General features: G+C 68.5%; 44 protein-coding genes (1 of these 44 running past the window's edge). 34 read left to right on the top strand and 10 right to left on the bottom strand.

Features of this window, described 5'->3' with window-relative positions; genetic code table 11:
- The 13 genes from F5972_RS35990 to F5972_RS35930 all read left to right on the top strand — a co-directional run.
- On the top strand, window positions 1–1038 hold the 3' portion of the coding sequence (locus tag F5972_RS35990; RefSeq protein ID WP_191910492.1) for a non-ribosomal peptide synthetase. It extends 819 nt beyond the left edge of the window; only the last 1038 of its 1857 coding nucleotides appear in the window; its start codon lies off the left edge, out of view; its stop codon occupies window positions 1036–1038.
- Entirely contained in the window at window positions 1035–2324 is a 1290-nt protein-coding gene (locus F5972_RS35985) for a trans-sulfuration enzyme family protein (protein ID WP_191910491.1), read from the top strand. The genes F5972_RS35990 and F5972_RS35985 overlap by 4 nt, the downstream gene beginning before the upstream one ends.
- Before the next feature lie 46 nt (window positions 2325–2370).
- Entirely contained in the window at window positions 2371–3285 is a 915-nt protein-coding gene (locus F5972_RS35980) for a hypothetical protein (RefSeq protein ID WP_150940505.1), read from the top strand.
- Complete coding sequence (locus tag F5972_RS35975) at window positions 3282–4586, top strand: SidA/IucD/PvdA family monooxygenase (RefSeq protein WP_150940503.1); 1305 nt, start codon at window positions 3282–3284, stop codon at window positions 4584–4586. The genes F5972_RS35980 and F5972_RS35975 overlap by 4 nt, the downstream gene beginning before the upstream one ends.
- A 284-nt stretch (window positions 4587–4870) precedes the next feature.
- Entirely contained in the window at window positions 4871–11821 is a 6951-nt protein-coding gene (locus F5972_RS35970; protein ID WP_191910490.1) for a non-ribosomal peptide synthetase, read from the top strand.
- Between the two features lie 2 nt (window positions 11822–11823).
- A complete protein-coding gene (locus F5972_RS35965) occupies window positions 11824–12048 on the top strand; it encodes an MbtH family protein (RefSeq protein WP_150940499.1) in 225 nt (74 codons plus the stop codon).
- 135 nt (window positions 12049–12183) lie between these two features.
- Complete coding sequence (locus tag F5972_RS35960) at window positions 12184–13407, top strand: cytochrome P450 (RefSeq protein ID WP_150940497.1); 1224 nt, start codon at window positions 12184–12186, stop codon at window positions 13405–13407.
- Window positions 13408–13465: 58 nt separating this feature from the next.
- Window positions 13466–14731 carry an MFS transporter gene (locus F5972_RS35955; RefSeq protein WP_150940495.1) on the top strand — a complete coding sequence of 422 codons (1266 nt, stop codon included), beginning with the start codon at window positions 13466–13468 and terminating at the stop codon, window positions 14729–14731.
- A gap of 61 nt (window positions 14732–14792) precedes the next feature.
- Window positions 14793–16097 carry an ATP-grasp domain-containing protein gene (locus F5972_RS35950; protein ID WP_191910489.1) on the top strand — a complete coding sequence of 435 codons (1305 nt, stop codon included), beginning with the start codon at window positions 14793–14795 and terminating at the stop codon, window positions 16095–16097.
- Window positions 16098–16182: 85 nt separating this feature from the next.
- Window positions 16183–17436, top strand: a complete 1254-nt coding sequence (gene ectB / locus F5972_RS35945) for a diaminobutyrate--2-oxoglutarate transaminase (RefSeq protein ID WP_150940491.1) — start codon at window positions 16183–16185, stop codon at window positions 17434–17436.
- A gap of 5 nt (window positions 17437–17441) precedes the next feature.
- The gene (locus F5972_RS35940; protein WP_150940489.1) at window positions 17442–18239 is read left to right on the top strand and encodes a thioesterase II family protein; all 798 of its coding nucleotides are present in this window, start codon (window positions 17442–17444) and stop codon (window positions 18237–18239) included.
- A gap of 112 nt (window positions 18240–18351) precedes the next feature.
- Window positions 18352–19116: a thioesterase II family protein gene (locus tag F5972_RS35935; RefSeq protein ID WP_150940487.1), complete on the top strand. Its 765-nt coding sequence runs from the start codon at window positions 18352–18354 to the stop codon at window positions 19114–19116.
- A 61-nt stretch (window positions 19117–19177) separates the two neighbouring features.
- Window positions 19178–19702, top strand: a complete 525-nt coding sequence (locus F5972_RS35930; RefSeq protein WP_150940485.1) for a hypothetical protein — start codon at window positions 19178–19180, stop codon at window positions 19700–19702.
- 47 nt (window positions 19703–19749) lie between these two features.
- Here the strand turns inward: F5972_RS35930 and F5972_RS35925 are convergent, their stop codons facing one another.
- On the bottom strand, window positions 19750–20502 hold the full coding sequence (locus F5972_RS35925; protein WP_225312203.1) for an aminotransferase class IV: 753 nt from the start codon (window positions 20500–20502) through the stop codon (window positions 19750–19752).
- Between the two features lie 171 nt (window positions 20503–20673).
- On the bottom strand, window positions 20674–22845 hold the full coding sequence (pabB, locus tag F5972_RS35920; protein WP_150940481.1) for an aminodeoxychorismate synthase component I: 2172 nt from the start codon (window positions 22843–22845) through the stop codon (window positions 20674–20676).
- Window positions 22846–23726: 881 nt separating this feature from the next.
- On the opposite strand from pabB, the gene F5972_RS35915 reads away from it, so the two are divergent.
- The 11 genes from F5972_RS35915 (at window position 23727) to F5972_RS35865 (ending at window position 37484) form a co-directional block, all read left to right on the top strand.
- Window positions 23727–24647 carry a ParB N-terminal domain-containing protein gene (locus tag F5972_RS35915; RefSeq protein ID WP_225312202.1) on the top strand — a complete coding sequence of 307 codons (921 nt, stop codon included), beginning with the start codon at window positions 23727–23729 and terminating at the stop codon, window positions 24645–24647.
- A 178-nt stretch (window positions 24648–24825) separates the two neighbouring features.
- Complete coding sequence (locus F5972_RS35910) at window positions 24826–25995, top strand: acyl-CoA dehydrogenase family protein (RefSeq protein WP_150940479.1); 1170 nt, start codon at window positions 24826–24828, stop codon at window positions 25993–25995.
- A 17-nt stretch (window positions 25996–26012) separates the two neighbouring features.
- A complete protein-coding gene (locus F5972_RS35905) occupies window positions 26013–27188 on the top strand; it encodes a class-II aminoacyl-tRNA synthetase family protein (RefSeq protein WP_150940477.1) in 1176 nt (391 codons plus the stop codon).
- Complete coding sequence (locus F5972_RS35900) at window positions 27185–28045, top strand: 3-hydroxyacyl-CoA dehydrogenase family protein (RefSeq protein WP_225312201.1); 861 nt, start codon at window positions 27185–27187, stop codon at window positions 28043–28045. Before F5972_RS35905 ends, F5972_RS35900 begins: the two co-directional genes overlap by 4 nt.
- A 19-nt stretch (window positions 28046–28064) precedes the next feature.
- Window positions 28065–28322 (top strand): acyl carrier protein, encoded by a 258-nt coding sequence (locus F5972_RS35895; protein ID WP_191910488.1) that lies wholly within the window; start codon window positions 28065–28067, stop codon window positions 28320–28322.
- Between the two features lie 22 nt (window positions 28323–28344).
- On the top strand, window positions 28345–31701 hold the full coding sequence (locus tag F5972_RS35890) for a type I polyketide synthase (RefSeq protein ID WP_150940473.1): 3357 nt from the start codon (window positions 28345–28347) through the stop codon (window positions 31699–31701).
- A complete protein-coding gene (locus F5972_RS35885; RefSeq protein ID WP_150940471.1) occupies window positions 31694–33241 on the top strand; it encodes an AMP-binding protein in 1548 nt (515 codons plus the stop codon). Before F5972_RS35890 ends, F5972_RS35885 begins: the two co-directional genes overlap by 8 nt.
- Window positions 33238–34191, top strand: a complete 954-nt coding sequence (locus F5972_RS35880; RefSeq protein ID WP_150940469.1) for a thiamine pyrophosphate-dependent dehydrogenase E1 component subunit alpha — start codon at window positions 33238–33240, stop codon at window positions 34189–34191. The genes F5972_RS35885 and F5972_RS35880 overlap by 4 nt, the downstream gene beginning before the upstream one ends.
- The gene (locus tag F5972_RS35875) at window positions 34188–35183 is read left to right on the top strand and encodes an alpha-ketoacid dehydrogenase subunit beta (protein WP_150940467.1); all 996 of its coding nucleotides are present in this window, start codon (window positions 34188–34190) and stop codon (window positions 35181–35183) included. The genes F5972_RS35880 and F5972_RS35875 overlap by 4 nt, the downstream gene beginning before the upstream one ends.
- Complete coding sequence (locus tag F5972_RS35870; protein WP_191910486.1) at window positions 35176–36354, top strand: 2-oxo acid dehydrogenase subunit E2; 1179 nt, start codon at window positions 35176–35178, stop codon at window positions 36352–36354. The genes F5972_RS35875 and F5972_RS35870 overlap by 8 nt, the downstream gene beginning before the upstream one ends.
- Complete coding sequence (locus F5972_RS35865) at window positions 36351–37484, top strand: amidase (protein ID WP_150940463.1); 1134 nt, start codon at window positions 36351–36353, stop codon at window positions 37482–37484. The genes F5972_RS35870 and F5972_RS35865 overlap by 4 nt, the downstream gene beginning before the upstream one ends.
- A 35-nt stretch (window positions 37485–37519) precedes the next feature.
- On the opposite strand, the gene F5972_RS35860 is transcribed toward F5972_RS35865, so the two are convergent.
- The 8 genes from F5972_RS35860 to F5972_RS35825 all read right to left on the bottom strand — a co-directional run bounded on the left by F5972_RS35860 (window position 37520) and on the right by F5972_RS35825 (window position 47123).
- Window positions 37520–38689 (bottom strand): acyl-CoA dehydrogenase family protein, encoded by a 1170-nt coding sequence (locus tag F5972_RS35860; protein ID WP_191910485.1) that lies wholly within the window; start codon window positions 38687–38689, stop codon window positions 37520–37522.
- Between the two features lie 73 nt (window positions 38690–38762).
- On the bottom strand, window positions 38763–40130 hold the full coding sequence (locus F5972_RS35855) for an NAD(P)/FAD-dependent oxidoreductase (protein WP_191910484.1): 1368 nt from the start codon (window positions 40128–40130) through the stop codon (window positions 38763–38765).
- 26 nt (window positions 40131–40156) lie between these two features.
- On the bottom strand, window positions 40157–41437 hold the full coding sequence (locus F5972_RS35850; protein WP_150940457.1) for a cytochrome P450: 1281 nt from the start codon (window positions 41435–41437) through the stop codon (window positions 40157–40159).
- A gap of 44 nt (window positions 41438–41481) precedes the next feature.
- Window positions 41482–43092 carry a class I adenylate-forming enzyme family protein gene (locus F5972_RS35845; protein WP_150940455.1) on the bottom strand — a complete coding sequence of 537 codons (1611 nt, stop codon included), beginning with the start codon at window positions 43090–43092 and terminating at the stop codon, window positions 41482–41484.
- A 33-nt stretch (window positions 43093–43125) separates the two neighbouring features.
- On the bottom strand, window positions 43126–44052 hold the full coding sequence (locus F5972_RS35840) for a UbiA family prenyltransferase (protein WP_150940453.1): 927 nt from the start codon (window positions 44050–44052) through the stop codon (window positions 43126–43128).
- Complete coding sequence (locus F5972_RS35835; protein ID WP_191910483.1) at window positions 44039–44854, bottom strand: class I SAM-dependent methyltransferase; 816 nt, start codon at window positions 44852–44854, stop codon at window positions 44039–44041. Before F5972_RS35835 ends, F5972_RS35840 begins: the two co-directional genes overlap by 14 nt.
- Before the next feature lie 5 nt (window positions 44855–44859).
- On the bottom strand, window positions 44860–45972 hold the full coding sequence (locus F5972_RS35830; protein WP_150940448.1) for a DegT/DnrJ/EryC1/StrS family aminotransferase: 1113 nt from the start codon (window positions 45970–45972) through the stop codon (window positions 44860–44862).
- Window positions 45969–47123 (bottom strand): DegT/DnrJ/EryC1/StrS family aminotransferase, encoded by a 1155-nt coding sequence (locus F5972_RS35825; RefSeq protein ID WP_225312200.1) that lies wholly within the window; start codon window positions 47121–47123, stop codon window positions 45969–45971. Before F5972_RS35825 ends, F5972_RS35830 begins: the two co-directional genes overlap by 4 nt.
- A gap of 236 nt (window positions 47124–47359) precedes the next feature.
- Between F5972_RS35825 and F5972_RS35820 the strand changes: the two genes are divergently transcribed.
- The 10 genes from F5972_RS35820 to F5972_RS35775 form a co-directional block, all read left to right on the top strand.
- Window positions 47360–48433, top strand: coding sequence for a 4-hydroxy-3-methylbut-2-enyl diphosphate reductase (locus tag F5972_RS35820; protein WP_150940526.1), 1074 nt, complete (start codon window positions 47360–47362; stop codon window positions 48431–48433).
- A 163-nt stretch (window positions 48434–48596) separates the two neighbouring features.
- Complete coding sequence (locus F5972_RS35815) at window positions 48597–49667, top strand: polyprenyl synthetase family protein (RefSeq protein ID WP_150940446.1); 1071 nt, start codon at window positions 48597–48599, stop codon at window positions 49665–49667.
- A gap of 15 nt (window positions 49668–49682) precedes the next feature.
- Window positions 49683–50726 carry a Gfo/Idh/MocA family oxidoreductase gene (locus F5972_RS35810; protein WP_150940444.1) on the top strand — a complete coding sequence of 348 codons (1044 nt, stop codon included), beginning with the start codon at window positions 49683–49685 and terminating at the stop codon, window positions 50724–50726.
- Entirely contained in the window at window positions 50719–51606 is an 888-nt protein-coding gene (locus F5972_RS35805) for a sugar phosphate isomerase/epimerase family protein (protein WP_150940442.1), read from the top strand. Before F5972_RS35810 ends, F5972_RS35805 begins: the two co-directional genes overlap by 8 nt.
- Window positions 51603–52886: a M20/M25/M40 family metallo-hydrolase gene (locus tag F5972_RS35800; protein ID WP_150940440.1), complete on the top strand. Its 1284-nt coding sequence runs from the start codon at window positions 51603–51605 to the stop codon at window positions 52884–52886. Before F5972_RS35805 ends, F5972_RS35800 begins: the two co-directional genes overlap by 4 nt.
- Window positions 52887–52890: 4 nt before the next feature.
- Window positions 52891–54000 carry an Ldh family oxidoreductase gene (locus F5972_RS35795; protein ID WP_150940438.1) on the top strand — a complete coding sequence of 370 codons (1110 nt, stop codon included), beginning with the start codon at window positions 52891–52893 and terminating at the stop codon, window positions 53998–54000.
- Window positions 53997–54914: a Gfo/Idh/MocA family protein gene (locus F5972_RS35790; protein ID WP_150940436.1), complete on the top strand. Its 918-nt coding sequence runs from the start codon at window positions 53997–53999 to the stop codon at window positions 54912–54914. Before F5972_RS35795 ends, F5972_RS35790 begins: the two co-directional genes overlap by 4 nt.
- Before the next feature lie 10 nt (window positions 54915–54924).
- Complete coding sequence (locus tag F5972_RS35785; RefSeq protein WP_150940434.1) at window positions 54925–55344, top strand: DUF6917 domain-containing protein; 420 nt, start codon at window positions 54925–54927, stop codon at window positions 55342–55344.
- Window positions 55337–57169 (top strand): 1-deoxy-D-xylulose-5-phosphate synthase, encoded by a 1833-nt coding sequence (locus tag F5972_RS35780; RefSeq protein WP_150940432.1) that lies wholly within the window; start codon window positions 55337–55339, stop codon window positions 57167–57169. The genes F5972_RS35785 and F5972_RS35780 overlap by 8 nt, the downstream gene beginning before the upstream one ends.
- On the top strand, window positions 57166–57671 hold a 506-nt coding region (locus F5972_RS35775; protein WP_191910482.1), incomplete at its 3' end, for a flavodoxin-dependent (E)-4-hydroxy-3-methylbut-2-enyl-diphosphate synthase. The genes F5972_RS35780 and F5972_RS35775, both read left to right, overlap by 4 nt.

Genomic DNA, 57671 nt, shown 5'->3' with positions numbered 1-57671 from the left:
TTGCGGCAGTTCCTCGGCGGCGGCGAGGCGTTGTCACCCGTGCTCATCAACAGGCTCCATCGCACCTACCCGGATCTGCTGGTGGTCAACGGGTACGGGCCCACCGAGGACACCTGCTTCACCTCGTGTCACGTGGTGTCGGAGGAGGTCGGCGACACCGTCCCGATCGGACGGGCGGTCACCGACACCCGCCTCTACGTCCTGGACGAGCGACTGCGGCCGGTGCCCGACGGCGAGTGGGGTCTGCTCTACACCAGTGGAAGCGGACTCGCCCGCGGCTACGTGGGACGCCCTGGTCTGACCGCGGAGCGGTTCGTGGCCGACCCGTTCGTGCCCGGCGAGCGGATGTACGCCATCGGCGACCTCGTCCGCCGCGTAGAGGGCGGTGTGCTGGAGTTCCGTGGCAGGCTCGACGACCAAGTCAAGGTGGACGGTTACCGCATCGAACTCGGCGAGATCCAGGCCGTGCTGGCCGGGGAGCCCGAGGTGAACGAGGCGGTTGTGGTCGTACGGGAGGGCCTCACGCCTGGCCGCAAGATCCTGGTCGCTTTCGTCGTACCGGTCAGGGGGACCGAGGGCCTGGTGCCGAAGCTGCGCGTGGCTCTGCACCGCAAGCTGCCGAGGTACATGCATCCCGCGGCGATCATCGAGATGGAGGCGCTTCCGGAAACCCTCGGCAACAAGATCGACCGGAAGTCGCTGCCGGCACTCGAACAGCTTCCCCGCGAGGTGGACGCGGACTACGAAGCGCCGCGTACGCCCTTGGAGGCGCTGCTGACCGACCTGCTGACGGACGCACTCGCCGTGCAGGACATCGGCGTCCATGACGACTTCTTCGAACTCGGCGGCGGATCACTGGTCGCCATGGATCTCCTCGCCCACATCCGCGAGGTTTTCAACGCGGACGTGCCCGCAGCCGGATTCTTCGCCAACGCCACGGTCGCCGGACTGGCCGAGCTGATCGACAAATACGCGCCGCACGCGGACGCCGCGGAGCCGCAGTCCTGGATGCCGGCGAAGAGCGGGTCGGTACGGTGACGGGCCCCCGTTTTGCGACTTTGGCCGTGCGGGGCTCTTACGATCACGAGGAAGCGGCGTCCAACCGCGGCTCGCTCAGTGAGCCGGCGTACCTTGCGACCGCGCAGCATTTCGACTCGGCGGAGACGATGCGCGCTACCGCCGCCGGTGAGCGAGAGGGCTGGGTGTACGCCCGGCGTGGCAATCCGACGGTCGGCCACCTTGAGGACACCGTCGCCGCGTTGGAGGGCTATCAGGTCGACGCCGAGGTGAGCGCGGCGGTCACCACGACGGGGATGGCCGCGATCACCCTGGCCACGAGTTCGTTCCTCAGCACGGCCGTCGGCGCCAAACCCAACATCGTCGCCTCACCCGCGTGCTACGGGTCCACCGTCATGGTCTTCGACAAACGGTACGGCGATGAACGTGGGGTGTCCGTCCGGTGGGTGGACGACCCACTGTCGTTGGACGCCTGGGAGCGAAATGTCGACGAGGACACCCGGTTTCTCTTCGCGGAGTCGCCGTCCAATCCGATGGTCCAGCTCGTCGACATTCCGGCGCTGGCCGCGCTCGCCCACCGGGCCCAGATCCCGCTGATCATCGATGCGACGCTGGCCACGCCGGCGTTGATGCGCCCGCTTGCCCTCGGTGCCGACATCGTCGTGCATTCGCTCACCAAAGCCGCCGGTGCCAGCGGCCGCAGTATGGGCGGTGCCGTGATCGCCCGGCACGACCTTCGTTTCCGCGGGCAGCCCACGCAGATGACCGCGGACTTCGCCGGTTATCTCCGGCGCGGCCCGATGCGGGACATGGGCAGCGTGCTCAGTCCGTTCAACGCCTGGACGCTGCTGGCCGACATCCGCGAACTTCGTGCGCGAGTGGACACGATGTCGACCAGCGCGCTGCGTGTGGCGGAGTACCTGGCCGATCGCGGCGACGTCGCCGAGGTCTTCTACCCCGGCCTGCCGAGCCATCGCACCCACCACCTCGCCAAGCGCGACATGTGGCTGGTCGACAGCGGCGGCCCCGGTCGTGACGCGGTCAACCGGTTCGGGTTCCTGCTCGGCTTCCGGCCGGCCGGTGGCGTGCCCGCCGCGCACCGGGTGTTGGACCGGCTCGACCTCGTCTGGCGGGCCAACAATCTCGGGCAGGTCAAGAGCACCGCCACCATCCCCGCGATCGGTACGCATCAGCAGATCGCGGGGGACGCCCCGGTACCGCCCGACATGATCCGGTTGAGCGTCGGCCTCGAACACGCCGACGACATCATCGAGGACCTGGCCCAGGCGCTCGACCAACGCAGCTGAACGCGCAGATCGCAGCCGATCGAGTCGAGTAAGGGAGTCGTGCAGCATGGAGACCGGCTTGGCCGAGGCGTATCTGAACCGGGTGGTGCTCATATCGCCACCCCGGACCGGCTCAACCGCGGTGGCACGGTTGCTGTGGCAGCACGCGCTGATCACCCACCACTGCCATGAGCCGTTCGAGGCCTGCTATTGGGGTGGTCAGGGCGCCGAATCGGTGACCGCCTGCCTGGGCAACCCCATGCGGGTGGACACGGGCGATCGGGTCAGGCTGGCCGACGTGCCACCCGGCAGCGGCCTGCTGATCAAGGAAATGAGCTTCCAGCTGACCTCCGGCCAGTTCGACGAACTGGCCGGAGTCGCCACCGCACCGCTGATCTTCGTGATGTCCGACCCCCGGCTGTCCACCACCTCGCGGCTACGCATCGTGCGCGAGCTGTCGGAGGCGTCGACGTTCCCGCCGTTCGAGAGCGGGTGGCCGTCGTTGGCGGAGCAGGTGGCGCGGTGCCGCGAGCGGGGCATCCCGTACGTGCTGGTCGAGTCCGACGACCTGCGGGCCGACCCGGCCGGGATGACCGCCGCGCTGGTGGCGGCGGTCGGGCTGCCGTCGCAGGCGGGACTGGAGGAGTGGTCGCCCCGGCCCGGCCTGCAGTTGTGTTCGCCCGAGGTGGGCGCGCTGATGAGCGACTCGCGACGGACCGACGATCCGTTCTACCGCAAGGTGCTGAGCAGCACCGGTATCCAGCCCCGCGCACGCGTGGACTGGGCCTGGGAGGAGGCGTCGATCTCCGCCGCGGGCCTGGCCGGTGAGGTCGAGACGTGGCTGGGCCTTTACCGGGAGTTGCGGGCGGATCCGGGCCGGCTCGGCGTCCCCCGACAGGCCGCGACTCCTCCGCAGCGGGATGGGACGGGCCGCGATGACGAGACGTGGCTCGGTCCGGAGTACGTGGAGATGGGCTCGTGACCGGTGACCGGGCCGGCGGACCGGCATCCGACTGCGTTGACGTGATCGGTGTCGGGTTCGGGCCGGCGAACCTGTCGCTGGCCATCGGGCTGAAGGAAGAATCGCCCTCGACGACCGCACTGTTCCTGGAAGCCGAGATGGACCCGGTGTGGCAGGGCGGCATGCTGCTGGACGGCTCGAATATGCAGAACCATCCCAGCCGCGACCTGGTCACGCTGCGCAACCCGCGCAGTCATTACAGCTTCCTCAATTATCTGTTCGAGCAAGGGCGGCTGCTCGAGCACCTGAACCTGCCCATGGAATTCCCGCTGCGCAAGGAATACGCGCACTACATCCGATGGGCGACCCACCAGTTCCGTGAACAGGTCGGCTTAGGCGTACGGGTCAGCGACATCGCCATCACCGAAGTGGACGGCACACCGGCGTACGTGGTGACCGGATCGGACGGTTCCCGCCGGTACGGCCGGGCGCTGGTCCTGGGTACCGGCCGGACGCCGTTCGTGCCGAGCCCGTTCGACGCGATCGACTCGCCTCGGGTCGTGCATCTCACCCGGTATCTGCCGACCGTCCAGAGCCTGGATCAGGATCCGCCTGAGACGATCGCCGTCATCGGCGGCAGCCAGAGCGCGGTCGAGATCGTCCTCGACCTGGCTGCCCGCTTCCCGCACGCCCGGATCGTCAACTATGTCCGCGGTTTCGGGCTGCGGCTCAAAGACACCAGCCCGTTCAGCGAAGAAGGGTTCTTCCCCGGCTTCACCGACTACTACTACCGGGCGAGCCGATCGGCCAAGGACACGCTCGACGCGTACATGCGGCCGACCAACTACTCCTCGACCGACGCCGACGTCCTGCACGAGCTGTACGTGCTGATCTACGAACAACGTCTCGACGGAGTCCAGCGCGTCTTTGTGCGAGGCAACCGTCAGGTGCGTGCCGCCCAGGTGGAAAGCACGGGCGTACGGCTGAGCGTGGAGGAGGTGCACACCCACGACGTGGTCACCGACCGGGCCGACCTGGTGGTGCTGGCGACCGGCTTCCGCAACCTCGGGCCACATCCTGACCAGGAGCCCTATCCCGCGATGCTCGCCGGCGTGATCGACCGGTTCCAGTTCGACGCCGACGGCTACCTGATCACAGAGCCGGAGTACCGGCTGCGGCCCGTGCTGAACGGCACGCCGCCGCTGTTCCTCAACGGCTTGTGCGAGTCGAGCCACGGTATCGGCGACGCCGGGTCGTTCAGCCTGCTTTCGCTGCGCGCGGCGACCATCATCGACGGGCTGCGCAAGGAAGGGATCGCATGACGGGCCGGTCCGGGGCGTCCTCGCTTCAGGAACGCGAAATACGGAGTACGCGTGCCTCTCGGCACAGGCGTGACGAGTGGTTCCAAAGAACGGTGTGGTTCCGAGCCCGGGAAAGTGGAATCTCTCGCGGACCGGACTCGCCGTAACGCATCTCCGAAGTATTTGAGCGAAGAGCGCTACTCAAGGATCAATGACGGGAACCGCGGCCCCGGGCGCGTCGCTCCCGAGTCGTCTGATTGGAGTCATCGGCCATGTCCCATGCACCTGAGACTCGGCAGTCCCTCGTGCACCTTGAATACGACAGTGATGTCTCCACGCAGCGCACAATTCCGGAATTGTTTTCCCTCGTTGTCGGCTCCCGGCCTGACGCGGTGGCGCTGATCGGTCCGGCCGGCCGGCTGACCTATGCCGAGCTCGACCAGCTGGCCGAAAAGCTCTCCAGCAAGCTGGTGGCACGCGGCATCGGGCCCGAGAGCCTCGTCGCGATCAAAGTTCGAAACCCGATGCACGGCATCATCGCCATGATTGCCGTGACGCGGGCCGGAGGCGGTTACCTCGCGATCGACCACACCTACCCGCCGGACCGCCTGGAATTCATCCTCACCGACGCGGCGCCCCAACTCGTCCTCAGCGACGACGCCGACCTGGGCGTCGAGCTGAACGGCAGGCTGCCGGGGTTCACGTTCCTGCCGGACGTCGCGGGAGGCGAACGCGAGGTTCCTCGCAACGGGCATCGTTCTGAAGGACCGGGTCTCTCCTCGGAGAATCTGGCGTACGTCGTCTACACCTCCGGGTCGAGCGGTGTTCCCAAGGGCGTCGCGGTGTCGCACACGGGGATCGAAACGCTGGTTCGAGAACAGTCCGTCCGCTTCGGTGTCGGCCCGGATGATCGAGTACTGCAGTTCGCCTCGCTGAGCTTCGACGCCTCGGTCTCCGAGATCTGGGTGACCCTGCTGTCCGGGGCCACGCTCGTCTGCTCCGGCGGCGAGCGCATCCTCCCCGGCGACGACCTCGTCCGCCTGGTCGAGCAGTTCGCCGTCACACACGTCACGCTGCCTCCTTCGGCGCTGCTCGCGATGGTGCCCGAAGACCTGCCCGGCACCACGATCATCGTGGCGGGCGAGGAGTGCCCAGGTCACCTGGCCGCGCAGTGGGGCCGAGGCCGTCGTTTCATCAACGCCTACGGCCCTACCGAGACAACGGTATGCGCCACGATGAGTGATCCACTCGATTCGGCAGAGGCGCCCATCGGTCGTCCGTTGGCCGGGCGGTGTGCGTATGTGCTGGATGCGGCGCTGCGGCCGGTGCCGATGGGTGTGGTGGGGGAGTTGTACGTCTCCGGTGCGGGGGTGGCCCGCGGTTATGTGGGGCGTGCGGCGCTGACCGCGGAGCGGTTCGTGGCGGATCCCTTCGCCGGTGGTGGTGCGCGGATGTATCGCACCGGTGATCTGGTGCGGTGGGGCGCTGGTGGGGTGCTGGAGTTCGTCGGCCGGGCCGATGCTCAGGTGAAGATTCGCGGGTTCCGGGTGGAGCCGGGCGAGGTCGAGGTGGCGCTGCGCGGGGTCGCCGGTGTGTCGCAGGCGGTGGTGGTGGCCGACGGTGAGGTGGGTGCCCGGCGACTGCTGGGCTATGTGACCGCCGAGCCTGGTGCGGTTGTCGACGGTGACGGCGTTCGGCGGTCGTTGTCCGCGGTGGTGCCGGATTATCTGGTGCCGGCGGTGGTCACGGTGCTTGACCGTTTTCCGTTGACGGGCAACGGGAAGGTCGATCGTGCTGCCCTGCCGGTGCCCGGTGGTGCCGAGGTGGCCGGGCGGCGTCCGCGTACCCGGTATGAGCGGGTGTTGTGCGAGGCGTTTGCTGAGGCGCTCGGGTTGGAGTCGGTGGGGATCGACGCTGACTTCTTCAACCTCGGCGGCGACAGCATTCTTGCCATCAAGCTGATTTCGGCCGCGAGAAAGGGCGGCCTCGCGATCAAGCCGCGGGACATCTTCCGGCACCGGACGGTTGTCCGCCTCGCCGCGGTCGCCGGCCAGGTGAAAGACTCGCCGACGGATGCGGGGACGGACGACGTCGGCATCGTCCCACGCACACCGATCATGAACTGGCTCGCGGAACGCACCGACGACCTGCGCGAGTTCTACCAGTCCGTGGTGATTCAGGTTCCCGCCGGAGTGTCCCTGCCGACTCTGGCCGGCGCGCTGCAAGCCGTGATAGACCACCATGACGCCCTGCGGCTGCAGGTCATCCGCAGTGAGACGGACGAGACCTGGAGCGCGCTGGTCCAAGCCCCCGGCAACGTCGACGCCGTGGCCTGCCTGATCCGTTCCGATATACGGAACCAAACGCCGCGTGCCCAGTCCGCGATCTTTGATGCGACCCTCTCCACCGCTCGTACCCGCCTCGAGCCGGAGGCCGGGGTCATGCTGCAGGCGGTGTGGTTCGACCGCGGGCAACAGCCCGGCAGGCTCCTGCTCGTTGTCCATCACCTGGCGATCGACGGCGTGTCCTGGCGAGTCCTGTTGCCGGATCTTCAGGCCGCATACGAGGCCATCGAGGCCGGCCGGAAGCCTGATCTGCCGGAGGTCGGCACTTCTCTGCGCCAGTGGGCACGCCAACTGCGAGCGGAGGCCGCCAACCCGGCAAGAACAGCCGAGACGACCTTCTGGCAGGCGCTCACGGCGGCGGACCAGGTGGAGATCGGTCAACGGCCACTGGACCCCGAGGTCGACACCGCCGCAACGGCCGAGACCCTCACCACGGAAGTATCCGCCGATGTCACCGCGGCCGTACTCGGCGAAGCGCCGAAGTTCATCCACGGGAGCATCAACGAGGTTCTGCTCGCGGGTCTGACACTCGCGGTCGGCCGCTGGCTCGCCCAGCGGGGAACGCGCGGCCCCCTTCTCGTGGATGTGGAGGGTCACGGCCGGGAGGATATTTTCCCGGATACGGACCTGTCCCGCACTGTCGGCTGGTTCACGACGGTTTATCCCGTCCGGCTCGACATGGCAGACGTCGAGGACGATGCCGCGACGAATGGCGGGTCGAGCGTGGCCGAAGCGTTGCAGCGGATGAAGGAACATCTCCGGGAGATTCCCGATCACGGCATCGGCTACAGCATTCTGCGTCATCTCCCGGGGCCGGCCCAGGAGACCTTGCTCTCCGGCGCACGACCCCAGGTCGCGTTCAACTACCTCGGGCGATTCCCCGAACCGGCGGATGTCGACTGGCAACCCGTGAGCGAAGCCGGTGGCGTGCTCCAGGGCGACTTCGGGCCGTACCAGCCGATGGCTCACTCGCTGGAGATCGGCTGCGTGACGCTGGACTCCGCCGACGGTCCGCGGCTCGTCAACACCTGGACGTGGCCCTCTGCAGTGCTCAGCCGGGACGAAGTGGCAGAGCTCGCCGCACACTGGTCCCGAGCCCTGGCCGACATCGCGCGCCATGTCTCCAGTGGGCACACACCCGCGGACTTTCCGCTGGTGAAGCTCACTCAAGACGACATCGAGGTCATCGAGTCGCGCTTCCCGGCCCTGGAGAACATCCTTCCGCTCACGCCGCTCCAGACCGGGCTCCTCTTTCACTCCCTTTACGACGAGCGGGGCGAGGACGTCTACATCGTCCAACTCGGTATCCGATTCCGAGGCGACCTCGACCCTGGGCGGATGCGATCCGCGGTGCGGGCACTGACCGTACGGCACCCTGCTCTCCGGGCCCGGTTCGTCCGGGACGGCCTTCGCGAACCGGTACAGGTGATTGCCGCGGCGGAGCCGGTGCCATGGGACGTCCGGGACCTGCGGTCGGTGCCCGCGGCCGACCGAGACGCCGAGTATGCCGCTCTGAGCGTCGCCGAGCGAAGCCACCGCTTCCGGCTCGACGCCGATCTGCTGTTGCGCGCCACCTTGGTCCGCATGGACGACGACGACCATCGGCTGCTTCTCACCAGCCACCATCTGACTTTCGACGGCTGGTCCTCCCAGCTGATGGTCCGCGATCTCCTGGCGCTGTACGAGGCAGGGGAACAAGAGGATGCCCTACCGGCGACAAGGCCCTACGAGGAATACCTGGCGTGGTTGAACGAACAGGACCACGCGGCCGCACTCGGCGAATGGCGCTCGGCCCTGGCCGGGCTGGAAGACCCCACCTTGGTGGCGGACAGCGGCCGTCGCGGCGAGGAGACCGCCAAGCGCCTTGAGATGACGCTGACCAAGAGCGAGACCGCCGCCCTCGTCACCACGGCCAGATCGGCGGGCCTGACACTCAACTCGATCTTCCAAGGCGCCTGGGCGCTGGTCCTCAGCGATTTAACCGGTTCGCACGACGTCGTGTTCGGAACCACGGTAGCCGGCAGGCCGGCCGATCTGCCTGGCATCGAGGAGACGGTCGGCCTGTTCATCAACACGTTGCCGGTACGGGTCAACGTCCATCCGGCCCGCTGCGTCCACGACGTGCTCGCGAGCGTCCAGGACGAACAGGCACGCCTCATGGAGTTCCCTTACGTCAGCTTGAGTCAGCTCCAGGATCTTTCCGGCCATCGGACCCTGTTCGACACGCTTCTCGCCTACCAGAGCTTTCCCGCCGGACAAGACGACGAGAACGCCGGCGGATCATCGCCGCTCGACCTCGCCGGCATCGACGGGTACGACGCGACGAACTTTCCGTTGGAGCTCGTGATCTCCCCGGGAACGCACATCGACTTGCAACTGAACTACCGTCACCCGTCGATCACCGACGAGCTCGCGCAGCAGATTCTTCCCCTCTTCCGGCATGTGCTCACCCAGGTCGCCGGCAGGAGCTCGGAACCGGTCGGCCGGCTGGCCCTGCCGGCACCGGAGCAGGCAGAGGCACTGCTTGCGCTCGGCGTGGGAACCTCTACTGGGCACCCGGAACCGGCCACCGGTGTGGGCGAGGCGATCAGCCTGATCGCCGAGCGGAAGCCGGACGCCGTTGCCGTGCGATACGCCGGCACCGCACTGACCTACGCCGAGCTCAACGCGTCGGCCGACGGCCTGGCGAAGCACCCGGCCTTCGGCCGGTTACCGGACGAGAGTCCCGTCCTGGTATTGCAGGAGGCTTCGCCGCACCTGATCCTCTCCCTCCTCGCCGTGGCGAAGTCGGGTGGTGCCTACCTGCCCGTGCTGCCCGAGACACCCTCGGAACACCTTCGCGGCATCATCGAGGAGGTCGCGCCGGCGGTGATCCTGACCGACCGAGCCTCTGCGCGTCACGACGTCTTCCAGCCTTTTGTCGATCGCGGCGTCACGACCGTCATAGTCGTGGACGAGATCGAGCTCCCGGAATCGGAGGGTGACTCCGCCGGCACTCTGTCCATACATCCGGAGCAGGTGGTCGGACTCGGCTACACGTCTGGGTCGACCGGCATCGCCAAGGCGGTCGGCACGACACATGCCGACTTGCTTCGACTGGCGGCGGACCCGAGCTGGACCGACCACCGGCCCACTGTGCTGATGTACAGGCCGCACGCAGGGGACTCACTGGCGTTCGAGATGTGGATTCCGCTACTGCAGGCAGGTGAGGTCGTGCTGGCCCCGGCCGGCGACATCGACCCTCTCCAGCTCGGCCGGTTGGTACGGCAGCACGGCGTGACGCGCATGTGGGTCACGGCCGGTCTGTTCGGCACGCTCTCCCGTGACTGCCCGCAGGACTTCGCCGGCCTCGCCGAGCTTTGGACCGGAGGAGATGTGGTGTCGCAGGACGCCGCACGGAGGTTCCGGGCCGCGGCGCCTCAGGTCGCGCTCGTCAACGGCTACGGGTCCAGCGAGACCGCCGTGTTCACCACCCGTCACCGGGCGTCGGCGGATGATCCCGGATCCGCGGTGCCCATCGGTCGCCCGTTGGCCGGGCGGAGTGTGTATGTGCTGGATGCGGCGCTGCGGCCGGTGCCGATGGGTGTGGTGGGGGAGTTGTACGTCTCCGGTGCGGGGGTGGCCCGCGGTTATGTGGGGCGTGCGGCGCTGACCGCGGAGCGGTTCGTGGCGGATCCCTTCGCCGGTGGTGGTGCGCGGATGTATCGCACCGGTGATCTGGTGCGGTGGGGCGCTGGTGGGGTGCTGGAGTTCGTCGGCAGGGCCGATGCTCAGGTGAGGATTCGCGGGTTCCGGGTGGAGCCGGGCGAGGCCGAAGTGGCGCCGGGTGCGGTTACGGGTGGGGGGCGGCGTCCGCGTACCCGGTATGAGCACGTGTTGTGCGAGGCGTTCGCTGATGCGCTCGGACTGGAGACGGTGGAACCCGACGCGGACTTCTTCGACCTCGGCGGCAACTCGTTCGCCGCTATGCGCCTTGCTGATTATCTGAGGCGGGAGTTGAACACCGAGGCGAGCATCCGCGACATCTTCGAGGCCCCGACAGCCGGGCAACTGGCTGCCCGGCTGGCCGAGGTCGACGAGCGGCATCACGACGACGCGTTCGCCGTCACCTTGCCGATCCGGCACGCCGACCAGGGACCGGCCATGTTCTGCGTCCATCCCGTGGTCGGCCTGGGCTGGAGCTACGTTGGGCTGCTGCCGTACGTGCCGCCCCAGGTGGCGGTGTACGGCCTGCAGTCCCGGGGCCTCTCCGAGGAGACCGATGCGCTGCCGGGCGACGTGGACGAGATGGTCGCCGACTACCTCGACCAGATTCGGCGTACGCGGCCTCACGGACCCTACGTGTTGCTCGGCTGGTCGTTCGGCGGCAAGGTGGCGCAGATTCTCGCGGCTCGTCTACAGGAGCAAGGCGAGCGGGTGATGTTGGTGATCTTGGACGCGGCTCCCATCGTGAGCGGCCACGACATCGAACGCACACCGGAAGGGGCAGCGCGGGCCCTGCTGCGACTGGCCGGACACGACTGCGACGCTCAGGGCTGCCGTCCCGAGGATCCCGCGGCCCACGTCGCGGCGGTACTTACCGGACCGCACAGCCGGCTCTCGGCCATCCCCCCCTCTCACATACCTCGAGTTCTACTGGTCACCGCCAACAACATCAGACTGGTCTCCTCGCTACGGCAAACCCGTTTCGACGGCGAGAGCGTGCTGTTCCTCGCCGGCCGGTCGGAGTCGGATCCGGAAGCCGTAGCCCGATCCTGGCAGCAGTATCTGAGCAGGTCGACGCACGTTCACTTCGTCGACGTCACTCATGACGACATGACCGAGCCTGACGCCCTGGTCACCATCGGCAAGGTGTTGACACCGGCAATCGAAGGCTTCGCGGCAACGGACGCGCACCATCAAGGGAGGTAACGATGACCAACCCATTCGAAGACGAAAGCGCCCTCTATCTTGTTCTGGTCAACGACGAGGGGCAGCACTCGCTGTGGCCACAATTCGCGGAGATCCCGCAAGGGTGGGTGGCCGTCTGCGGACCGGACAACCGTGACGTCTGCCGGGCCTACGTCGAAAAGCACTGGACGGATCTTCGTCCGCGGAGCTTGGTGCGCCAGATGCGGGAAAGGGCCGCGCTCAGCTGACGCGACGGGCCGGCCGCGTACGACCGAGGGTGCCGAGGTTCACATCCTCGACGGCGGCCACTTCTGTCATGCGGGCCCGAATGGAGTCGGCGTTCGCGCGATTACGGCGGAGTCACCGGAAGGAACCAGCCAGCAATGACGAATGCGGCCGTCCACGGCGTCGCCGACTTGGGTGATCCGCACATCTACCAGACGGCAGACCGCTATCGTATGTGGGAGAAACTGGTAGCGGAGAACAGGGCGGTGTGGAGTGCGCCGGGGACCTCGCCCGGCGGATTCTGGTCTGTCTTCTCTCATCAGGCATGCTCGGAACTGCTGGCGCCGAACGCTCCCTTCACGTCCGAATACGGGATGATGATCGGGTTCGACCGCGACCATCCGGACAAGGCCGGCGGCAGGATGCTGGTCGTCAGCGAGGGCAGCTGGCACAATCAGCTTCGCCGCCTCATCGCACCGTTCCTGTCGCGCGCTTCGGCGCAGTCTTTGTCGGCATTCGTGCATCGGGAAGTGGCCGAAATCCTGCGGAGGCTGCGTAACGGCGGGAGCTCGACCGAGTCGACGGCGACCGGCCAGGACATCGCGTCACTCGTCGGGTCCCGCTTGCCCGCCGCCGTGGTCTGCGAACTCCTCGGCATCCCGGCGAGCGACCGCGACCTGGTGGTCGGCCTGACCAACCACGCCTTCGGCGGAAAGGAGCCGGCATTCGCTGACATGGAGCCTTCGGAGGCCCATACACAAATTCTGAGCTACTTCGTGGACGTCATCGAACGGCGACGCGCCGACCCAGGCGACGACCTCGTAACGGCCTTGCTTGCCGACGAATCGTTGAACGACAGCGAAATACTGATCAATTGCGACAACGTCCTGATCGGAGGAAACGAGACCACCCGCCACGCGGTCACTGGTTGCTTCCACGCTCTGGCCGAGAATCCTGAGATTCTGCCCGCACTGCGAGCGGAGCCGGCCCTGATCCCCGCAGCCGTGGAAGAGATCCTGCGATGGGCCTCGCCGGCGATGCACGTGCTGCGGGTGTCCACCCGGCCAACCGTCGTCGCCGGCCAGGAGATCGACGAGGGCGTCGCCGTGGTGGCCTGGCTGCCCGCCGCGAATCGGGATCCCGGCGTCTTCCCCAGCCCGAGTGAGCTACGACTGGACCGCCATCCGAACCGTCACCTCGCTTTCGGCCACGGACTGCACCACTGTCTCGGCGCCGCACTGGCCAGAGCTGAACTGACAGCACTGCTCGAGGCGCTTGCCGACGCTCTGGACGGTGTGGAACCGCTGGCCGAGCCGCAATGGATGAGCGTCAACCAGGTACAGGGATATCGCACCCTTCCTGTGGTTTTGCACTGGAGGTGAAAGTTCGGTCCAGTCCTGCTGATCACCCATATGAGTGTTCCCATAGAAGTATTGGAAAATGACCGAAAAAACACAGTCACCGGACACCGGCGAAGCGATCACGCTGATCCGCAATCGAGACTTCGTCCGCCTCTGGCTCAGCCAGACGCTGTCCGCCATCGGCTCGCGGGTCAGCTATCTGGCCTACCCGCTGCTCATCCTCGCCATCTCCGGATCGACCGCAGCGGCGGGGGCGGTGGCGGGAACCGCCGCACTGGTGGAGATCGCGGTGCGCATCCCGGCAGGAGTACTGCTGGACCGGTTCGATCGCCGGAAGTTGATGCTGTGGACCGAGGCCGCACGCGTGGCGGCCATGATCACTGCTTTGACCGCAGCTGCCCTCGACTGGATCTCGGTTCCTCTGGTCTTCGCCGTGGCGGCTATGGACGCCGGCGGATCCGCCCTGTTCGAGTCCGCCGAGCGTACGGTCCTTCGACACATCGTCGCCCACGGTCAAATCACGGTCGCGATCGCTCGCAACGAGGCCCGTACCTTCACCGCCGAGCTGCTCGGTCCGGCGCTCGGTGGCGCTCTGTTCGGACTTGCCCGCGCCCTGCCCTTCCTCTTCAACACTGTTGCGTACGCCACATCGTTCTTCGCGGTCCTTGCCATCAGGCGACCGTTTCGAGGAAACCGCCCGGAACAGCACGAAGGCATCGCGAAGGCCTTCGCCGCGGGATTCGGATTCATCTGGCGGCAGCCGTTCCTCCGTGCCGTTGCGATGGTTGAACCATTACTCAACATGGCATTCACCGGCACCCTGTTTGTGATCATCGTCGTACTTCATGACGCCGACATCCCCGCCTTTGGCATCGGTGTGGCGATGGCCGCCATGGCTGTGGGTGGAATTCTCGGCGCGGTCGCCTCCCCATGGATCCAAAGGTTGCTCTCCCCGCGGCTGCGCATCGTGCTCCTGGCGTGGACAAGTGCGCTGATGGCGGCAACCTGTGTTGTTCTTCCGTCGGGATACTGGGTCGTTGCACCGATGCCGATACTCGTATTTTTTGCCCCCTGCACGACAGCCACCGTCCTGGGGCACCAGACCGCGATCACCCCGGACCACCTGCACGGGCGAGTGGTGGCGGCGCTGCGGCTCTTCATGACCGGGATGAACCCGATAGCCCCGCTGGCGGCCGGCGTCCTGCTTGAGCATCTGGAAAGCCCGGCAGTCTTCGCCGTATTCGCGTCGGTCTTTGTGCTGGCCTCCGTCGTCGCGACTTTCAGCAAGGGGATCCGGACCATGGGCGAACATGGGCGACCCGAATCCATGGTCATGGGGACTTAGCACTCAGAGCGGCCGGCGGCGAGGTCACCGCTTCTCGGGACGACATCGGAGGAATGGTCGAATGGTAGGTATCAACTCACGCCCGGAAGAGCGACCACGACTGATCGTCATGTTCGAAGAGGGTGCGGTCACGCCCGCAGAGATCATGCTCAGCCTGACCGACTGGGCCGACGTCATGCTCGTGGTCGGCACCTCGCCGTACACCGCAGCGGTGAAGCCATTCCTCTATGAGATCGCGGAGGCGATCACATGGGACCAGCCACGCGCAGAGCTCCTCGGCCACCTGCGCAAGTGGCGGCCGGACGGCATCATCACCTATGCCGAAAGGATGCTCGTGCCGACCGCCGAGGTGGCCGCCGAGCTGGGACTCCTGTTCCACTCCGTAACTACCGCAACCCTGCTGCGCGACAAATTCGAGCAGCGCAGGCGCTTGGCGGAGGCCGGAGTACAACGGACGAGATCGGTATCGCTGACCGGAGTTGATCAGTGGCGGGATGTCGCCGCCCAGGTTGGATTTCCCCTGGTCGTGAAGCCGCGACTAGGTGAGGGGAGTCAGTACACCCACCTGGTCCACGGCATCGAACAAGGGGAAGCGCTGCTCCGTGACCTGTCGAAATCCTACTCAGGAGTTCTCGTCGCAGAGGAATTCATAGCCGGAAAGCAGCGACCGCCGTTCGGTGACTACGTGTCGGTGGAAAGCTGTGTGGTGGACGGAGAAATCACACATCTGGAGATCACCGGTAAGTTCCCCATTCTACCCCCATTTCGCGAACAGGGACACTTCTGGCCGGCGCCCGTCTCCGATCCCGAAAGAGACGACATTCTCGATCTCACCCGGCGGGCGTTGACCGGCCTCGGTATTTCGACAGGATTGACTCATACCGAGGTGAAGCTGACCGCGGACGGGCCGCGCCTCATCGAGGTGAACGGGCGTATCGGCGGCCAGATCAACGAGCTGGCGATTCGTGCCTGCGGAACCGACCTCATCGCTGCCGGAGCGCGAATGGCATTGGGCCTGCACAGCGATGAACTCGTATTGAAACCGAGCAAGACCTACTTCCAATATCACAACTTGCCGCCCCTGGACGCTCGCCGGCTGACAGGCGTTCGGGGTGCCGCGGCCGCCAAAAAGGTGGCGGGGGTCACCTCCTACGAAATCTACCTGCATCCACCAGCGCCTCTGGAAAGAGGTGTCATGACGACGTGGATCGATGCTGTCCGGGGAGAGGCCCATGACCATGACGAGATGCTCGCCGTCCTGGACCAGGCGAACGAACTCTTGTCGTTCGTCTACGAGACCCCTTCGGGTGAGGTCACCCTGCCGGCGATGTGGACACAGCAGCGAACGAGCCACAGATCTGAATGAGCCGGTGTGGCCGGCCGCCAACGGCGACCGAGGGTGAACCGGCCGCTACCCGACCCACAGAACCACTGACAACGGAGGACGAGCAGTGAGCGTCGTGGCAGATCGTGAATCCGAGGTGCGTAGTTACAACCGTATTTGGCCGGCCATGTTCGACCACGCCCGTGGCAGCTGGCTTTACACCAAGCCCGGTGCCGCCTACTTGGACTTCTTCTCCGGCGCAGGCACGCTCAGCTACGGGCACAACGAGCCGCGCCTGAAGCGCGCGCTCATCGACTACCTCGAGCGCGACGGGGTGACCCATGGCCTGGACATGTTCACCACCGCCCGGGCGGACCTGATGAACACGCTCAGCACGCTGATCCTGGAGCCCCGCAGCCTGGACTACAAGATCGTCTTTGCCGGCCCGGCCGGCACGACGGCGGTAGAGGCCGCACTGAAGCTGGCCCGCAAGGCGAGCGGCCGCAAGGTTATCGGCTACTTCGACATGGGCTACCACGGAATGACCGCCGGGGCGCTGTCCGTGGCAGGCAACGCGGAGCGTCGGGCGAGTGCCGGCGTGCCGTTGGGCTACAGCGTCGAGTTGCCGTACGACCTCGATCCCAACGGGCCGGCCACCGAAGTGCCGGACTTCGACCGGCTGCTGGAGGGCACCGGTCAGTCGGCCGACCTCGCGGCGGTGATCGTGGAGACGGTCCAGGGCGAAGGCGGAATGAACACGGCACGCAGCGCCTGGCTGCGAGCGCTGGCCGAAGCGTGCCGGCGGAACGGTGCTCTGCTCATCGTGGACGACATCCAGATGGGCTGCGGGCGGACCGGACCGTTTTTCAGTTTCGAGGACGCCGGACTCGTGCCGGACATGGTATGCCTGTCCAAGGGGATCGGCGGGTACGGTTGCCCGTTGTCGCTCTTGTTGATCCGGCCGGAGCTGGACGTGTGGCGGCCCGGTGAGCACAACGGCACCTTCCGCGGGTTCAATCTGGCGTTTGTGACCGGGGCCGAAGCACTGCGCGCCTACTGGAGTGACGACAAGCTGGAGCGATCGACCCGCGCGCGGGGCGAACAGGTCGACCAGGCGCTGCGGAACATCGCGGACGAGTATCCCGAGGCCGGGCTGAACGTCCGTGGTCGCGGTCTGGCGCGCGGCCTTGGATTCGCCGACCCTGCGCTGGCCCGGCAGGTGCAGTCCGCGGCGTTCGAGCGGCACCTGCTCATGGAGACCTCCGGTGCGCGCGACGACGTGGTGAAGCTGTTGCCGCCGCTGACCATAACCGATGACGAGCTGGAGGAGGGCCTGGCAATCGTGCGGGCCTCGGTCCGGGCGGCGCTCGGAGGCGAGTGAGCACGATGGCGAAGCACCCCTGGTTTCCCTTCGGAACCGGGCCGGAGGCGCCGGTCCGGTTGCTCACCCTCCCGCACGCCGGTGCCGGTGCAGCCGTATTCCGGGCATGGGCGCGGGGGATGCCCGAGGAGGTCGCCGTTTGCCCGGTTCAGCCGCCGGGAAGGGAGGGGCGGAGCGGGGAGGCTCCGTTCGACCGGGTCGCCCCGCTGGTGCGGGAGCTTGCCGAGCAGATCACCGCATCGGTGAGTGAGCCGTACGCGGTGCTCGGTCACAGCACTGGGGCGCTGTGCGCGTACGAGGTGGTTCGCGAGCTACGGCGCACCGGTGGCCCACTGCCGGTGCATCTGTTCGTATGCGGACGCCCGGCACCGCATCTGCCGCCCGCCCGGCATGATGTGGCCGGTCTGTCGGTGACGGAGCTGGCGGCGTTCCTGCGTGAGCTGGAGGGCACTCCGGAGGGGATGCTGTCAGATCACCGTGCGCTGCAGTGGATGCAGCCGATCCTGGTCGCCGATCTCGCGGTCAACGAGTGTTACACGTTCCAGTCGGAGGCGCCGCTGGACATCCCGATCACTGCGTTCGTCGGCCGCACCGATCCCGTCGCCGGCGTGGAACTGATGGAGCCTTGGCAGTCCCAGACCGTTGCCGGGTTCCGGCTGCACCTGCTCGACGGGGGCCATTTCGCCATATTCGACCGCGCGACCTTCGTTCTCGCGGAAATCGCGGCCGCACTGGCCGAACCGGTCAGCCGATCAGCGGCCCCGGTGCGGCCGCGAACCATCTCGCCACCTGCGGGCCGCTGACCTGTCCGGCCTGCGTGAGCCGGGTGTCGTCATGCGGACCAGCGCTCAGTCGCCGCCAACCGCAACCCGAATTCTGGATCTTCCAAGCGTCAGGAGAGGTAGGCCGCCGTCCATGGTGGATTCGTCGACCAAAAAGCCGAACTGGCTGCTGCGCCGGCCCGACCCGGACGCCGGGGCGCGCCTCTTCTGCTTCCCGTACTCGGGATCCGGGGCCACGATGTACGAGCGTTGGCCACGTCGCATCGGCGATGTCGAGATCTGCCTGGTCCAGCCGCCGGGACGGCAGAACCGGATACGGGAGCCGCACTACGAGACCTATGAGCGCCTCGCGGCACAGCTGATCGAAGACCTGGTGCCGTACCTGGATCGGCCGTTCGCATTCTTCGGGCACTGCAGTGGCGCCCTGCCGGGAGTGGAGGTCACCCGGCAACTCGCCGCGGCCGGGCTGCCGCTGCCACAGCGCCTGTTCGTGTCCGCGCAGGTCGCCCCGCACGACGGCCCGTACGGCCGGCTCCTCGAGCTGGACCGCGACGGGCTCCGGGAGACGCTGGCTGACCTGATCACCAACATGGGCGGCACGCCCAGCGACACCCTGCTCGACTTCGGTCTGGACCTCCTGATATGGGACGTCGAGGCGAACAAGCGCTATGTCGTGCCGGCGCCGCTGGACATCCCGTGCGGCATCACCGCGATCGGCTGGAGCCAGGACAACCAGATCCCGTTCTCACTCATGGGGGGCTGGGAGGCGATGACGGCGGACTGCCGGTCGATCCTGCTCGACGGCGGGCACTTCGCTTTCCTGGCCGCGCCTCCGGCCCTGCTGGCCGAGATCGCCCGCGACCTGACCGGCGGCGCGGGTGTCCGCGGCCCGGATTGATCAACAGTAGCCAAGCGAACCCATCAGGAGATTCTGTGGGCCTGCACTAGGATTCCAGCCCATGGAGAAATGGGGTGCACGCCTTTATGGGGATCCGTGCGCTGGTTGCGGCTTCAGGTGGTCGCTGACCCCGCAAGAAGCGATTCAGATCGTCGAGGAACTGCCAACTCGGTTCAGTGCGCTTCTCTCGGGGCGTACGGGGTTCGAGCGTCATCCCGACCTGGCGTGGACTCCGGCGGCCTATGTCAGCCACGTCACGGACAACCTGCGGAACTGGGCTGAGCGGCTTGCAGGAGCCCGCCTGTCCGGGATGGTCGAAGTCCCGGGCTACGACCCAGACCTTGTCGCTCAGGCTCGCCACTACAACGAGATCGTACCCGCCGCGGCTCTCTGGTCACTGGAGCGCGCGGTCGATGCCTGGATGGCAGCGGTGACCGCCGCGCTGGAGAACGACATCGTGCTGCAGCATGCCAGTCGGGGAACCCAGCGGGCCGAGGACGTCGCACGGAACAACGCCCACGACGGTCATCACCACGCCTGGGATATCGAGCGCATCCTGCGGTACGCCAGCCGCTCGGACGCCTGAGCTCAGGTGCACCGGATCCGTGTCGGTCGGCGTCATCTCCCGGCACATCAGATCGGCTCCCAGGGAATGGACTCGTACAGGCCGGTCACGACCTCGGTGATTTCGGCGTTCAACGGGATCCCCAGGCCGTCGACGCGGCCGACCGGGGCGATGCCGTGGGAATTGGTGACGAAGACCGCCCTGTACGACGGCAGGTCGGCGCAGCGGATCGGGCGGCGTTCCGCGAGCATGCCGGCGCGGCGGAGGAGTCGCATGGTGGTGCCGGGCAGGGCCGGCGCGTTCGGCCAGACGAAGGTATCGCCGTCGTGGCACAGGACGTTGGCGATACTCGTTTCGATGACATGGCCGGAGGAGGTGAGGAGCAGCGCGTCGTCGAAGCCGTCACGCCTGGCGAGGTCTCGGTAGAAGAGCTGCCCGAACGTCCCGGTGTGCTTGATGTGGGGCGCGGGCCGCTGGTAGGCGAATGTCCTGAGACTCTGAGGGATGGTCGCGGCGTCGGCGGGCGGACGCACCGTCACCATCACGGCGACAGAGGCGCCACGGAACACGCTTACGCGGACGGTGGCGTCGGAGTCGTCGAGCAGGGCATGCCGGATGTGACGGCGAACCCTTTCGGGGTCGAGTGGCTCGCCGAAGAGCTCCCTGTTGGCGGAGTCCAGCCGGGCGAGATGGAGGTCGAGACCACGTACCAGCTTCGCGCGGATCTGCATGACGGTTACGTGGCCGTAGTTGAAAAGGGCAGGGGCGAGAAGCTCGTCGGCCGTGGGCGGTCGCCCGTCGATCTCGGTACGCGGTAGCACGATCTTTCCTTCGGACGGTTTCGGTCGAAGCGAATGCAGTGCGCGTCCGGCGCGCGGTCAGGGGGCGCTTGGGTTCCGGAGGACGGTCGGCCCTCGCTTGCCCACGTGCTCGCTCCCGATGTGTCGCGCGGGATCGGCACAGAAACCAGGCGGCGAAGTCAGGCGGCGTAGTCAGGCGGAGTGCGCTTCGTCGTCCGCGGGGGTTTCGTCCGCGGGCAGGGCGCGCAGGGTCGCCGCGGCCTTCAGAAGCATCTCCTCGTACTCCTCGACCGGGTCGGAATCCAGGACGATCGCGCCGCCCGCGCCGATCCGCCACTCGCTGTTCACCCGTACGGCGGTCCGGATCACGATGTTGAGGTCGGCGGTGCCGTTGAGGCCCAGGAACCCGATGGCGCCGGAGTAGACGCCGCGGGCCTCCGTCTCGAGTGAGTCGATGATCTCCAGTGTGCGCAGCTTGGGCGCCCCCGTCATCGAGCCGCCGGGGAAGCAGGCCCGGACGCAGTCGACGACGTCGGCGTCACCGCGCAACCGGCCCCGGATCGTGGAGACCAGCTGGTGGACGGTGGCGTAGGTCTCGGCGACCATCAGCTTCGGCACATGCACACTGCCGACCTCGCACACCCGGCCCAGGTCGTTGCGGAGCAGGTCGACGATCATGAGGTTCTCGGCGCGGGTCTTGGAGCTCTGGACGAGTGAGTCGCGCAGCCGCGCGTCTTCCACGGCGGTGACCCCGCGCGGGACGGTGCCCTTGATCGGCTTGCTCTCGACCGTGCGCTCCCGGTCGACGCGCAGGAACCGCTCCGGCGACGAACAGGCGATCTCCAGCTCGCCGAATCGCAGGTAGGCGGCGTACGGCGCGGGATTGACCCGACGCAACCGTCGGTAGAAGTCCAGCCCGTCCGAGGCGGCCGGCAGGCGCGCCTGGCCCGTCAGGCAGATCTCGTAGCTCTCGCCGGCGAGCAACTGCTGTTTGCATGCGGCGATGTCGGCCAGGTAGCGAGTGCGGCCCCGGGCGAGCCAGGGCTCGGCCAGGGAGAGCGAGGAGGTGCGGGCGGGAGGCAGCCGGTCGCTGCCCCCGCCGGCGCGGCGCATCGTGGCGCAGCGGTTCGCGGTCGCGTCCAGCCAGCTCAGCGAGTCCGCCGGTGCACCGTCGCTCAGCGCGAGCAGGTAGGTGACGCCCTTCTCATGGTCGATGGCGACCATCCTGTCGGCGAACAGCCATGCGGCGTCCGGCATGTCGGCGTCGTGCCGGTTCGGCGAACCGCAGTCGGCCTTGAGCCCGTATCCGAAGTAGCCGACGTAGCCGCCGGTGAAGTCGAACGGCAGCTCGGGCGCGATCACCCTCCGCGCGGTGAGTTCCCGCTTCAGGTAATCGAAGACGTTCACGGGCAGGGACTCGGGCTCCCGACGGCCTCGCCGTATCTCGGTCCGGCCCTCGTTCACCTGGTAAGTGACCAACTCGGCGAGCGGACCGGAGGCGTCCCCGAGGAACGAGAACCGGGCGATCCCGTCGTCGACGTAGGCGCTGTCCAGCCAGAAGGCCCAGTCCGAACCGCCGAAGAGCATCACGAACACCTTCTCGGCGTCCACCTCGTACGGCAGTTCCCGCACGTGGAGCCGGTATGCGACCGGCGGCGCCGTCCTGGCCTCGGCCGAACGGGTGGCCGCGCTCGGCGCGGCGCCACGCGTGGTCTGCCCGCTGACCCCGGTGCGGGCCGCCTGAGTGGTGTGCCGGGCGAGCCCGGGGCGTCCGTTACGGCCCCGGCGGTGGACGGTGAGGGCCCGGAAGTTGGCCAGCAGTTCCCGCCCGAACTGGGTGGCCACGGACTCGGGGTGGAACTGCACGCCCCAGAGCGGGCGGGTACGGTGAGCCAGCGCCATGACCACGCCGTCCTCCGCCCACGCGGTGGCCTCCAACTCTGGTGGCAGCGGTTCGGGGACGCACAGCGAGTGATAGCGGACCGCGACGAACTCCTGGGGAAGACCGCGGAACAGGTCCTCGCCGTTGTGGGTGACCAGGGTCAGGTGGCCGTGCCTGGCAGCCGGCGCGGGCACGATGGGAACGCCCTGACCGGCGGCGATTCCCTGGTGCCCGAGGCAGACCCCCAGCACCGGTATGCAGGCGTCGGCGATGACGGAAGCCGAGATGCCGAAGTCGCGAACCCGGGTCGGGCGGCCTGGACCTGGAGATATGACGATGTTGTCGAACTCTTCGAGATCCGGCTCCGTTCCCGGTGGAGGGTCGTTGGTGAGGACCGTGGGTTCCTTGCCGTTCACCTCCGCGATGAGCTGGAAGAGGTTGTAAGAGTAGGAATCGTAGTTGTCGATCAGAAGCGTTCGCACCTCGGATCCTTTCGAGGGAACCTTCGGTCTCCGCGACGACGCCGGCGAGGGGTTCTCCCTTGGCCGTAGGGGATCAGGCCATTCGTTTGACGGGGGCGGCGCCGCCATGACCACAGATGCTGCCGTCGCACACCCGAAGCACTTAACTTCAAATTACTGACAGCCGACAGATCCTGCGCTCGGGCGTGCTTAGAGTAGATGGCCGGATGCGTCGGCGACAAGAAACTCTGCGCATAGTCGCGGGCCCGGCTGCGGTGCGTATTGACAGGTGCGGGTATCTATTGGCGAGGTAGGCGCTGCGACCGGCAAAGAGGAGTGCCAGGAGTCGGCGAAGGGAACGTGCCGTCCTCGTACCAGGTCTTTCAGGGAAGTGCCCGGCCGTTCCGGGAGCCGATTCAGAGGTGAAGGCACTCAGGGGCGCTTGCCGGTCGGATGCAGCCGCCGTCTCCCATATTCACGGTAAGAACGCGCGCTGGAATTTCGCTCGGGAAATTTACCTCCCGCTACTTCGTCTCTGCGCTCGGTGACTTTTTCGGTCGGGGTGGCCGCGTGGATATGGATGACGGAAAACAGGTGTTCCGGCCGAATGTTCCTACCGTTAAGTTGACTATTTGTTAAGTGATTGTCACTATTTCGTGTCGTTGCCTGGCAGCGGACGGGGCCGCGCCAGATTTTGCCGCTTGGAGGTTCCCGTGGCAGGAGGGCAGGGATTGGCCGGCCACGAGCCAGAGGTCTCGCCGGATCGGCGCAGCACGCCGCCGGCGTCCGGGTGCGCCGGCCGAGGCCGGAGGGACGGACGGCATCCAGACAATCTGCCGCCGATTTTGGAAGACGTATGCATAGAACGGTTACCGATAACGAAGTTCTCCATCGCGGATCTGGTGTGCGACGAGACGATCCGCCTGGCCGGCCCGGATCGCGAGCACGTACGACTGCTGGCCGAGGCGGAGCTGCGGCCGCCGCCCGTCCTGGTGCACCGTCCGACGATGCGAGTCGTCGACGGGGCCCATCGCGTCAGCGCCGCGAAGCTCAGAGGGGAGCGGGAGATCGATGCGCACGTGTTCGACGGAGACGCGGCCTCGGCCTTCGTGCTCGCCGTCCACGCGAACGCCGAGCACGGGCTGCCGCTGACACGGGCCGACCGCGTCGCGGCGGCGACCCGCATCCTTGAGTTCTATCCGATGTGGTCGGACCGCGCCATCGCGCGGGCGGCGGGGGTCGCCGCCGGCACCGTCGGCCGGATCCGGAAGCGTTCGACTGCGCGAAATGAACAGTCGAACATCCGGCTCAGCCGGGACGGACGCGTGCGGCCGCTGAACACGGTCGAGGGACGCAGGACCGCGAGCCGGCTCATGCGCGAGGAACCGGACGCGCCACTGCGCGATATCGCGAGAAGGGCGGGCATCTCGCCCGCGACGGCCCAGGACGTGCGGCGACGGCTCGCCAAGGGCCAGGACCCCGTGCCCATAGGACGACGCGGATCCGGCACCGTCTCGCTCACACTGCGGGACGGCGGTGCGCCCGCCGAGGGCCGGAACGCGCGCAAACAGCCTCCCCGGCCGACCAGGGCGCTGCTCAGCCGTCTGAGCAGGGACCCTTCGCTACGGTTCAGCGACGCCGGGCGAGGGGTGCTGAGGCTGCTCAACGAGATCATCTTCAGCGTCGACGAGCTTTCCGGCCGCCTCGACCGGCTCCCGCCGCACAGCGCCGTCCTCGTGGCCGAGCTCTCCCGTTCGCTCGCGCAGAACTGCGAAATCATCGCCAATGAGCTGGACCGGCGTTCGGTGGGCGCGGAGGGATGATTCCGGTCGCGGCGGCGGCCGTGACGGGCTTCTGATCGTGAATTCCGGCCCGCCCCGGACCAATGGCCGACCACGCAACCTGGACACCGCATCGCCCATGACCTAGCTTTGGACCGTCTTTCAACGGATCCGGTTTTCCAGTGCAAATCCGCGATACTCCAGAATTGAAGTATAAAGCATGGACTTTGCTCAGACGCCGGCGCAGCGACGGCTATGCCAGGCCGTGCGGGACTTCGGTCAGCGCGAGCTGAACTTCGAGAACTCGGGAGATGGGCCCGCGACGCCGTTCAATCGGGAAGGCTGGCTCAGATGTGCCCGGTTCGGCGTGCTCGGCTGGCCGGTGCCGAAGAAGTACGGAGGGAGTGGTCTCGATCCGCTGTCGACGATCCTCGCCCTGGACGCGCTGGGCTACGCCTGTCGTGACAACGGCCTGGTCTTCGCCGTCAACAACCATCTGTGGGCTTGTGCGATCTATTTGGTCGAGCACGGCACACCAGAGTTGTGTGAAACCTATCTGCCGCCCATGTGCGATGGGCGCTGGATAGGCGCGCACGCACTGACCGAGCCCGGAACGGGGTCGGACGTCCTGTCGATAACAACACGGGCGGAACGCGCCGGCGACCACTATGTTCTGAACGGCACGAAGACGTTCATCAGCAATGCGCCCGTCGCCGACGTCTTCGTGGTGCTCGCCCGGACGGCCCTTGAAGGGGCGCGGCAGCAGGCGCTTTCCGCTTTCGTCGTCCCCGCGCATCTGCCCGGTGTGCGGGTGGCCCGGGAGTGGAACAAGGCGGGACTCCACACGACGCCGATGGGTGAGGTGGTGTTCACCGATTGCCGTGTTCCCGCCCGCAACCTGCTGGGTGGTGAGGGGGACGGGTACGCCGTGTTCACGTCGACGATCGAATGGGAACGAGCCTTCATGTTCGCCAGCCAGGTGGGCGTGATGGAGCGGATCCTCGACGACTGTGTGCGTTATGCGACCACTCGGCGGCAGTTCGGAAGGACACTCGGCGGCTTCGACTCGATCAGCGGCAAAATCGCCGATATGAAGGTCCGAATCGACCTCGCTCGCCTGATTCTGCACAAGATCGGGTGGTTGAAGGACGCAGGGAGGCTCGCGATGATGGAGTCGGCGATCGCGAAGCTCTTCATCAGCGAGAGTCACCTGAATACCGCGCTGGACGCCGTGCAGATTCACGGCGCCCGGGGCTACCTGACGGAATTCGGCATAGAACGGGAAGTTCGGGACGCGCTGTGCGGACCGATCTACGGCGGAACCTCCGAGATCCAACGGAAGCTCATCGCCGGAATGCTGGGGATCGCAGCCGGTGACGAAACGGGTTGATGATGTATCGATATCGAGTGGCCCTGGACGAGGCGTTGCCCGCCGAACGGGAGGAGGACCTGCGCTCGCGCGTTTTCTTCGTCGACGAGGCGATCAACGATTTCTCGCTGTCGGTCGGCGACGAAGGCATCAGCGAGGTCACGCTGGTGACGGGGACGCCGGTCGACGAGAGCGAGCTCGGCCGCAAGCTCCGGCGGCTCGTCGAAGGCCAGCTCCGCGACATGCGGACGGTCCCCGCCGGTCAGGTCTGGCGGTCGTCTCATCCGGCCCACCCCAGGCCTGACGTGTTCGAGGAACTCGTCGAGTCCGGGGCCGTGGCGGAACTGGGCGAGGGTCAGTTCTGTCTGGACCAGGGTTTCCTGACCCTGATGGACTACCTCGACGGCCGGCTGCGGGAGATCGTACGAAGACGGCTGTCCGGCCGGGAGTACCGGTACCCGACCCTCCTGTCGGTGGACACGCTCCGGCGCGCCGGCTACCTCTCGTCGTTTCCCCAGTTCCTGATGTTCGTCACGCGCCTGCACGGCGACGTGGACACGTATTCCGCTTTCCTGAACGAGGAGAGAGAATCCGCGGACGGTGTTCGCGACCCGCTTCGGTTCTGCGACAACTCAGACTATTGCCTGCCGCCCACCATGTGCTTTCACACCTACCACCAGTGGAGCGGGAAGGCCGTCCCGAGCATGGTGGTGACCGCGCGTGGGAAGTCGTTCCGCTTCGAATCCCGCTATCGTCGCTCGCTGGAGCGTCTGTGGGACTTCACGATCAGGGAAGTGGTGTTCCTGGGGGATCGCGACCATGTTCTCACGTGTCGTGAGACGCTCATGAACAAGGTCTTCGAACTGCTCACCGAGCTTGGTATGGCGGGGACCTGCGAGCTGGCGAACGACTTGTTCTTCAGTGGTTCCGAGACCTCTCCGCAGACCATCTCCCAACGTATGCTCGCGCTCAAGTACGAGCTGCGGCTTCCCGTCGCCTCGGACCGGACGGTGGCCGCCGGATCCTTCAATTTTCACGAACGTCTGTTCACGGACTCCTTCGACATCCGGCACGTCGACGGAATTCCTGCCTACACCGGCTGTGCGGGCTTCGGCCTGGAGCGCCTCGCCTACGCGTTCCTTTGTCAGCACGGCGTGGCACCGAAGGGCTGGCCGCGGCCGGTCCGGGAACATCACGAAAGGGCGCGGGTGTGAATGACTCGGGAAGCAACATCGGCGTGGTCGGCGCGGGGACCATGGGCGTCGGCGTCGCCCACCTCTTCGCGGAGAACGGCTTCGACGTCACCCTGCACGACATCTCGGCGCCGGCGATCGAACGCGCCCGGGAACTGATCGAACGGAACGCGCGGTTCTACTGCCTGATCCGGCCGGACGAGAAGCCGGTATCGCCCGAGGAGATCCTCTCCAGGATCACGTTCACCACCGACCTGGAGTCCTTCAAGGACACGGGCTTCGTGGTCGAGAACGCGACGGAGAGTTTCGATGTCAAGCGGCCCATATACGAAGCCCTCGACGGCATCTGCCCGGACGACTGCATCTTCGCCGTCAACACCTCCGCGATATCCATCACAAGACTGGCCGGGCTGACCGGCCGGCCGGGGAATGTCGTCGGCGTGCACTTCATGAATCCCGCACCACTCAAACCGCTGGTCGAGGTTGTCCGCGGCGTCCACACCACCGCGGAGACACTCGAAGCCACACGTGGGCTGATCGCCCGTCTGGGCAAGGACAGTCTGGTCGTCAACGACTCGCCCGGGTTCGTCACCAACCGGGTCCTCATGCTGACCATCAACGAAGCGATTTTCCTGCTCTCCGAGGACGTCGCTCGCCCCGACGAGATCGACCGTCTTTTCAAGGAGTGCTTCGGGCACAAGATGGGTCCCCTGCAGACCGCGGATCTGATCGGTCTCGACACGGTCCTGCTGTCACTCGAAGTGCTCTATGAGAGCTTCAACGACAGCAAGTACCGGCCCAGCCCACTGCTCCGGAAGATGGTCTACGCGGGACTGCTCGGCGAGAAGAGCGGCCGCGGTTTTCACAACTACGCGTGATGTCTCTAGGAGGGGACTGGTGGACGTGGACGCCCTCGTCGAACGGATCAATGACTTCATCGGCAGGCATGCGGGCCATGCTCCCGAGAGCATCGATACCGACATCTTCGAGCAGGGTTATGTCAGCTCGATCTTCTCTGTCAACATCCTGACCTGGGTGGAGAAGACGTTCGGCCTGGAGGTGCTGAGCGAGGACCTGCGAATCGACAACTTCCGGACGGTCAGGTCGATCGCTGATTTCATCGAACGGAAGCAGGCTGCGTCGGCCACGCAGTGAGACCCGATCCCGAAAGTGCGCTATGACGACCATCTATGTGTTTCCGGGACACGGCTCACAACACGTGGGCATCGGTTCTGGCCTGTTCTCGCGGTTTCCCGAGCTCGTCGCCGAGGCCGACTCGATACTGGGATATTCCATCGAGGAACTCTGTCTCGGCGGTCCTACCGATCGCCTCGCCGACAACCGCTTCGCGCAGCCGGCTGTCTACACGGTCAGCGCGCTCGAATACCTGGAGCGCGTCGAGAGACCCGGAGGGCGGCCCGACATCGTGGCCGGGCACAGCCTCGGTGAGTACACGGCCCTGTTCGCCGCCGGAGCCATGGATTTCGGCACCGGGCTGCGCGTTGTGGCAAGGCGAGCGCAACTGATGAACAACCGGCCGACCGGGAGCATGGTCTCGGTGATCGGTATCGCGCCGGAGCGCATCCGGGCACGGCTGGATGAGGCGGGCTTGAACGAGGTGACCTTCGCCTGCCTCAACTCACCCGAGCAGACCGCACTGAGTGGCCCGGAGGAAAGTATCCGAGCCGCCGCGGAGCTCCTCCGTCCGGACGCCACCGCGGTGTTCTGGGTCTCGCCCACCACGGCGCCGCACTCCCCGTGCATGGCGGAGGCCGCCGAGGAACTGGGCGAATTCCTGCGCTCGGTGGATTTCCGCGGCCCGGAGATCCCGGTCGTCGCCAATGTCACCGCGCGTCCGTACCAGACGGGCGAGTTGCCGAGCCTGCTGGTCCGCCAGCTTGTCGAGCCCGTGCGCTGGGTCGACACGGTGCGCTATCTGGAGGGACTGGAGCGTCCCCACTACGAGGAGATCGGCCCCGGCGCGGTTCTGACCGGGCTGATCGAGGCGACTCGTGCGGCCCCACCCGACCGGCCCGCCGGAGAGGACTCCCGTGAGGACCTGCTGGCGACGGCCGCCGATCTGGTGCGCGAAGCCATCGCCAGGAAGGCTCCGCGGCTTGGCGGGGCGATGCCGCCCACGACTCTCCTCATCGATCTGGGCCTCAGCTCCGCCGAGATGATCAACATTCTTGTCGAGCTGGAGGGAAGTCTGGGCCCGCTGCCGGTGACGCTCTTCTTCGAGCAGCCCGACCTCGCCGGCATCGCCCGGTATCTGGCCGACGAGCACCGTCCCGCCCTCGCGGGCCTCGCCGCGGGGAAAGCGCGGCCCCGGCCGCCGCGGGACCAGGCCGTGAAGGAGGCGCCCTCGATCACGCCCCCGGCGCGGCGTGCCCCGGCAGCGCCCGCCGCGCTCCCCGAAAACGCGATCGCCGTTGTCGGGATGGCGGGTCGCTTCCCAGGCGCGGCCGATGTGCACGCGCTGTGGGACCTGCTCGCCGCGGGCCGAAGCGCCGTCCGAGAGCTGAGCGACGAGCGCTGGGAGCACCGGCGTTACATATCCGCCGGTGAGGGACAGAGCGGAACCACCTACTCCCGATGGGCCGCGCTCCTCAGCGACGTCGACCGTTTCGATTCCTTCTTCTTCCGCATCTCGCCAGGCGAGGCGGAGCAGATGGACCCACAGCAGCGAATCTTCCTGGAGACGGTTTACGAGGCGTTGCAGGACGGCGGCCATACCCGGCAGAGCATCGGCCGCGACGTGGGCGTCTACGTAGGCGCGATGAACAGTGACTACGGCGTTCTCAGCGCGCAGGGGGCACTGGCCGGCGCCTGCCCGTTCCCGTACGCGGGCAACTACCAGATCGCCAACCGAGTCTCATACTTCCTGGACCTGCACGGGCCGAGTCTCACGGTCGACACAGCGTGCTCGAGTTCGCTCGTCGCCGTGCACCTCGCCTGCGAGGCCCTGCTCGCCGGCTCGATCTCGACGGCGATCGTGGGCGGGGTCAACGTTCTCGCACACCCGGCCCGTCACATCCAATACGCCACCATGGAGACGCTGTCACGGACCGGTAGGTGCTCTACGTTCGGTCGCGACGCGGATGGGATCGTCCTCGGCGAGGGGGTGGCGGCCTTCATCCTCAAACCCCTGGAGCGGGCGGTCGCGGACGGCGACCCCGTCCACGGGGTGATCCGGGGGAGCTGGACCGGCGCCGAGGGACGCACCAACGGATTCACGGTGCCCAGTCCGGAGGCGCAATCCGCCGTCGTCGCCCGTGCGATCGAGCGGGCGGGCGTCCCGGCGGCCACGATCGGCTATGTCGAGGCGCACGGAACCGGCACGCCGCTCGGCGATCCGATCGAGATCCGCGGGTTGAGCCGCGCGCTGGGCCCGCTCGACTCCGGAGCGCGAGCCGTGGGGAGCGTGAAACCGAATATCGGGCATCTCGAAGCGGCCGCCGGAGCGGCGGGCCTGGTCAAGGTGATGCTCCAGTTCCGTCACAAACAGCTGGCCACGTCCTTGTACGCCGACCCCGCGAACCCTTTCATCGACTTCGCGGGTGGTTCGTTCTACGTTCCCGACCGGCTCGCCGAGTGGCCGCGCGTCGCACCTGACATCCCCCGTCGAGCGGGGATCAGCTCGTTCGGGCTGGGCGGGGTGAACGCCCATGTCGTGGTGGAGGAGTTCGCGGAGCCGCCGGTGGAGCCTCGCCGGCACAGCACTGCGGGTGCGCAGTTGTTCCTGCTTTCCGCCCGTACTCCGCAGGCTCTGCGGGAGTACGCGGCACGCCTCGGAAAGTGGCTGGCCGCGGAGAGGAGGGAACTGCGCGACGTGGCCGAGACCCTCCGGACCGGACGTGAGGAGTTCGCCGAGCGCGCCGCGTTCGTCGCACGGTCCCATCGCGAGCTCGCGCACGCACTGGAACTCGTGGCCGGCGGAGGTTCGGCGGACGCCGCCGGCGTGTACACCGGCACGGCGGGCGGCGGGGCCGAGCAGGCGACAGGGAACGAGCCCCTGGCCGAGCTGGCCCGGCGCTGGTGTCGCGGGGCGGACCTGTCGCGGTACGAACCGCCGCCGGGACAACGAGGCCGTCGCGTCCCCCTTCCCACCTATCCGTTCGCCGACGCGCGTCACTGGGTGGAGATCCCGGGCGTCTTCCACTACGACTCCGCGGTCGCGGCCGGCCGCGCCGCGGCGGGCAGGGACGACGACCGGGAGCCGGCGCGCCTGGCGGACCGGCTCGCTGACTACCTGCGCGGCACGGCCGCCGCAGTGATCAAAGCTCGCCCGGACGAGCTCGCCGGGAACGTCGACATGAACGAATACGGATTCGACTCCGTCCTGCTCGCGCGCCTGTCCGGTGAGATCAACCAAGGCCTTGGCCTCGCACTGACGATGACGGTGCTGTACGAGCACCGGACGCTCTCCGCTCTCGCCGCCTACCTGCTGACGGAACACCGGCACGCAGTGGCGGTCGCGCTTCCCGATATCGCCGGACGCCCTTCCAGAACCGAGGACGAGTCCCGTGAGTGACAACGACCACTACGCCGCACGGATCCTCAACGCGCTGTCGACGGAACCGGACAGGCCGGTCCTGTGGTGGCGCGGCGACGTGATCACTGCCGGCGAGCTGCGCACGAAGATCGAGTCCGCCGGGCGGGCCATGCTCGGGTACGGTGTCGGCGCCGGCGCCACCGTCGCCGTTCTCACCGAGTCCAACAGTCCCGACATGCTCGCCGCGAGGTACGCGGCGAATCTCCTCGGGGCCGCCGTCTTCCACCTGCGGTCGACCAACGCGGTCACCTCCCGCCGCCATATCAGCGAGGAATCCCAGCTGGGGATGGCGCGGGAGACGGGCTGCGCGCTGATCGTCACCGACGGGCCGAACGCCGAACGCGCCCGAGGATTCGTCCGGCGGCTTGACCCCGCGCCGAGGCTGGCGGCCTTCTCCGGGCTCGGCGCCGACATCGCCGACCTGTCCGCCGAAGCCGGCGGCGACCCCGTGGACTGGCCGCCGGTAGACCCGGAGGCATTGGCGATCATCACGTACACGAGCGGCTCCACGGGCCGGCCGAAAGGCATCTGCCGGTCCTTCCGGGCGTGGCTGCACGCAGTTTCCACGACGGTCGACATGACCGACGAGCCGCGCATGCTCGTGACAACGCCGCTCAGTCACACGGTCGGCCCCATGGCGGACGCCGCGTTGTCGACGGGCGGCATGCTCTTCCTACACGAGGACTTCCAGCCCGAAGCGGTCCTGGACGCCATCGCCGAACACCGGATCACCCGGGTCTTCTGGGCCGCCCCGCAGATATACCAGGTGCTCGACCACCCGAAGCTCGCCTCGGCCGACATCTCCAGCCTCAATCTCATCCTGTACGGGGGAACGCCCGCCGCACCCGACCGGCTGGCCCAGGGGCTGAAGGTCTTCGGCCCGGTCTTCGTTCAGACCTACGGGACCACGGAGACCTGGGAGATCGGGACGATGTCGCGGGAGGACCACCTCGACTCCTCCTTGCTGGGCACCTCCGGACGGCCCTCCCCGGGGACCCGGGTCGTCGTACGCGACCCGGACACCGACGACGACCTCCCGGTCGGGGAGATCGGCGAGATCTGCCTTCAGTCGCCCGGAATGCTCAACGGATACTGGAACGACCCGGACCTCACGGCGCGCGCACTGCGGGGTGGCTTCTTCCACACCGGCGATCTGGGCCGCTTCGACGAGCGTGGTTTCATCCACCTGGTGGACCGGCTCTCCCACGTGATCAAGTACAACGGCGTGAAGGTCTATCCCAACGCCGTGGAGAACGCCCTGCTCGGGCACCCGGATGTGGCGCAGGCCGCCGTTTACGGAGTCGTCGACGAAGATAGCGTCGAGCACGTCCACGCGGCGATCGTTCCGAAGGCCGGCAGCGTGGTCACGCCGGACGCGCTGCGTGAGCACGTACGCGCTTCGCTGCCCGCCGAGTACGTCCCGCAGAAGATCACCATGCGCGACGAGCTGCCGTTCATCAGCTCAGGCAAGCTCGACAAACAGCGGCTGAAGGCGGAGGCGCAGGAGCGGCGCGGATGACCACGCGGCGTGAGGCGTCCGTCGCGGACGCGGTTTCGTCTCCGGAGGCCGGACGGCTGTCCCGGCTCGCCGACGGCGATCTGAGGATGCTGCTGCTGATCCGGCACTTCGAGCAGGCCCTGCTGGACCTGTTCGGGCGCGGCCAGCTGAACGGCACGACGCATACGTGCATCGGGCAGGAATACGTGCCGGTGGCGTTGCGGCCGCTGCTCTCCGAGCGGGACTTCGTCTTCAGCAACCACCGGGGGCACGGCCACTATCTCGCTCGCTTCGGCGATCCCCACGATCTGCTGGCGGAAGTGATGGGGCGTGCGGGCGCCGTCTGCAACGGAGTGGGCGGAAGCCAGCACATCCGCCGCGGCCGTTACCTCTCCACCGGCGTTCAAGGCCAGAGCCTGCCCGTCGCGGTCGGGACCTCGCTGCACCTGAAGACGCAGGAGGAAGGCGCGCTCACTTGCGCGTACATAGGCGACGGCACCTGGGGGGAGGGAGCCGTGTACGAAGCGCTCAACATGGCGGCGCTGTGGCGGGTGCCGCTCCTCGTGGCGGTGGAGAACAACGGCATCGCTCAGTCGACTCCGACCGCCAGACACATGGCGGGGACCATCGCCGGCCGTGCCCGGGCGTTCGGCCTGCGGCGACATCGGACCGAATCGCTCGACGTCAACCGTATCCGCGCCGAGCTGGCACCGCTCATCCGGGAAGTCCGCCTCGGGCGGGGACCCCTGGTCGTCGAATTCGTCACCCACAGGGTCGCCGCGCACAGCAAGGGGGATGACACCCGGCCTCCGGGCGAACTGGAACGTGTTCTGAGCCACGACTGGTACCGGCTCTACGCGGCGGAGCACCCGGGTCACTTCGCTGAGTGGGACGACCACGTCCGGGAGCGCGTCGCGCAGGTCGTCGAAGAAGTGACCGGGCGGCCGATGGCGGAGGTCCCCGAACCATGAGGCTCGCCGAGCAGCTGAACCGCGCTCTTCACTCCCTGCTCGAGGACCCACACGTCTACCTGCTGGGTGAGGACATCGCCGACCCCTACGGCGGTGCTTTCAAGGTGACCAAGGGGTTGTCGACGCGCTTCGGAGAGCGGGTCGTGACCACCCCCATCAGCGAGTCCGCGATCGTGGGAGCCGCGACCGGGCTGGCCCTGGCCGGCGACGTCGCGATCGTCGAGGTCATGTTCGCGGACTTCGTCGCGCTGGCGTTCGACCAGCTGGTCAACTTCGCCGGCAAGTCCGTGTCGATGTACGGCCACCGGGTGCCACTCCGCCTCGTGGTGCGGTGCCCGACCGGGGGAGGCCGGGGTTACGGGGCGACCCACAGCCAGAGCCTGCAGAAACACTTCATCGGCGTCCCCGGGCTGTCTATTTATGAGATGTCGCCTTTTCACGACGTCGAGGCCGTCTTCCGCGAGATGATCGACCGTGCCGAGCCGGCCTTGTTCTTCGAGGACAAGATTCTCTACACGCGGCAGTCGTTCAGCGGTGGCGTCGTCGACGAGCTGTTCCGCTACGACCACGACCCCGCCGGCAACGCGCGGGTTTTCGTCGACCGGCCCGGCGACGCGGACTGCGCACTGATCGCCCCCGGGGGTGTGGCCCACCGCGCCCTGGACGCGATGCGTACGTTGCTGCTGGAGCACGACATCGCGTGCACGCTCGTCGTTCCGGCACGGCTCTACCCGCTTGACGCCGATGCTCTGCTGTCGGCCGTCGGCGACGCCACCACGGTGTTCGTCGCGGAAGAGAGCACGGCCGGCGGCACCTGGGGAGCCGAAATCGCGAACCTGCTCCACCGGCGGGCGTGGAACAGTCTCCGCCGGCCGGTCGTCACCATACATTCGGATGACAGCGTCATCCCCTCCGCCGCTCATTTGGAGGAGCGAATGCTCATCAGCGGAAGGCGTATAGAGCTTGCGGTCATGGAGGCGCTTCGTGAGTGACATCACGATTCCGAAGTTGAACAACAACGACAGCACGTACCTGCTCCTGGAATGGCTCGCCGACGACGGGGCGAACGTCGAGGCGGACGAGCCTGTGGCGAGTATCGAGACATCGAAGGCGGTCGACGAACTGGTCGCCGGACAGGCGGGAGCGCTCCGGCAGGCGCTTCCCGCGGGAACGCGGCTTTCCCCCGGCACCGTGATCGGCCGGATCCTGCCGCCGGGCGTGCCGGACCCCGGTCCCCGGCACGGAGAGCCGGAATCGGCCCTGCGCCCGGCGACGCCGGGGGACGACGTACCGCTGCCCGCGGAGGCCGAGCCGATCGTCACGGAACCGGCCCGTGTGCTCATGGAGCAGCTCAAGGTCACCCCCGAACAGGTGCGTGGCCTGGGCAAGAAGCTGGTCCGGGAGGCCGACGTCCGGAAGCTCGCGACGACCGGACAGGGGACGCGCCTGCACGCGCGGAGCCCTGTGCAGGCGGCTGTGGCCCGGACCGTCACGACGTCGCACAGCACCATCCCGACCGCCTTCACCGCGATGCGTGTGACGGTCGACGCGGTCCTCGCCGAGGCGCGGACGCTCACCAGGCGGATGCGCTGCCTGGTCGGGCTGCCCGAGTTCGTGATCACGGCCATCGCTGCCCTGCACCGCGACTTCCCGCTGTTCTTCGCCTCCGACGTCGGCGAGGGGACATTGGCCGAAGCCGCCGGCGCATGCGTCGGGGTCACCGTCGACGTCGGCAAGGGGCTGTACATCCCGGTCGTCAAGGACGCCGACGGACTGACCATCGCGCAGATCATCGAGGCTGTCACCGCGTACCGCGACACGGCGCTGCACGGCCAGTTCAGTGAGGGAGACCTGCAAGGGGGCAACATCACCGTCACTCTCCACACCGACCCGGACGTGGTCGTCGCGCAGCCGCTGGTGTTCCCCGGCCAGACCTGCGCCCTGTCGCTTCCCGGCATCCGTCGTGAGCTCCATCTCGACGCGAGCGGCGAGGTCGGTCACCGAAGCGTCGTCGACGTGGGAATCAGTTACGACCATCGGCGAGTCAACGGCCGGGAGGTGATCCAGTTTCTCGGCGCTCTCAAGGGACTGCTCGAGTCCCCGCGTGATCTGCTCGGCGCGGAGGGCGCGTCAGAGGGCGGAGCCCAGGGTGGCGGCGGATGACGTCCTTCCCGGACCTCGACGCCACAGCCATCGCGGATCTCGTGACGCGGCGGGAGGCGTCGGCGGTCGAAGTCGTCGGCGCCGCGCTCGACCAGCTCACCGAGGTGGACGGATGCCTGCGAGCCTTCCAGGAGGTTTGGCCCGAGCGGGCGATGGAGTCCGCCCGAGAAGTGGATCGCGCGGTCGCTCGGGGAGACCGCCTCCGCATGGCCGGCGTCCCTATCGGGGTCAAGGCATGGCAGCGCGGCGAAGCACCGCAGACACGCCGGCTGCGCCACGCGGGGTGTGTCGTCCTCGGACTGACCTCGGTGCCGCTGCCCACCCGGGACTGGCAGACCTGGGGGATCACCGACCGCGGCCTCACCCTCAACCCCTGGCGTCTCGACCGGACTCCGGGCGGATCGTCCGCGGGTTCCGGAGCCGCCGTGGCGAGTGGCGTCGTCCCCCTGGCCACGGGCAGCGACGGGGCGGGTTCCCTGCGCATCCCGGCGGCGTGGTGCGGGGCCATCGGGCTCAAACCCACCAACCACACGAAGGCGCTCGCCGTTGACGGGGCGATCGTCCGCACCTCTCGCGACGCCTTGCTGCATGCGTCCGTGCTGAACGGCTCGGAGTTGGAGAACGGCCATGGCCCCGTCCGGGCGGCGTGGTCGAGCACGCTCGGGTTCGCCACCGTCGATCCCGAGCAGGCCGGCATCGCACGTGCGGCCGCCGAACGCCTCCGTGTCGCCCGTGTGATCGATTGGTGTGATCACCCCGTGGTGCTCGCCGACCCGGAGCCCGCCTGGAGGGCCGCGTCGAACGGCAGGCGGCATCCTGCGCGGCAGACGAACGATGACGCCTTGGCGGAAGTCTTCCGCTTCGCCGACCTCCTGTGCACACCGACCACACCGATCGCTCCGCACGGCCACGAAGGGCCGGGCGACGCCTTCGCCGTGGCCTTGACGTGGGCGTTCAATCTGTCCGGACATCCGGCCCTCAGCGCTCCCGCGGGGCTGGCGGCCGACGGGACACCGGTCGGTCTGCAGATCGTCGCAGCGCACGGCCGCGAAGGTCTGCTTCTGAGAATCGCGCGAGAACTGGAAGACGTCTCAGGCTTTGGAACCGTCCAGCCTCCCCGAAGGCCCTGAGCTCCGCACCCGCGCGGTCTGATCGTGGAGTACACCTAGACCAGGGTTCCCGGTGCGAGCGGCTGTCCCATCCGGACCTTCCCGAACAGTTCGCGGGCCCCGTCGACGTCGCAGACGATGTGGCTCTTGATCGTGTTGACGTCCCGCTGGGCTCGCTGGAAGGGAGAGTGGAGGAACTGGGAGCTCGCCCCCGCCGCCTCGACGAGGAGGTTCACCACGGAGGCGGCCGCGTCCGTGACGTGGGCGGCGATGAGGCGGCAGCGGGCCCGCCCGTCCAGGTCGAGCGAGGCTCCACGCCCGTACGTCGAGTCCACCCAGCGCACGGTCTCGTCGAACAGCAGACGGGCGGCCTGGAGCTCGGCGGTAGCCCGGCCGAGCCGCAGCTGCGCCCCGACGGCCTCGGCGTAGCGTGCTCCGCTGTAGGCGAGGCGCCGATTGCGCATGAGTTCCTCGAACGAGGCCAGCATTCCCTCGGCCGTACCCAGGGAGGGGCCCGCGGCCGAGAGCGCGACCGCCGGGATCGCCGGCATCCGGTAGGCGGGCAGGTCGTGCAGCTCCGTCCCCGCCGTCTCGCCGCTCAGCAGCCCGGCCGTCGGCATCGTCCGCCAGTCGGGTACGAACAGCTGCCGCGCTTCGATGTCGTTGCTGCCGGTGGCGCACATGCCGCTGGTGAACCACACGTCGTGGACCACCAGGTCGGCCGCGTCCACGAGGAACATCCGCCGCTCGATGACGTCCACACCGATCTCGATCTGGGCCGCGACGAGCGCGTGCGTGCCGTGCTGGATCCCGCTGCCCCAGCGCCAGCGTCCGTTCAGCACGTAACCGCCGTCCACCTGTCTCGCGGTGCCCGTCGGAGCCAGTGTGCCAGCCGGCAGCACCGGGTCGCCCGCGCCGAAGACCTCGTCCTGCGCCCTCTCCGGCAGCATCGCGATCATCCAGTTGTGGATCGTGTAGATCGTCGAGACCCAGGCGGTGGACGTGCAGCCGTGGGCCAGTTCGCGGCTCACCGCGAAAGCGGTCTCCAGGCCCAGTTCACAGCCGCCGTACCGCCGCGGCAACAAGATTCGGTGGAACTCCGCGGCCAGCAGTTCCTTCAGGGTCTCCTCGGGTAGTTCGCGCCGCTGTTCGGCCTCGGTGGCACGCTCCCTGAGGGCCGGCACCATGCGCCGCGCGCGATCGAGCAGTTCGGCATGGTCAGTCATGCTGTCCTCCTGGCTTGTACGGCGATCCTCCTCGGAGGCCGCAGATGTCATCCGTTCGGCGCGGGAGAAGGGCTCATCGTCTTTCCGGAGGGACGAGGTCGTCGCCCCGCCCGCCGCGCAGCACGGCGAAGGCGACGAGCGGTCGGAAGAGCGCGGATCCCGGACCGGTCATGTGCAGGGCGTCCAGCAACGCCAGCGCCGTCCGCCTGTCCCTCGCGGCGACCTCCAGCAGTCGCTGCATGTACCACGCGAGCAGGCGGTTACGCAGCGGCAGCTTCATGGGCCCCAGCCACCTGAGATCGGAGCCGACCGACATCTTCCACGCCGGCTCGAAGATCTCGGCCGCCTTCCGGCGCAGGGAGGTCACCGCCTCGTCGATCGACCGCTCCTCGCTCAGCGCCGTCTCCAGGGCCAGCGCGGTGCGGACCGCCACGGAGACACCCTGGCTGTAGGAGGGATTGAGGTATCCCGCGGAGTCCCCGAGGGGGACGAAGCGCCGGGGCAGACGGGGCATGGTGTCGAAACGCCGCCGTCTGTTCTCCGTGACCCCGTAGGAGCTCACCGGTGTGAGCGGCTCCGCGCCCTTGACGGCGTCCGAGATGACGGGGCTGCGCAGAGTCGCCGCGGCCGCGCGAAACTCCTCGACGTCCGCGGGGGCCGGGCGCCCGCCCACCAGCGCCAGGGAGACGAGCCACCTGCCGTTCTCGAGCGGGATCAGGATTCCCGCCTGGGGGGAGTCGCCGGTCGCCTGGATGAGTACGCTTTCCCAGCCGCCGTCGTGGAGTTCCGGCCGTTCGAAGACACAGGTCGCGTAGACCGTCCTGGAATCGATGACGGTCTCCTCCGGGGCGCCGCATCCCAGTCTTTCGAGCCACTTCGGGGCTCGTGAGTGACGCCCGGTGGCGTCGACGACGAGATCGGCGGGCATCTGGGCGGGCTCGCCCCAGCTGTCGTTCTCCGCGTTCCGTTCCCGGACGAGCACTCCGGTCGTCCTGCCGTCTTCCGCGCACAGGCCCGTCGCCTCGGCGGCCTCACGGATGCGCACCCGGCCCGCCTGCTCCAGACGTGTCCGCACCACCCAGTCGAGCAGCGCCCTGCTCCCCGCCAGCATCACGTGACGACCCCGGAAACGGGGCATCCATCCGCCCGGGGTGAGGAGCAGGACGTCCTCGGGCATCCGGACCCGCCGCATTCCCTGGGCCACGAGTTCCCGCTCGATGCCGGGGTACAACCGCTCCAGGGCCGCCAGCCCCGACTGGAACAGGTTGTGCGCGTGGCCGCCGTGCGGAACGCCGCGACGCCAGACCGGGCCGTCCGGATACCTGTCCCGCTCCACGAGCGTCACCTCGCCGAAGAACCGTGAGAGCACGTGGGCGGCGCACAGCCCCGCGATGCCACCACCGAGGACGATCGCCCGCTCGCCCATTAGCCTGCCGGTCAACGCTTGACCGCCTCCCCGCCGCTCCATCAGGAGATCTCGAAACTCAGGTGCTTGACGCCGTTCACGAAGTTCGACCAGAGCCGGTCGGGCTCACCCACACTGCGGATGTCCGGGTACCGGCGCAGAAGCTCACGGAGCATCACCTTGATCTCCTGCTTCGCCAGGTTGGTCCCCAGGCAGTAGTGCGGCCCGTGCCCTCCGAAACCCACGTGCGGATTGGGGGTTCGCGTGATGTCGAACCTGTCGGGATTCTCGAACACCTCGGCGTCCCTGTTGGCCGAGGGATAGAAGAGGAGCACCTTGTCCCCCTTGCGGAACCGGTGTCCGTTCATCACGTGATCCCGGGTCACGGTACGGCGGAACTGGATGACCGGTGACGAATAGCGGATGATCTCCTCCACGGCGCCGGAGATGTACCGGTCGAAATCCGACAGGAGCAGCTTCCGCTGGTCCGGGTGGTCGGTGAGGAGTTTCAGCCCGTGAGCGATCGCGGTCCTGGTGGTCTCGGCGCCGGCCACGACGAGCAGGATGAAGAAGGAACCCAGTTCCTGGCTGGTCAGGCGCTCTCCGTCGATGTTGGCGTGGACCAGCAGCGACGTGAGGTCGCCGGTCGGCGCCTTGCGGCGCCGCCGGCCGAGGTCCGACGCGAGCCGGTGCAACCGCCTGCCGGCCACGTACCAGCGGCCCAGCATGCGGACCGTCGAGAGCAGCGAGAGATCCACCGGGCCGCCCAGGTACTCGGGATCGTATCCGGCGAGGATGATGTTCGTCTGGGCGAGAATCTCCTCGTGCCGGTCCTCGGCGATCCCCATCAGCCGGCAGATCACGCGAACCGGCAACCGCGCCGCCACCTGCGTCACGAAATCACGGCACCCGTCTCCCTCGACGCGCTCCACGATCTCCCGTGCCGTGTCCGAGATGTAGCCGTCCAGCTCGGCGAGCTTGCGGGGGGTGAAACTCCGCGACACGATGCGCCGGAGCCGCGCGTGCCTGGGGTCGTCCATGTTGATCATCGAGCCGAAGTACCGCGCCATGTATCCCGGCATGTCGACGATCGTGTTGGCGCAGGGCTCGTTGCTGAAGACCTCGGGGGTTCTGCTCGCCTCGACGACGTCGGCGTGCCGCGTGAGCGCGTAGTAGCCCTCCCCGCTCTTCAGCAGCGGGAACCGCAGCTCCTTGAAGAACACCGGATCGTCCTGCTCGCGAAGCAACGCGAAGGCCGCGTCGCGTTCCTCGTACGGCAGCTTCCAGAAGCCGACGTCCGACAGATCTATCGCCGAGACGTCCGGAAAACGCAGAGCGGACATCGTCGAACCACTCCTTCCCGCGATGCTGAGAGGGCCGGTGTCCCTCAGGTCCAGGCGCCCGTGCCGAACGTCTCCGAGCTGTGGAGCAGCCGCCGTCTCAGCTCCGGACGCCGGACCTTCCACGTCCCGGTGCGTGGGAATTCCTCCCACGCGATCACCTTGGGTTGCTCCATCGGCGGCAGGTCCCCGGTGACCCGGGCCCAGGTGCCGGGATCCAGTTCCCCCGAGACCGTGCTGATGATCGGCACCGGTTCGCGCCCGGGGACCCCGAGCACGATCACCTCGGTCGCCTGCGGAAGCCGGTCGAGGAGCAGGCTCTCGACCTCGATGCCGCTCATGTTCGGCAGCGAGTCGACCTCGCGGTCGATCAGGATGATTTTCCCCATCCGGGTGTGGACGCCGATGTCACCGGTGTTCCAGTACCCGTCCCAGTTCTTCTCCGCGTGCCGGTCCGCCTCGCCCAGATAGGTGAGGCAGCGTCCCTTCGTGCGGACGAGCACGATGCCCTGTTGCCCGCGCCGGACCGGGCGCCGCGTCTTCGGATCCACCACCCGCACCTTGGTGACCAGGGGAATGGGGCGCCCCACGTCGCTGGTCACCGCGCTGACGCCGGACCTGCGCACCGAGCGCCTGGTGTAGATCCCGAGGGTCACCGGGCCGGTCTCACTCTGCCCCCAGCTCTGCCCCCAGACCACGCCACGTCGCGGCGAGGCGTTGAGGAAGCTCCGTACGGTCCGCGGGTGGACGAGGTCGAACGTGTTGAGGTATGCGCGGATCCGGGAGAACAGCTCCGGGTGCTCGCGGGGCAGCGCCTCCCAGCGCTGGAAGATGTTGGGACAGGCCTCCAGCGTGGTCGGCGGGTGCTCGCGCAGGGTGGCGATCACGCTGTCGGGGTCGGAGTCGGCGAGCACGACGGCCTTCGCCGGCGGCAGGCCGAGCTGCGCGAAGGCCCAGACGGCGCTGCGGCCGTGGACGAACGCGATGCAGGCGGCGATCGTGTCGTCGGGCCGGGTCGACAGGTAGGGGATGCGCATCGTCTCGAGTCTGGTGATCACGCCGCCGAGCGTGTTCGCGGAGTGGACGACCAGCTTGGGCACACCCGTCGTCCCGGAGGTGTGGGTGCAGATCATCGGTTCGTCGTCCGCCACCGGCCGGGCCGGGGGGACGGGACCGTCCATGAGGTCGGCGAGCCTGGGCGGGGCGCCCGCCGGCGCGTCGCCGGAACCCACGGTCAGCAGGCGGACGCCGTCGTCGAGTGCGACGCCCTCACGGGTCGCGCCGGCGAGCACCTGGTCGCCCACGACCAGCACCTTGGCTTCCAGTCGCCCGAGCAGGGTCCGCAGCGCCTCCGGCGGCACGGTGTCGGAGATCATCGCGGGCAGCGCGCCGATCCGGGCGGCCGCCGCGGCGAGGAGCACCACATCGAAGTGGTTGGCCTTGCAGATCGCCACCCTGTCCGAGGCCCGCACTCCGGCGGCGTGCAACGCGGCCGAGGTCCGCTCCACGAGATCGGCCAGCCGGCCGACGCGGTAGGTCGTCCCTCCCTCGGGGTGCAGGTCGAAGGGCCTGCTGAGCTCGAAGACCGGAGCGGTCGCTCCGCGATGGGCCTCGAAAAGCAGGCCGAGGTTCCTGGGGTTCTTGCGCTTCCTGGGCATGACACCTCTCTGCCGCGCGTCGACGGGATGGGATCAACCGACAGTGAGCAGGTTCGCGACGCACAGCCCCGCCACACCGAGCCGCAGGGCGTTGATCCCGAGCTTGCGGGCCGTGAGGGCGTCCGACGCGGTGATCCACCCGTACAGCTGTCTCCCTCGCACGGCCGCCGAGGGCGCGAGCGCCACCGCGAGGACGGGCACACGCATGGCGCCGTACACGATCACCGCGAGTTCGGCCGCGGTGAGCACGACGAGGAACACGCGGTAACCCTCGGGTGAGGCGGTGGTCGCCACGTTCTTCCGTCCAGCGAGCCGGTCACCCTCGATGTCGTTCAGGTTGGAGTAGACGGAGATGAGAAGGCTCCACAGGCCGAAGAGCACCGCCTCCACGAGGGTGCGGCTTTCCAGCCGTCCGGTGAGCAGCGCCGTCGGGATGACGACCGTGAGGGCCGGGCTGAGAAACAGGACGAGCTCCTGTGCGCGCCGGTAGCTGAGCCGCAGGCCGTAGGAGTACTGGACGCTCACGGCGACCACCACCACCATGAGGCCGACGACGTAGCCGGGCCGGTACGGCGCGATCGCGTAGGCGGCGGCCAGCAGGACCACCGCTCCCAGCGTCGTCAGGTATCCGAATCTGACGGCCGCCGCCACGCTGATCTCTCCGACCAGCAGCGGCTTGCGCCTGAGGGACCGGAGCGCGACCTGGTCCGGCGCGTAGTTGCGCCGGTCGCTGCCGTCCCGGAAGCCCGTGACGTCGTCGAAGGCCACGGTCGCGGCGACGATCATGACCCACGCCAGGGTGAGCGACGAGAGTACCAACAGGCCGCGGGTGGTCAGGCGGCTGTGCGGGCCGAGCAGCGTCCAGACCACCAGGGCCGACAGGTAGAAGTCGAAGAAGGCCAGCTTCGCCAGGCGCGCGTACGCTCCGACCCCGCCGCTGACGGGCTCAGTGGCCGTCATCGGCGCGACCGCCCTTCCGTCCCACGACCGACAGCATCACCTGGCTCAGCCAGCGGTGGTCCGGGTCCTGCAGAAGCCTCCGGGCGGCCGCGATCCCGGCGTCGCCGACCAGCCCCGCCGCCCTCATCCTGGGCGCCAGGTAGTCGAGCCAGAGCAGGTAGTTCTCGGCCTCCGCGCTGCCACCCCTGATCACCGCCACCCGGCCGTCGGCCACGATGTCGGAGAAGCCGCACCGCAACAGCGTCTCGATGTCGGATTGGCCGCCGCGGTCGTCGAACCCCGCCTCCCGCATGATCTGGTAGCCCGCGGCCTTGACCGCCGACAGCGCGTCCTGGTCGGTCGTGCCGCGGAAGACCGGGCTGGGATCGGTGTCCTCGACGTAGAGGAACCCCCCGGGGCGTAGTGCCCCCGCGAGCCGACGTACCACCGCGTCCCTGCCCTCTCCCAGGTGCTGCAGCAGCATCCGGGCATGGATCAGGTCGAACGCCTCCGCCGGCAGGGGATCAGAGCGTACGTCGTGGCGCCACACCTCGACGCCGCGCTCGGCCAACCATCCGAGACGTTCGGTGCTGAGGTCCGCCGCCACCACCCGGCCGCCGGGCCCGCTGCGGTCCGCCAGCCATCCGGCGATCGAGCCGCAGCCGGCCCCGACCTCCAGACAGCGCCAGCCGTCCCGTACGCCGAGCCGTTCGAGATGGTCGATGGTCCCGGCGTCCCAGATGACCTGGTTCGCAAGCAGCCGCCTGGTCTCAAGCTGCCATTCGGAGTCGTAGACGTAGGCGACGCCCTCCGAGACACTCACATCATTCATTCGAAGAACTCGCAGACGGAGTCGGCTATGTATTCCACTTGCTCGTCGGTCAGGTGAGGCCAGATCGGAATCGCGAGATTGCGGGCACTCACCAGAGAGGCGTTCGGCCAGGAATCGCCGGGCGCGGCGAAGGCCGAGAAGGCCGGTTGCAGGGGAAGGGGCACGGGATAGTAGATGTGGGTGCCGATCTGGCGCTCGGTGAGGTAGGCCCGCAGGTCCTCCCGCCGCTCGACCAGGAGCGAGTACACGTAGTAGCACCGGCCGTTGCGGCCTTTGGGCGGCGGGACGAGTCCCCTGTCAGTGAATCCGGAGAAGCGTTCGGAATAGTAGTCGGCTATCCGCGCGCGCCGTTCGAGCCGTTCGGCGAAGCCCGGCAGCCGGTGCAACTGGAAGCGTGCGAGGACCTCGTCGAACCTGCTGTTGTATCCGATGCGGTGGTGAAGGAAGCGATGCTTCCCGTCCTGGCCGTGGTTGCGCAGCTGCCGCACGATCGTGGCGAGGTCCGGATCGTCGGTGAAGACCATGCCGCCTTCCCCCGCCGTGCCGAACGCCTTGACCTGGAAGAACGAGACGACTCCGAGGTGCCCCCAGCGACCCGCCTGGCGCCCGTCCAGAACGGCGCCCTGCGCGACGGCGGCGTCCTCGATGAGGGCGACGCCGTGACGTTCGGCCATCCGCCGGTAGCGCGGCATGTCCGCCATGATCGAGAAAACGTGAGCCGGCATGATCGCACGGGTGCGCGAAGTGATGAGGCTCTCGGCGTGATCCGGATCCATCACCATGGTCAGCGGGTCGACGTCGGCGAACACGACCGTGCCGCCCAGGTTCGCCACCGTGCTCGCGACCGGCTGGCAGCAGAACGCGGGCACGACGACCTCGTCTCCTGGACCGACGCCGGCGGCGTGCACAGCGAGGGTGAGCGCGCCGGTGCCGCTCCCGCACGCGATGACGTGGCGTGCGCCGGTCAGGTCGGCGATCTCCTGTTCCAGCATGGCGGTCGACTCGCCGAGGATGAACCTCTGCTCCGGTGAGGTGCCCAGTTCGTAGAGGATCTTCAGCATCACCTCCCGGTCCGTCTCGAACAGGTCCGGGGGAAAGAAGGGGATCATCCGGTCCTCCCCGTGTAGAACTCGCGTACGGCGTCGCAGACCATGTCGACGGCGGACTCCGGCAGATCCGGGTAGAAGGGCAGCCCCACCGTCCGTTCGCACGCCCGCTCGGCGTGGGGGAAGTCGCCGGGGGAGTGCCCCAGGGCGGAGAAGCACGGCTGCAGGTGCAGGGGGATCGGGTAGTAGACCTCGGTGCCGATGCCCCGGTCGGTCAGGTGCCGCACGAGGTCGTCTCTCCGGTCGGCCTCGACGACGTACACGTAGAAGACGGGGTTCGTGTCCGACGTCCGCTCCACGATCGTCGGAAGGCGGGTCACGCCCGGCACGTCACGCAGGCGCTCGGTGTAGGCGGCCGCCAACCGGGCCCGCCGCTCGATCTGCGCGTCCAGCCCGGCGAGCTTGGCCAGGAGCACGGCCGCCTGGATGTCGTCCATCTTGCTGTTGGTGCCCGAGACACCGGAGAGGTTGGAGATGCCGGCGATGTGATCGATCGTCTTGCCCATCCGGCCGTGGTGGCGCAGGATCCCGGCGAGGCGGGCGATCTCGTCGTCGTCGGTGAGTATCATTCCCGCGTCGCCCAGGGCCCCGAGGGTCTTGGTGGGGAAGAAGGACAGGACGCCGCCGGCCCCGAGTAACCCCGCGTGGACACCGTTCCATCGCATGCCGATGGCTTCGGCGCTGTCCTCGACGACCAGGAGGCCGTGATCCGCGGCCAGGACGCGAAGGGCGTCCATGTCCGCCATCTGGGTGAACAGGTGGACCGGCATCACCGCCCGGGTCCGCTCGCTGATCACGGACGCGGCCGAGGCGGCGTCGAGGGCGTAGCTCTCCGGCTCGATGTCGGCGAAGACCGGTCGTGCCCTGGCCAGCGCGACCGACGTCGCCGAGGCCGCGAAACTGAACGCGGGGACGACGACCTCGTCACCCGGCGCTATCCCGGCCGCACGAAGCAGGAGAACGAGCGCGTCGGTCCCGCTGTTGACCGCGATCGCGTGCCGGGCTCCGGTGTACCCGGCGACGGCCTTCTCGAGTTCGGAGACCTTCCGGCCGTGGGAGAACTTCCCGCGGTCGAACACATCCTCCACATGCCCGCTGATCGCCGGCCAGGCCTTCCTGAACGTCTCGGCCTGGTCGAAGAACGGCACTTTCACGGTACCGCCGGAGAGGACATCTCTGCCGCTCAATGAACACCCCCACCGAGTCGCCCGTGCGCTGGAGAAACCGATAGCTGAATCCGCGGCCCAAGCTATGCAGCGCCCCCTGCGCGATCAATAGCAGTGGCATGGCAATATCGGGGTGGGCATAGCAGGCCGTAGCAGGGCTGTTTCGCCGGCGGGCCATTCATCTGCTATCCGTGATCCCCTCGGTTGACCGGGCCGAATGCCGTATGCAGTCTGAGGGGGACATCTCCACCGGGGTGTTCTTTTCATGCGCCGTATCGGCCACGCGAATTCGGGGGACGGGCAGGGTGGAGCACGAGGCGAGTTCGGCTGACAAAGCCGGCGTCGCGAAAAAGGTGATACTCGCCGAGCCGCGCGGGTTCTGCGCAGGGGTACGGCGGGCGATCACCATTGTGGAAGAAGCGCTCCGTATTCATGGGCCGCCTGTCCATGTGCGGAAGGAAATCGTTCACAATCACCGGGTAGTGGCCGAACTGAGCCGGCGGGGAGTCGTGTTCGTCGACTCCGAGGACGAGGTCCCCGAAGGCGCGGTGTGCATCTTCTCCGCGCACGGCGTGGCGCCGCAGGTGCGGCGCAACGCGGAGGCCAGGCGACTCGACGTCATCGACGCGACCTGCCCGCTTGTCACCAAGGTGCACCAGGAGGCCCGCCGGTTCGCCGACGCCGGTCGCTCCATCGTGCTCATCGGGCACCGGGAACACGAGGAGGTGGAGGGGACCTACGGGGAGGCTCCCAACGCGATCACCATCGTGGAGAAGGCCGAGGACGTCGCCCACCTGGAACTGCCCGACACCGCTCCGCTCGCTTTCCTGACCCAGACGACGCTGTCCGTCGACGAGACCGAGGACATCGTCCAGGCGCTGCGCCGCAGGTACCCGTCGATCGTGGCGCCCGGCACCGGAGACATCTGCTACGCGAGCCAGAACCGTCAGGACGCGGTGAAGGCCGTGGCGGCGCGGAGCGACCTGGTGCTGGTCGTCGGCTCCCGGAACTCCAGCAACTCCCTGAGGATGGTGGAGGTCGCGCGTAGCCTCGGCGTCCCCGCCTACCTGGTGCCGGAGGCCGGCGCGCTGGACGAGGGCTGGCTGGATGGAGTCCGCACCGTGGGGGTGAGCTCCGGTGCGAGCGCACCCGAGGTCCTGGTGGAGGAGCTGCTGGGGCGGCTGGGGCGACTGGGCTACCTGGAGATCGAGACGGCACGGACCACCGTCGAGGACGTGGTCTTCAAGCCACCCGCCCAGTTGTCCGCCGGCCGGGCGGCGCGCGTCCCCGAAGAGTAGGAGGGCGCCGGATCCCGCCGCGGTGGGGCCGTCCGCGCGACGGCGTCCGGCGTGCGGAGAGCGACGACTCGGCGAGGCATGACCCGCAGGCACGGACGCGGCGGGCGCAAGAGACGCACCGGACAGGATTTGAGCCCGTACTCACCTCCGAGAAAGGCATGTCATGCCCCTGTCGACCACGAGCCCCCCGGCCGGAACCGAGGCGGCCGAGATACGGCGACGGCTTGTCGCGGACGCGGAGGACCGGATCCACCGGCTGCTGGATCTGGAGACGGAGAAGTGGACCGCGGCAGGCGGAAGACCCGCAGAGCTGGTGGCGTCCGTGCGGCGCGTCGTGGACGCCGGCGGAAAGCGCCTGCGCCCCGCTTTCTGCGTGACGGGCTATCTGTCGGCCGGCGGCGATCCCGGGAGCGGTGACGACGTCGTGCGTGCCGCGGCGGCCCTGGAGTTGCTGCACGTGTTCGCGCTGATCCACGACGACGTGCTGGACGACTCCGCCGTGCGGCGGGGGGTCGAGACCGTCCACAGCACCTACGCCGGCGACCACCTGCGCAGAGGCATGCTCGGCGAGCCGCGCAGGTACGGCGAGGGCGTCGCGATCCTGGCGGGTGACCTCGCGCACGTCTACGCGGACGGCCTGGCGGCGCAGCTGCCTCCCGCCGCCCGGCAGATCTGGACCGAGCTGCGCACCGAGATGATCGTCGGTCAGTTCCTCGATGTGCTGGCCGCGGCGGAGGCCCTGATGGACGTGCAGACGGCACGCTGGATCGCCGTCTGCAAGTCCGGGCACTACACCATCCACCGCCCTCTCACCCTGGGCGCCGCCGTCGCCGGCCGCACCGACCTGAACGGGGTCTTCCAGCGGTACGGCGCCCTGGTGGGCGAGGCCTTCCAGCTCAGGGACGACCTCATCGACGTCACCGGCGACAGCGGGATCACCGGTAAGCCGACGGGTCTGGACGCCGCGCGGCACAAGATGACGCTCCTGCTCGCGCTGGCCGCGGAGAAGGACGACCGGGTGCGGAAGCTGGTCGGGGCGCCCGCCCGGGAGCACGACGCCGCGGAGCGGCTGCACACCCTGCTGCGCGAGTGCGGAGTCGTCGACGACGTCGAACGGCTCATCCAGGAACTCGTCGACGACGCCTGCGCCGTGATCCGCGAGGCGCCGCTCGACCGGGAATGGCGCGAGGAACTGATCGAGATGGCCCACCGTGTCGCCTACCGCGACCACTGAACTGGGACGAATCCCTTGTTGCATACGCTGATCATCGGCATGGGCCGTTCCGGCATCGGCCTGCACTGGCCCGTGCTGCACCGGTTGAAATCCGATCCGCTGCACCGATCCCTGTTCTCGCCGGAACCCCCGCTGGGGTGGGACGTTCGCGGTGACGCGGCCGCCGTGCCGCCCGGCGTCAAAGTGATCCGCGTGCTGGAACACGCGCCCGACCTGATCGATCCGGCACGCACGGTCGTGCATGTCTGCACCCCGCCCCAGCAGCGGGCGGACACGGTTCGCCGGCTCGCGGAACTCGGCTTCCGGCGGCTGCTCATCGAAAAGCCCCTCGCCGGTGACGCCGCCGCGGCGCAGTCGATCGCCGAACTGCGCACGACGCTGGGCCTGGAGATCATCGTGGTCGCTCCCTGGCTGGACAGCGAACTCACCAGGCGGGCCCGTGACCTGATCGAGTCGGGCAGGCTCGGCGAACTGCGGACGATGTCGTTCGCCCAGCGCAAGCCGCGGTTCCAGCGGACCCTGCGGAGCGCCGAGAACCTCACGGTCTTCGACGTCGAGCCGCCGCACTCCGTCGGAGTGGCCCTCTCGCTCGCCGGAGACGCGGAGGTGGTCGCCGCCGCCTGGAGCGACATGCGGGTGGATCAGGCGGTGGTCCCGGCGATGGGCGCGGGGCGTCTGACGCTCCGCCACGCGGCGGCGCGCACCCGGATCTTCTCGAACCTCACCGCGCTCGTCCGGGAACGCCGGCTGACCCTCCAGTTCACCGAAGGCAGATTCGTCGGCCACTACCCCGCCAGCGAGAACGACCCGTTCGCCTGCACCGTGATCACGACGCCGGCGGGAGTCGCCGAGAACCATTTCGTGGACGACTCGCTCACCGAGTTCATCCTGCGGGTGTACCGGCGGTTCGCCGAGAAGGACGACACCGACCGCGACTTCGCGCTCAACCTGAGAGTGGTGCGGCTGCTCGACGACGCCAAGGCCATCTGCCGCGAATCGGGCTTCGGCGGACCTCCGAACGGGTTGCCCACGTTCAAGGTGGTGCCGAGCAATGCGTGAAGCGCCTGCCCCCGTCGAGGGTATCCGGCTGAGCGGAATCGGAGACGAGGCCGGATCGACGCTCCTGGAACAGATCAGGGCGCTGGAGCTGGTCGGCTGGCACACCATCGAACTGCGCACCGTCGACGGAATCCCCTTGGCCGACCTGTCCGACCGCCACTTCGAGCGGGTGGCAGAGGCCCTGTCGGACGCGCGGATGTCGACGGTGTGCCTGGACTCCCGGATCGCCAACTGGGGGCGCCCCATCACGGGAGACCTGGAGGCCGACCTGACCGAGCTCAGGACGCTGGCCCGCAGATGCGGGCAAGTGGGCACCCGCTACGTGCGGATCATGTCCTACCCCAACGACGGCCTGGACGACGCCGACTGGCGTGACGAGGCGCTCAGGCGGCTGCGGATCCTGGCCGCGGAGGCCGAGCAGTCGGGACTCGTGCTCCTGCACGAGAACTGCGCGGGCTGGGCCGGACGGGACGGCTCGCGGATGCTCCAGATGCTGGAGACGGTCGGCGGTCCGGCGCTGCGGCTGCTCTTCGACATGGGAAACGGAGTGGAGTACGAGTACGACGGTTACGAACTGCTCCGGCAGATCGTCGACCACGTGGCTCACGTGCACGTCAAGGATGCCCGGGGGCCGGCCTCGGCCGCCGTGTACACGCTTCCCGGGGATGGCGAGTGCCGCGTCGCCGACTGCCTCCGGCTGCTGGTCGCCCGGGGCTACTCCGGTGTCTGGAGTGTCGAGCCCCATCTGCGCGTGCGGCCCCATGAGGGGCTGGCGGGCGCGGGGCACGAAAGGCTCGGTCCCTTCGTGACCTACGCGCGCCGTCTGGAAGAGCTGATCCGCAACGAGGTGGCGCGGCCGGTGGGGGGCGCTCCGCGATGAGTCGTCTGTCCGCCGGCGACCGGCTGCTGCTGCTCGATCTGCTCCGGCTTCCGACCGCGGGGCCCCTGGAGACGGGGAGCGACGTGGGCTGCGGGATCCGCGAGGCCCAGGTGCGGTACGCGAGGGCAGCTGCGGCGTTCGGCATGGAGGTCGCCCACCACGCGCCCGCGGATCCCGCCGTGCTGTCGCTGGAGGGCGTGCCGGCCGTGGTCCGCGAGGCCGCCGGCGCCGACCCCGCCGCGTTCCTCGGCGCCCAGCCGAATCTCGTCCTGCGGCTGGGCCCCGAACTGCCCCCCGAGCGCGTCGTGATGTTCAACGTGCACATCGACACGGTCTCCGGGGATCTTCCCGTACGCCTCGGGCGGGACCGCGTCGAAGGACGAGGCGCCATCGACGCCAAGGGGCCCGCCGTGGCGCTCCTGGCGGGGATCCGGAGCGCGTGCGCCCGCGAGCCGTCCGTGGGCCGGGACGTCGGTGTCCTGGTGCAGGCCGTCTCGGGCGAGGAGGGCGGGGCGATGGGAGTGTTCGGTACCAGGCCTCTCGTCGCGTCCGGCTACTTCGGCAGGCTCAACGTCTTCTGCGAACCGACCGGGATGAGGGTGCTGCCGCGCGCCACGGCGGCGATGACCGCGAGTATCTCGGTGGCCGGGTCCGACTCCGTCGACGACGAACCCGAGGTGGGGCACAACGCGACGGTGCTGCTCGGTTTCCTCGCGCAGCATCTCGCCGAGAGCCTGGGACGCGACGCGGGTGACGGCGCGGTCTGCGTCGCCGGGCTGCACACGGGTCACCGGCACAACAGGGTGTACGGGTCCGGCAAGCTGCTGATCAACCTGTCCTACAGCTCGGCCGTGACCGCGCGCCGATGGGAGGACGCGGTGACCACAGAGCTTCGCCGGGGGCTCGTGGAGTTCTCCCGCAGATTCGCCCACATCCCCCTGTTCGGCAGGACCGCGGCCGACGCCCCGGACATCACCGTGCTGCGCTGGGAGAAACGGGGACTTCCCGCCCTGCGCGGCACCGATTCGTGGGGCGAGGACTTCCTGTCACGGGAGGTCGGCCTCACCTCGTGGCCGCCGGAGAGGCCCGCGTTCACCTGCGACGCCATCTGGATGGCGGAGGTTCCCGGCGTGCACACCGTCGTCCTCGGCCCGGGGGAGCTGGGCAGGAACAACGCGCACGCCTCGGGGGAGTACGCCGGCTTCGAGGAGCTGGAGCAGTTCGCGGAATGCGTCGAGCGCATACTCATTCGTTTTGCACGGAGCCGGAAGGAACGATGAACCGATGCGGAACGCCCGAGTCTCCTATGAGGCCCTGACAACCCTCGTCGCGCGCGTCTTCGAGCACCGCGGCGTCCCCGCCAAGCGGGCCGTGGTCGCCGCCCGGGCACTCTGCCATGGCGACCTCACCGGCGTCACGTCACACGGCCTGCGCAACCTGACACAGCTCTACCTCCCGCTTTTCGCCGAGTCCCGGGTCGAGCCCGACGCGGACCTGGAGGTTCTCGCGGACCGTGGGGCCTCGGTGCTGGTGGACGCGAACCGGGCGCTCGGGCTGTGGGCGGCCGGCGAGGCGATGGACATCGCCGTGGAGCGCGCCCGCTCCCACGGCATCGGCATGGTCTCCATGCGCAACTGCACGCATTTCGGCCTCGCCGGTTTTCACTCGGCCCGCGCCGTCCGGCACGGCATGATCGGTATCGCGGCGTCCAACTGTGGCCGGCAGCGCATCGCGCGACCTCCCGGCGGGAGCGTCGCCATGCTGGGCACGAACCCGTACAGCATCGCGGCTCCCGCGCTGCCCGGCCACCCTTTCGTCCTGGACATGAGCACGACCGTGGTGCCCACGGGCAGAGTTCGGGCGGCCGCCCGTGCGGGCGGGAGGATCCCCGAGGGGTGGCTCGCGGACGACGACGGACATCCGGTGACCGACCCGGCGGCCTTCGACCGTGGTGAGGCCCATCTGCTGTGGCTGGGCGGCCGGCCGGAGACCGGCGCCTACAAGGGGTTCGGGCTCGGGTTGATGGTCGAGGTCCTCGCGGCGCTGCTGGCCGGGGCGGGGCTGGGCCCCTCGGACGAGGCGCTGCTCGGCGACGGCGGGCCGAGCGGCCGCGACGACGACATCGGAGTGATCGCCATCGCCATCGCCCCGGACGTCCTGCGCGAGCCCGGCGAGTTCCGGGCGGGCGCCGAGCACTTGTTCGGCAGCCTGGTGCGGTGCCCGCCCGCGGACGACGGCTCACCCGTCCGCTATCCGGGCTGGCTGGAAGCCGAGACGGAGCGGGAGAACCTTCGCCTCGGGGTTCCGCTGCCCGGCTGGCTTCTCGACGAGCTCGCCCGGGTCGCCAGGGAGGCGGGAGCGACGGCCCCGGCTCCGATGGGGGAGGACGCGTGAGGGAGCTGCGCATCGGCGTCATCGGACTGGGTGTGATCTCGCGGTTCTACCTGGCGGCCCTGCCCGGCCGTACGGACATGCGGCTGACGGCGGTGTGCGATCTCCGCGAGGAGGCGATGACGGGCTTCGGTCCCGAGGTGGAGCGGCATCTGGATCACCGGACGATGCTCGGCCGCGGTGGTGTCGACGCGGTCGTCGTCAACGTGCCGAACGACATCCACGCGCCGATCTGCCGTGCCGCCCTGGAGGCGGGAGTGGCGGTGTGTGTCGAGAAGCCCATCGCGACCGATCACGAGGACGCGCTGGAACTGCAGCGGCTCTCCGCGAAGACCGGCGTTCCGCTCTTCACGGCCTTCCACCGCAGGTACAACAGCAACGTGCTGGCACTGCTCCGGGACGACGCGGGCGCTCCCGCCGTCGAGTCGGTGACCGTGCGGTACTACGAGCGGATCGAGGAGCACGTTGGCGACGACGGCTGGTACCTGGACCCCGGCCGATGCGGAGGCGGGTGCCTGGCGGACAACGGCCCGAACGCCTTGGACCTCGTCAGGCTGTTCCTCGGCGACGTCGGCGTCACCCGGTCGGACGTCTCCTACGACGAGAGCGGCGTCGACAGGCGGGCGACCGTCGAACTGCGCGCGCCGTCGGGGGCGACGGGGGCCGTGCTGCTCGACTGGTCCTACGCGCACGGAGAGCTCAAGGACGTGACCGTCCGGTACGCCGACGGCAGCGAGCGCCGCGCGGACATGCTGGCCGGATACTCGGTCTTCAAGAGCTCGCTCTTCCACGAGTACGCCGGCGTTCTCGACGACTTCGCAAGGGCCGCCCGCGGCCCCGGAGGCGCCGACCCGCACGGCGTGGCCGCGCTCGAACTCGTCCTGGCGGCCTACGAACTCGCATCAGAACACTCCTGAGGAGCCTTCCTTGTACGACGAATCCGGTGCCAAGCGCTCCGTGCAGAGCGAGCTCGTGAAGGTCCTCAAGCATCACCGGGACGACCGGGGCATGGTGCTCGAGCCGTTCGGGAGCAGGTGCGTACGTCGTGGCGAGATCCACGAGCTGGTGACGACGGACGAGGCGGCGGCCATGGGCGATCGCGTCGACCGGGTGGGCTTCCTCGGCTTCACCGAGATCACCTCCGCGGGGGTGCTCGACGTCGGCGACACCGTCGTGGTCGACGGCCGTCCCATCGGTCGTCTGCTGGGGTTCGACGCCTGTCACTTCCCCAACCACTACAACCTGCTGATCTCGACCCCCCGCCTTCTCACGGGGCCCGGGCTGGGACTGAGCCCGGGTTCGGTCATCGTCTTCTCCGCCTCTGCCGGGGGGACGGCCCATGGCTGACGAATCCGGGGTCCTGGACCAGATCACGGGGCCGTACGACCTGAAGCGGCTGTCGCCCGGAGATCTCACGCGGCTGGCCGGCGAGATACGGGCGGAACTGGTGGCCGCGGTCGCCCGGGACGGCGGCCACCTCGGCTCCAACCTGGGTGTCGTCGAGTTGACCATCGCCCTCCACAGGGTCTTCGACTCGCCCCGGGACCGGCTGCTGTTCGACACCGGCCATCAGGCCTACGTGCACAAGATGCTGACCGGACGGCGGGACCTGCGGCGGCTGCGGAGCAGGGGTGGCCTGTCCGGCTACCCGTGCCGCGCCGAGTCCGAGCACGACGTACTCGAGAACTCCCACGCGTCCACCGCGCTGAGCTACGCGGACGGACTGGCCAAGGCGTACCGGCTGAGCGGCGAGGACCGCCGCGTGGTGGCGGTGGTGGGCGACGGGGCGCTCACCGGGGGCATGGCCTGGGAGGCGCTCAACAACATCGGCGGCGCCGGGGACCGGCCCGTGATCATCGTGGTGAACGACAACGGCCGGTCCTACTCGCCCACCGCCGGTGGACTCGCCGATCACCTGGCCCGTCTCCGCGAGGGCGCCCCCGGCCGGTCCGGCGTCGGGGCTCCCCGGCCGGTGTTCGAGGAACTCGGCGTGGAATACCTCGGCCCGGTCGACGGGCACGACGAGGCGATGGTCGAGGCGGCGCTGCGCCAGGCCCGCGTGCTCGGCAGGCCGGTCCTCGTCCACTGCGTGACGACCAAGGGGTACGGATACCCTCCGGCGGAAGACGACCCGGTGGAGCGGTTCCACGCGCCGGGGCGGTTCGACCCCGCGACCGGCCGGAGGACGCGTGCCTCCGGACGGTCGTGGACCGAGGCGTTCTCGGCGGAACTGGTGGACATCGGTGCGGGTAACCCGCGCATCGTTGCGATCACCGCGGCGATGCTGCATCCGACCGGGCTGGCCGCCTTCCAGGCCGCCTTCCCGGAGCGGACCTACGACGTCGGCATCGCCGAGCAGCACGCCGTCGCCTCGGCGGCGGGACTGGCACTCGGCGGGGCGCATCCGGTGGTGGCAATCTACTCGACCTTCCTCAACCGCGCGTTCGACCAGGTTCTGATGGATGTGGCCCTGCACCGGCTCGGGGTGACCTTCGTCCTCGACAGGGCCGGAATCACCGGAGACGACGGGCCGAGCCACAACGGCATGTGGGATCTGTCCATCCTGCAGGTGGTCCCGGGCCTCCGGGTGGCCGCACCGCGCGACGCAGCCCGCCTGAGCGGGTTGCTGCGGGAGGCGGTCGCCGTCGACGATGCGCCGACCGTCGTCCGTTTCCCGAAGGGGGAGCTTCCGCCCGAGACGGACCCGGTCGCCACCGTGGGCGCGGTGGACGTCCTGGCCCGTGGCAGCGCCGAGGACGTCCTCATCGTGGCGGTCGGGCCGTTCGCCGGGCTCTGCCTCGAAGTCGCCGAGCGCCTCGGCGCCCAGGGCGTCGGCGTCACCGTCGTCGACCCCCGATGGGTGCAGCCGATCGACCCGGCCGTCACCGAACTGGCCGGCCGGCACCGGCTCGTCGCGGTGGTCGAGGACAACGGCCGGGTGGGCGGCGTGGGCGACGCCGTGGCCCGCCTGGCGCGTGACGCGGGCCTGACGGCCGACGTCCAGACCTTCGGCATCCCGCAGCGTTTTCTCGAACACGCCCCGCGAACCGAGTTGCTCGCCGATATCGGGCTTCGCGCGGATGACCTCGCCGGCGTCCTCGGCGCCCGGCTCGCCGGTCGGCGATCGAAGCAGCGGGAGACCACGACTCCGATCCTGGAAGGTGTGCGATGAGGGATGATCGCGCCGTTGGCGTCCCGCCCGGGCCGGTGACGCTGGGACTTCCCGCCGTGCGGAACCGGCCGATCGCCGCGCGGCGGGTGTCGCGTCGGATCATGGTCGGGTCGGTTCCCGTCGGCGGGGACGCGCCGGTCTCGGTGCAGTCGATGACCACCACGCTGACCGCCGACGTCAACTCCACACTCCAGCAGATCGCCGAGCTCACCGCGGCCGGCTGCCAGATCGTCCGCGTCGCGGTGCCGTCCCAGGACGACGCCGACGCGCTGCCGGCGATCGCCCGCAAGTCGCAGATCCCCGTCATCGCCGACATCCACTTCCAGCCGAAGTACGTCTTCGCCGCCATCGAGGCGGGCTGCGCGGCGGTGCGGGTCAACCCGGGCAACATCAAGAAGTTCGACGACAAGGTCGGCGAGATCGCCCGCGCCGCCTCCGACGCCGGCGTGCCGATCAGGATCGGCGTCAACGCCGGGTCCCTCGACCCGCGCCTGCTGGCCAA

The sequence above is a fragment of the Microbispora cellulosiformans genome, assembly GCF_008728085.1.
In the GTDB taxonomy this organism is placed as follows: Bacteria; Actinomycetota; Actinomycetes; order Streptosporangiales; family Streptosporangiaceae; genus Microbispora; species Microbispora amethystogenes.
The sequence above is the reverse complement of the archived record's forward strand: the minus strand, read 5'-3'. Positions and strand labels throughout refer to the sequence as shown.

Bases quoted from the DNA above. Each gene is read 5' to 3' on its own strand.
- F5972_RS35955 (WP_150940495.1), top strand. From the start codon at position 13,466: ATGACCGAAAAAACACAGTCACCGGACACCGGCGAAGCGATCACGCTG.
- F5972_RS35875 (WP_150940467.1), top strand. From the start codon at position 34,188: ATGAGGCTCGCCGAGCAGCTGAACCGCGCTCTTCACTCCCTGCTCGAG.
- F5972_RS35840 (WP_150940453.1), bottom strand. From the start codon at position 44,052: ATGACGGCCACTGAGCCCGTCAGCGGCGGGGTCGGAGCGTACGCGCGC.
- F5972_RS35865 (WP_150940463.1), top strand. From the start codon at position 36,351: ATGACGTCCTTCCCGGACCTCGACGCCACAGCCATCGCGGATCTCGTG.
- F5972_RS35845 (WP_150940455.1), bottom strand. From the start codon at position 43,092: ATGCCCAGGAAGCGCAAGAACCCCAGGAACCTCGGCCTGCTTTTCGAG.
- F5972_RS35940 (WP_150940489.1), top strand. From the start codon at position 17,442: ATGGCGAAGCACCCCTGGTTTCCCTTCGGAACCGGGCCGGAGGCGCCG.
- F5972_RS35950 (WP_191910489.1), top strand. From the start codon at position 14,793: ATGGTAGGTATCAACTCACGCCCGGAAGAGCGACCACGACTGATCGTC.
- F5972_RS35850 (WP_150940457.1), bottom strand. From the start codon at position 41,437: ATGTCCGCTCTGCGTTTTCCGGACGTCTCGGCGATAGATCTGTCGGAC.
- F5972_RS35820 (WP_150940526.1), top strand. From the start codon at position 47,360: ATGCAGTCTGAGGGGGACATCTCCACCGGGGTGTTCTTTTCATGCGCC.
- F5972_RS35965 (WP_150940499.1), top strand. From the start codon at position 11,824: ATGACCAACCCATTCGAAGACGAAAGCGCCCTCTATCTTGTTCTGGTC.
- F5972_RS35980 (WP_150940505.1), top strand. From the start codon at position 2,371: ATGGAGACCGGCTTGGCCGAGGCGTATCTGAACCGGGTGGTGCTCATA.
- F5972_RS35890 (WP_150940473.1), top strand. From the start codon at position 28,345: ATGACGACCATCTATGTGTTTCCGGGACACGGCTCACAACACGTGGGC.
- F5972_RS35930 (WP_150940485.1), top strand. From the start codon at position 19,178: ATGGAGAAATGGGGTGCACGCCTTTATGGGGATCCGTGCGCTGGTTGC.
- F5972_RS35800 (WP_150940440.1), top strand. From the start codon at position 51,603: ATGAGTCGTCTGTCCGCCGGCGACCGGCTGCTGCTGCTCGATCTGCTC.
- F5972_RS35830 (WP_150940448.1), bottom strand. From the start codon at position 45,972: ATGATCCCCTTCTTTCCCCCGGACCTGTTCGAGACGGACCGGGAGGTG.
- F5972_RS35780 (WP_150940432.1), top strand. From the start codon at position 55,337: ATGGCTGACGAATCCGGGGTCCTGGACCAGATCACGGGGCCGTACGAC.
- F5972_RS35815 (WP_150940446.1), top strand. From the start codon at position 48,597: ATGCCCCTGTCGACCACGAGCCCCCCGGCCGGAACCGAGGCGGCCGAG.
- F5972_RS35910 (WP_150940479.1), top strand. From the start codon at position 24,826: ATGGACTTTGCTCAGACGCCGGCGCAGCGACGGCTATGCCAGGCCGTG.
- F5972_RS35880 (WP_150940469.1), top strand. From the start codon at position 33,238: ATGACCACGCGGCGTGAGGCGTCCGTCGCGGACGCGGTTTCGTCTCCG.
- F5972_RS35960 (WP_150940497.1), top strand. From the start codon at position 12,184: ATGACGAATGCGGCCGTCCACGGCGTCGCCGACTTGGGTGATCCGCAC.
- F5972_RS35805 (WP_150940442.1), top strand. From the start codon at position 50,719: ATGCGTGAAGCGCCTGCCCCCGTCGAGGGTATCCGGCTGAGCGGAATC.
- F5972_RS35795 (WP_150940438.1), top strand. From the start codon at position 52,891: ATGCGGAACGCCCGAGTCTCCTATGAGGCCCTGACAACCCTCGTCGCG.
- F5972_RS35935 (WP_150940487.1), top strand. From the start codon at position 18,352: ATGGTGGATTCGTCGACCAAAAAGCCGAACTGGCTGCTGCGCCGGCCC.
- F5972_RS35860 (WP_191910485.1), bottom strand. From the start codon at position 38,689: ATGACTGACCATGCCGAACTGCTCGATCGCGCGCGGCGCATGGTGCCG.